Below are 57671 nucleotides of genomic sequence, written 5' to 3' on the forward strand. Positions count from 1 at the left end.
CCAGGAGATAAGATTACAGGTAAGGTTCTTGTACGTTATCCAGATGGCTCAACGGAAGAAATCCCAGTCACTGTAACAGTAGGTGAACAAGATAAAGATGATTACACACCGAAGTATGAAGATGGCACTGGCAAACCAGGCTCTAAGGTTGAAATTCCATTAACAGAAGAGAATGGTAAGAAGATTCCAGATGGTACAACCTTCGAAAGTGATCAACCAGGCGTTATCGACGTAGATAAAGATGGCAAAGTCACTGTTACAATTCCAGAAGAATCAAACCCAGGAGATAAGATCACAGGTAAGATTACAGTAACTTATCCAGATGGCTCAACGGAAGAAATCCCAGTCACTGTAACAGTAGGTGAACAAGATAAAGATATCTACACACCGAAGTATGAAGATGGCAATGGCAAACCAGGTTCTAAGGTTGAAATTCCATTAACAGAAGAGAATGGTAAGAAGATTCCAGATGGAACCACCTTCGAAAGTGATCAACCAGGCGTTATCGACGTAGATAAAGATGGCAAAGTCACTGTTACAATTCCAGAAGGAGCAAAACCAGGAGATAAGATCACAGGTAAGATTACAGTAACTTATCCAGATGGCTCAACGGAAGAAATCCCAGTCACTGTAACAGTTACTTCGAATGCAAATTATGAAGATACTAAGACTACTATGGATAATGGAGATAAATCAAATGATTCTCAAAATGTATTGCCAAATACAGGAACAGAATCAAATGCGACTCTTGCATCTCTAGGACTTCTTGGTATGCTAGGTGGTCTCGGACTTGTAGCTCGCAAGAAAAAAGAAGACTAAAAATTTAGTCAAATGAACATTCATTCTTTTGTATTGTAAAGATAAACTAGATTGTTTCTGGGAATCGTATTCGTCATAAAATACAAAAAATGTTTAGATAAAGAAAGCGAACAATGCTAGGATTTTGTTAAACGGAATTCTAAGTATTGTTCGCTTTTGTGGTATAATAAGACTATGCAGAAGAAACCAACGTCAGCCTATGTGCACATCCCGTTTTGTACCCAGATTTGTTATTATTGTGACTTTTCAAAGGTCTTTATAAAAAATCAGCCAGTCGACAGCTATTTGGAGCATCTGTTGGAAGAGTTTCGTTCTTATGATATTCAAAAGTTGCGAACTCTCTATATCGGTGGCGGGACACCAACAGCCCTGTCAGCTCCGCAACTGGAGGTGTTATTGAATGGCTTGACTAAAAACTTGGACTTGTCTGCCTTGGAGGAGTTGACTATTGAGGCAAATCCAGGCGACTTGGATGCGGATAAGATAGCCGTTTTGAAAAACTCGGCTGTCAATCGTGTTTCGCTAGGTGTGCAAACCTTTGATGACAAGATGCTGAAAAAGATTGGGCGCAGTCATTTGGAGAAGGATATTTATGAAAATATTGACCGCCTGAAACTGGCTGGTTTTGACAATATCTCTATTGATTTGATTTATGCACTGCCTGGTCAGAGCATGGAGCAGGTCAAGGAAAATGTGGCTAAGGCCATTGGACTGGATATTCCCCATATGAGTTTGTATAGTTTGATTTTGGAAAACCACACGGTCTTTATGAACCGTATGCGACGAGGGAAATTGCCTCTGCCTAAGGAGGAACTGGAGGCTGAGATGTTTGAGTACATCATCGCAGAGCTGGAGCGAGCTGGTTTTGAGCATTATGAGATTTCCAATTTCTCCAAACCTGGTTTTGAAAGTCGTCACAATCTCATGTACTGGGACAATGCTGAATACTATGGCATCGGTGCTGGGGCATCTGGTTATGTTAATGGAGTGCGCTATAAAAACCACGGTCCGATTCGCCATTATCTTAATGCGGTTGAGGAAGGCAATGCGCGTTTCACAGAAGAACACCTGAGTCAAAAAGAGCAAATGGAAGAAGAAATGTTCCTGGGCCTTCGCAAGAAATCAGGAGTCTCCATGGCGCGATTTAAGGAAAAATTTGGACGATCTTTCGATGGACTTTATGGAGAAATTGTCAGAGATTTGGTTCAACAAGGTCTCATGCAAATAGAGGGTGACCGAGTGCGCATGACAAAAAGAGGTCTCTTTTTGGGAGACACTGTAGCAGAACGATTTATTTTGGAGTAGAATGATGGGCTTAACTTATCAAATGAAAATGAAAATTCCTTTTGATATGGCTGATATGAACGGTCATATCAAACTTCCAGATGTGATTTTGCTATCCCTACAAGTTTCAGGGATGCAGTCCATTGAACTAGGAGTTAGTGATAAGACTATTTTAGAAGAGCATAATCTGGTCTGGATTATCACAGACTATGATATTGAGGTGGTTCGTTTGCCTCATTTTGCGGAAGAAATCACCATCGAAACGGAAGCCTTGAGCTACAATCGACTCTTTTGCTACCGTCGCTTTACCATTTATGATGAAGCGGGGCAGGAGCTCATTCACATGATGGCGACCTTTGTTCTCATGGACCGAGATAGTCGAAAAGTCCATACTGTCGAACCTGAGATTGTGGCTCCGTATCAGTCTGATTTTGATAAAAAGCTTATCCGTGGGCCAAAGTATGAGTCCTTGAACGAACCAATCAGCAAGGAGTACCATGTCCGTTTTTATGATTTAGATATGAATGGTCATGTCAATAACAGTAAATACTTGGATTGGATTTTTGAAGTCATGGGAGCTGATTTTTTGACCCAGTATATTCCCAAGAAAATCAACCTCAAGTATGTCAAGGAAGTTCGACCAGGTGGGGTGATTACATCGGCTGTTGAACGGACTGAACTGGAAAGCAAGCATGAGATTACAAGCGACGGGGCTACCAATGCCCAAGCTATCATCACTTGGCAAGAAATGAAGAAGGATTAGGGAGAAATAGATGAAATATAAAGGCTATTTAATTGATTTAGACGGAACCATTTATAAGGGGAAAGATCGAATTCCAGCAGGAGAGGCTTTTGTCCATGAATTGCAAAATCGGGACATCCCCTATCTTTTTGTGACCAACAATACAACTCGTACTCCAGAGAGTGTTCAGGAGATGTTGGCTCAGAATTTTAATATCGATACGCCCCTGTCGACTGTCTACACAGCAACTTTGGCGACTATCGATTATATGAATGACTTAGGGCTTGAAAAGACCGTCTATGTCATCGGAGAAGCAGGGCTCAAGGAAGCCATCAAGAAGGCTGGATATGTTGAAGACAAGGAGAATCCTGCCTATGTGGTAGTAGGTCTGGACTGGCAAGTCGACTATGAAAAGTTTGCGACAGCAACTCTTGCTATCCAAAAGGGAGCTCATTTTATCGGAACCAATCCTGACCTCAACATCCCGACAGAACGCGGTCTTTTGCCTGGTGCTGGTTCACTAATCACGCTTCTTGAAGTAGCAACACGTGTGAAGCCTGTTTATATTGGGAAACCAAATGCCATCATTATGGACAAGGCGGTTGAGCACTTAGGTTTGGGACGTGAAGAATTAATCATGGTTGGGGACAATTACCTGACTGATATTCGAGCAGGGATTGACAATGGTATTCCAACGCTCTTGGTGACAACAGGTTTTACCAAGGCAGAAGAAGTAGCAGACCTGCCAATCACACCGACACATGTGGTTTCTAGCCTTGCGGAGTGGGATTTTGATGAAAACTAAACTGACCTTTTGGAGCTCTATGCTCTTTCTCCTCTCCCTCTCAATCCTTTTGATCATTTATCTGGCTTGGATTGTTTATCCGCTGGAAATCAAGTGGTTAAGTTTAACGGATCGGGTCTATTTAAAACCAGAAACCATTCAATACAATTTTCACATCTTGATGAATTATCTGACCAATCCTTTTAATCAGGTCTTGCAGATGCCTGATTTTCGTTCGTCAGTAGCCGGTCTTCATCATTTTGCGGTGGTTAAGAACCTCTTTCACTTGGTTCAGCTAGTTGCTCTAGTGACACTGCCAAGTTTCTATTTCTTTGTCAAAGGGATTGTGAAAAAGGGCTTCTTGTCTCTATTTAGTAAAGGGCTTTTGGTTCTAGTGGTTTTACCTTTACTGATTGGGCTTGGGGGAGTTTTGATTGGTTTTGACCAGTTCTTTACTCTTTTCCATCAAATTCTCTTTGTGGGAGATGATACCTGGCTTTTTGACCCAGCTAAGGATCCAGTGATTCTGATTTTGCCAGAGACCTTCTTCCTCCATGCCTTCCTCCTCTTTTTCGCCCTCTATGAAAGCTTCTTTGGTTTTCTATACCTGAAAAGTCGCAAGCAGTAATACTAAGGGTGTTCTTATTTTGAATAAATAAGTTAGGTATGTGATTCGAAACTATCGTTAATACTCAATGAAAATCAAAGAGCAAACTAGGAAACTAGCCGCAGGCTGTACTTGAGTACGGCAAGGCGACGTTGACGCGGTTTGAATTTGATTTTCGAAGAGTATAAGAGTGAATTAACTAAATTACAATTGCGTCAATCGTTCGCGAACAGTCTATTTTTCTTGAAAAATAGGCTTTTTTTTCTAAAAATCCCTAGTCAAGCGCTTTATTTTTGTGTATAATAGAAATAGCAAAGTATAGATAAGAAGAGAAAAGCATGATTACACTATTTCTATCACCGAGCTGTACATCATGTCGTAAGGCGAAGGCCTGGTTAGAAAAACATAAGGTTCCCTTTGTGGAACACAATATTATGACCAGCCCTTTAACAAGAAAAGAATTGCAACATATCCTTTCCTTGACCGAAAATGGTACTGATGACATCATTTCAACTCGTTCAAAAATTTTTCAAAAATTGAATATTGATGTAGAGAGTATTTCGGTATCGGAATTGCTTCATTTGATTGAGCAGTATCCTAGTCTTTTGCGTCGTCCAATTATTATTGATGCCAAACGCATGCAAATCGGTTTTAATGAAGATGAGATTCGAGCTTTTCTCCCTCGTAGTTACCGTAAGCAAGAACTAAAAGAAGCAAGAATGAGAGCTGGTATTAGTTAATGAACAAACAGTATAGTTACCCACTAGATTTGTCGTGGAGCACTGAAGAACTTGCTTCAGTGCTTTCTTTTTTTAATGATGTTGAAGCTGCCTATGAAAGCAAGGTAGAGGCTAAAAAGTTACTGGACTCCTATAAGGGATTCAAGTCTGTCGTGCCAAGTAAGAGCGAAGAAAAACGTTTGGGACGAGAATTTGAAACAGTGAGTGGTTATTCGCTTTATCGAGCAGTTCAGACTGCCAAGGAAAAAGGGGAAGGGAAGATTTCTCTTGGAAAGTAAATTTGAATTTGCTAAAGAGCTTGTTAAGAAGGCGGGTCAGTATATCCTTGACCATATGCAGGAAGATTTGTGTGTTGAGACTAAGACCTCTCCAACAGATTTGGTGACCAAACTGGACAAGGAAGTTCAGGAACTTTTGGTTGGTGAAATTCTATCCCGTTATCCTGAGGATAAGATTTGTGCTGAAGAAGGTTGTCTGCGAGCTTCGGTTCAAGAAGGAAAGGTTTGGGTCATTGATCCCATTGATGGTACCAGTAACTTTGTAGCCCAGCAAGAAGATTTTGCTGTTATGATGGCTTATTTTGAAAATGGTCGGGGACAGTTTGGTCTGATTTATGATGTGGTCAAAGGGGATTGTTATCACGGGGGTGGTAAGTTTCCAGTTTGTCTAAATGATAAGCCCCTAGCTCCTTTTAAAGCAAAACCACTTGGAGATTTTCTCATTGCAGGGAATAGTGGCATGCTAGAAACCAATGAATGGGGGCTGGCTGATTTGAGTCGAGCGGTACTAGGTGTACGTGTCTATGGAAGTGCGGCCATCAGTTTTGCCAAGATTTTATCAGGGCGTTTGTTGACCTATGTTACTTATCTGCAACCATGGGATTATGCTGCCGCTAGTATTTTAGGAGAAGGTCTGGGATATCGGGTGGTGACCCTATCTGGTGAAGCTCCTGATTTTCAAACCAGACAGCCGGTCATGATGGTGCCTCTTGAGATGCAGGAGGAGATTCAGTCCTATATTTACGAAAGGAAAAGAACTTAAATGCAATTTCCAGAAGGATTTGTTGAAAAATATGAAGAGATACTAGGAGATGAGGCAAGAGATTTTCTTGCCTCTTTTGAGGAGGAAGCGGTTTCGGCCTTTCGGGTCAATCCTTTAAAAGAAGCGCCAGTTTCCTTTCTTGATGCCATTCCTCAAACTCCTTGGGGTCACTATGGTAAGGTTTCAGGTAAATCGCCTGAGCATGCTACTGGTTTGGTTTATTCGCAAGAACCTGCTGCTCAGATGGTTGCTCAGGTAGCTCAGCCCAGTCCTGGTATGAAAGTCTTGGATTTGGCTGCTGCACCGGGTGGAAAATCAACTCAGCTGGCAGCTTATCTAGCAGGAGAGGGTCTCCTTGTTTCCAATGAAATTTCAAGCAAACGGGCTAAGATTTTAGTAGAAAACATGGAGCGCTTTGGAGCGACAAATGTCGTGGTGACCAATGAATCTGCCGACCGTTTGGCCAAGGTTTTTAAAGGCTATTTTGACCTCATTGTCCTAGATGCCCCTTGCTCTGGTGAAGGGATGTTCCGTAAGCAACCAGATGCTATGGACTATTGGAGCTTAGATTATCCAAGTCAATGTGCTAGTTTGCAAAGAGAAATTCTAGCAGATGCAGTGACCATGCTTGCAGAAGGTGGTCGTTTGGTTTATTCAACCTGTACTTGGGCACCCGAGGAAAACGAAGAGATCGTCAATTGGCTACTGGAAGAGTATGATTTTGATTTGTTGCCAATAGAGCATATCAATGGAATGGTAGCTGGAATTGACCTGCCAGAAACGGCTCGGATGTATCCTCATCATTTTAAGGGAGAGGGGCAGTTTGTCGCTCATTTACAATTTAAAGGTGACAATCCAGCACCTAAATTTAAGGCAAGTAAGAGCAATCTCAGCCGAGAACAAGTTGCCTTGTGGCAGGAATTTGCCCAAAAACATTTGAAAATCAATCTAAGGGGAATCTTGCAGACTTTTGGTGACCAACTCTATCTCTTGCCAGAACTCTTGCCAGATTTAGGGAAGCTCAAGATTGCTAGGAATGGCCTGCATCTGGGCACCTTTAAGAAGAAACGCTTTGAACCTAGTTTTGCTCTTGGTCTAACCTTGAAACCGAGTCAGGTCAAGCAGTCCGTTGAAATTGACCAAGAAGCGTTTGTAAAGTATGTGGCTGGAGAAACCGTTCAGCTGGCGGAAAGTCTGCCAAATGGTTGGTACCAAGTTTTGGTTCAAGGAAATGGTTTGGGCTTTGCTAAGGTGACTGGAAATGTTTTGAAAAATTATTTTCCCAAAGGCCTTAGATTCAAGTGAAAATGCTAGTCAAAGTAGCTTGTCTATGTTATAGTGGAAGTATGGATTTTTTTCAAATTGTCTTTCATTTTAAGTCAAAATTGGTGGAGAAGGTAACTAAGCAAATTTCTAGTTAAACCAAGCTAATACTCTTCGAAAATCTCTTCAAACCGCGTCAACGTCGCCTTGCCGTATATATGTGACTGACTTCGTCAGTCTTATCTACAACCTCAAAGCGGTGCTTTGAGCAGCCTGCGGCTAGTTTCCTAGTTTGTTCTTTGATTTTCATTGAGTATAAGAACTTTAGTTGGCTCCCAATTTTCAAAAGAAAAACATAAATAAATAGTTGAAAAAAATTCACAGCATTCACCATTATTTTCAAGGAGAAAAACAGTGAAAAAAAGGAAAAAACTCGCTCTATCCCTCGCAGCTCTTTTGCTAGCAGGTTCTTTGGCGGGATGTGCTAGCTGGATTGATCGTGGAGAATCCATGACTGCTGTTGGCTCAACGGCTCTTCAGCCTTTGGTCGAAGCAGCAGCAGATGAATTTGGCTCTATGCACGTTGGAAAAACAGTCAACGTCCAAGGTGGAGGATCTGGTACAGGTCTGTCTCAGGTTCAATCTGGAGCCGTTGATGTAGGAAATTCAGACGTATTTGCCGAGGAAAAAGACGGTATCAACGCTTCAGCCCTAGTGGATCACAAGGTTGCAGTAGCAGGCTTGGCAGTCATTGTAAATAAGGAAGTTGATGTTGAAAATCTGACAACTGAACAACTCCGTAGCATCTTTACAGGTCAAGTGACCAACTGGAAAGAAGTCGGTGGGAAAGACCTAGCCATTTCTATTATCAACCGCGCGGCAAGTTCTGGTTCACGTGCAACCTTTGATAGTGTTATCATGGATGGCCAATCTGCCATGCAGAGTCAAGAACAGGATTCAAATGGGATGGTCAAAAACATTGTTTCCCAGACACCAGGAGCCATTTCTTACTTAGCCTTTGCCTATGTGGATGACTCGGTTAAACGCATGAAGTTGAATGGCTATGAGCCGATTGCAGAAAATGTTACAACGAATAACTGGCCTTTGTGGTCTTATGAACACATGTACACCCTAGGTCAACCAAATGAATTGGTGGCAGAATTCCTCAACTTTGTCCTCTCTGATGAAGCGCAAAGCGGAATCGTTAAGGGAATGGGTTATATTTCTGTTAAGGAAATGAAGGTTGAAAAAGATGCTGTAGGAACGGTGACAGCACTAGAAGGGAGTCAATAATGAATCAAGAAGAATTAGCTAAAAAATTACTTTCTCCCTCAAAGAACTCTCGTCTAGAGAAATTAGGAAAAGGCTTGACCTTTGCCTGTCTGTCTTTGATTGTCATCATTGTGGCCATGATTTTGATTTTCGTAGCCCAGAAAGGCTTGTCGACCTTCTTTGTCAATGGGGTTAACATATTTGATTTCCTCTTTGGACAAACTTGGAATCCTTCAGGTAAACAATTTGGTGCCCTTCCTATGATTTTGGGTTCCTTTATTGTCACAATCCTATCAGCCCTTATCGCAACTCCTTTTGCCATTGGTGCGGCAGTCTTTATGACTGAAGTCTCACCAAAAGGTGCTAGAATCTTGCAACCAGCCATTGAATTGCTAGTCGGAATTCCTTCAGTCGTGTATGGATTTATCGGTTTGCAGGTCGTAGTTCCTTTTGTCCGTAGTGTCTTTGGTGGTACTGGTTTTGGGATTTTGTCAGGGATTTTCGTTCTCTTTGTCATGATCTTACCGACGGTAACCTTTATGACAACGGATAGCTTGCGTGCGGTGCCTCGTCACTATCGCGAAGCTAGTTTGGCTATGGGAGCCACTCGTTGGCAAACCATCTGGCGCGTGACCTTGAAGGCAGCGCGTTCAGGGATTTTCACAGCAGTGGTCTTTGGGATGGCGCGTGCCTTTGGTGAGGCCTTGGCCATTCAGATGGTAGTTGGAAACTCAGCCGTTGTCCCAACTTCATTGACAACACCTGCTGCGACCTTGACCTCTGTGTTGACCATGGGTATTGGAAATACGGTTATGGGAACAGTTGACAATAACGTTCTCTGGTCACTGGCCTTAGTCTTGCTTTTGATGAGTTTGGCCTTCAACAGTGTGATTAAATTGATTACGAAAGAAAGAGGAAAGAAAAACTATGCACGCTAAGAAATTAGATAAAATTGCAACAGCTGTCCTCTACTCGATTGCAGGAATTATCGTTGCCATCTTGGCATCCTTGATTCTTTATATCTTGGTTCGTGGTTTGCCCCACATCTCTTGGTCTTTCTTGACTGGCAAATCATCTTCTTACCAAGCAGGTGGAGGGATTGGAATTCAGCTCTATAATTCCTTCTTCCTTCTGGTTATTACCTTGATTATCTCTGTTCCCTTGTCTATGGGAGCTGGGATTTTCCTAGCTGAATATGCCAAGAAAGGTCCTGTGACCAACTTTGTCAGAACCTGTATTGAAATCTTGTCTTCACTGCCATCAGTGGTTGTAGGTCTCTTTGGTTACTTGATCTTTGTAGTTCAGTTTGAGTATGGATTTTCAATCATTTCAGGTGCCTTGGCCTTGACAGTCTTTAATCTGCCTCAGATGACTCGTAATGTTGAGGACAGTTTGAAACACGTTCACCATACGCAACGTGAGGCTGGTCTGGCTCTTGGGATTTCTCGTTGGGAGACTGTGGTCCATGTGGTCATTCCAGAAGCCCTTCCAGGTATTGTGACTGGGGTCGTCTTAGCTTCTGGTCGTATTTTTGGTGAGGCTGCGGCTCTTATCTATACAGCAGGACAATCCGCTCCAGCCCTTGACTGGTCTAACTGGAATATTCTCAGTGTAACCAGCCCAATCTCTATCTTCCGTCAAGCAGAAACGTTAGCAGTCCATATTTGGAAAGTCAACAGTGAAGGTACTATTCCTGATGGAACTATCGTATCAGCAGGTTCTGCAGCCGTGCTCCTTATCTTTATCCTCATCTTTAACTTTGGAGCCCGCAAACTCGGAAGCTACCTACATAAGAAATTAACCGCTGCCTAAAGGAGAAGCCATGTCAAAATATAATTGGGATGAAAAGCATATCATCACCTTTCCTGAAGAGAAAGTGGCCCTCTCTACTAAGGATTTACATGTTTACTACGGTAAAAAAGAATCCATCAAGGGCATCGATATGCAATTTGAAAAAAATAAAATTACAGCCTTAATTGGCCCATCTGGATCTGGGAAATCAACCTACCTCCGCAGTCTCAACCGTATGAATGATACCATTGATATTGCCAAGGTCACAGGTCAAATTCTCTATCAAGGGATTGATGTCAACCGTCCAGAAATCAACGTTTACGAGATGCGTAAGCACATTGGAATGGTCTTCCAACGACCAAATCCCTTTGCCAAGTCTATCTACCGCAATATCACTTTTGCCCATGAACGAGCAGGGGTTAAGGACAAGCAAGTCTTGGATGAAATTGTGGAAACCTCTCTTCGTCAGGCTGCCCTTTGGGACCAGGTCAAGGACGATTTGCACAAGTCAGCCTTGACCCTGTCAGGTGGTCAGCAGCAACGTCTCTGTATCGCTCGTGCTATTTCTGTTAAACCAGATATTCTCTTGATGGATGAGCCAGCGTCTGCCTTGGATCCGATTGCGACAGCCCAGCTGGAAGAAACCATGCTGGAATTGAAGAAGGACTTTACCATCATCATTGTGACCCACAGTATGCAGCAGGCTGCGCGTGCTAGTGACTACACTGGATTCTTCTACTTGGGTGACTTGATCGAGTATGATAAGACGTCTAATATTTTCCAAAATGCGAAACTACAGTCAACTAATGACTACGTAACAGGACACTTTGGATAGAAAGGAAACAGTATGACAGAAGCTATTTTACAGGTGTCAGACCTGTCCGTTTACTACAATCAAAAAAAGGCCTTGAATAGTGTTTCCCTATCTTTCAAACCTAAGGAAATTACAGCCTTGATTGGTCCATCTGGATCAGGGAAGTCAACCCTTCTTAAGGCAATCAACCGCATGGGAGACCTCAATCCAGAGGTGACCACAACTGGTTCGGTGGTTTATAATGGCCACAATATCTACAGCCCACGTACAGATACAGTTGAATTGCGTAAGGAAATCGGTATGGTTTTCCAACAACCAAACCCTTTCCCTATGTCCATCTACGAAAATGTTGTCTATGGGCTTCGTATTAATGGAGTGAAGGACAAGCAAGTTCTAGATGAAGCAGTGGAAAAAGCCTTGCAACGAGCTTCTATCTGGGATGAGGTCAAGGACCGCCTGCATGATTCGGCTATCGGGCTTTCAGGTGGACAACAGCAACGTGTCTGTGTTGCCCGTGTCTTGGCAACCAGTCCTAAAATCATTCTCTTGGATGAACCGACTTCAGCCTTGGACCCTATCTCGGCCGGTAAGATTGAGGAAACCTTGTATGGGCTAAAAAATAAATACACCATGCTCTTGGTTACGCGTTCCATGCAACAAGCCTCTCGTATCTCTGACAAGACAGGATTTTTCCTAGATGGAGATTTGATTGAGTTTAACGATACCAAGAAGATGTTCCTCAACCCACAACACAAGGAAACAGAAGATTATATTTCAGGAAAATTTGGATAAGGAGATAAATGATGTTACGTTCTCAATTTGAGGAAGATTTAGAGAAATTGCACAACCAGTTCTATGCAATGGGACAAGAAGTGCTATCCCAAATCAATCGTACAGTGCGTGCCTTTGTTACGCACGACCGTGATTTGGCCAAGGAAGTCATCGAAGACGATGCAGAAGTAAACGAATACGAAGTGAAATTGGAGAAGAAATCATTTGAAATGATTGCCCTCCAACAACCCGTTTCTCAGGACTTGCGTACAGTTCTAACCGTTTTGAAGGCTGTATCTGACTTGGAACGTATGGGTGACCATGCCGTTTCCATTGCCAAGGCGGCAATTCGTATGAAGGGCGAACAACGTATCCCAGCTGTTGAAGAAGAAATCAAGAGAATGGGTCGCGATGTTAAGAACTTCGTCGAAGCAGCCCTTGAACTCTATCTGAATGGTTCAGTAGACCAGGCCTATGAAGTAGCAGCTATGGACGAAAAAATCAACCATTACTTTGATAGCATTCGTGACTTGGCTACAGAAGAAATCAAGAAAAATCCAGATGCCATCGTTACAGGTCGTGATTACTTCCAAGTGATTGCCTTCTTGGAACGTATTGGAGACTATGCCAAGAATATCTGTGAATGGGTTGTTTACTTTGAAACAGGTAAGATTGTCGAACTATAAAATAGATTCATTCTGTATAAAAAGGAGCTTAAAATCAACTGACAGCTCCTTTTTTGAATGAAAAAAATATTTTTAAGATAAAAATTCAAAAAATACTTGACAAGCATCTTGAATAGCGTTATAATTATACAAAATTAACAGAGAGGTTGTTTATTTATGAAATCAAAAAAATGGATATTTGTTTTATGTAGTTTTCTTGCAAGCTTCTTCTTAGTGGCTTGTCAGTCGGGTTCTAATGGTTCTCAGTCAGCTGTTGAGGCCATTAAGCAAAAGGGGAAATTAGTTGTAGCGACTAGTCCTGACTATGCACCCTTTGAATTCCAAGCTTTGGTTGACGGGAAAAATCAGGTAGTCGGTGCAGATATTGATATGGCTCAGGCTATTGCTGATGAACTTGGGGTTAAGTTGGAAATTTCAAGCATGAGTTTTGACAATGTCTTGACCAGTCTTCAAACTGGTAAGGCTGACCTAGCAGTTGCGGGAATTAGTGCTACTGACGAGAGAAAAGAAGTCTTTGATTTTTCAATCCCTTACTATGAAAATAAGATTAGTTTCTTGGTTCGTAAGGCTGATGTAGAAAAATATAAGGATTTAACTAGCCTTGAAAGTGCTAATATTGCAGCCCAAAAAGGGACTGTTCCAGAGTCTATGGTCAAGGAACAATTGCCAAAAGCTCAATTAACTTCCCTAACTAATATGGGTGAAGCTGTCAATGAATTGCAGGCTGGAAAAGTAGATGCTGTTCACATGGATGAGCCTGTTGCCCTTAGTTATGCTGCTAAAAACGCAGACCTAGCTGTCGCAACTGTCAGCTTGAAGATGAAGGACGGCGAAGCTAATGCAGTTGCCCTTAGAAAAAATAGTGCTGATTTGAAAGAAGTGGTGGACAAGGTCATCCAAAAACTCAAAGATGACGGTACCTACCAAAAATATCTTGAAAAAGCGGCAACCCTAACAGAAGTTGAAGAATAATACTCAATGAAAATCAAAGAGCAAACTAGGAAGCTAGCAGTAGGTTGCTCAAAGCACTGCTTTGAGGTTGTAGATAAGACTGACGAAGTCAGCTCAAAACATGGTTTTGAGGTTGTGGATAGAACTGACGAAGTCAGTAACCATATCTACGGTAAGGCGACGCTGACGTGGTTTGAAGAGATTTTCGAAGAGTATAAGAAAAAAGCAGAGTTGGAAGTCATTCCAATTCTGCTTTTAAATAGTCTAAAACATTTTCCAGATTGTCTAAGGATACCTTGGCAAATTGATAAGGGCAGGCATCCAAGTAAGCCTCCTCAAAGAAGTCCAATTTCAGCTGACTGTGTTTTAGGCTGGCGATTTTAGGATACTGTCTGAGGTCTAGCAATAAACCATCGTGAAGGGGATAGTGAGGCAGGGGACAAGGTGTTTTGGTTAAACTTTCCTCGATTTGTTTTTGGTAAGTTTCCTGATTGGACAAGCGAGCCAGACGATTTTTCTCAAACAGTTGACTGTCAATATAGAGTGACAGGGCCTTTTGCATGATGAGGTTGCTGTCGTAATCTAGGATATTTTTGTAGGAAACAAAGGCTCCCTTGATAGCATTTGGAAGAATGAGCGACGTAATCCGCAGGGCTGGAAAGAGGCTGGTTGAGAAGGACTTGATATAAATAACGCGCTCTTCTGTATCCAGATAGTGGAAGGTCTGGCCCTTCTTGGAGTCCAAATCCCCCAGATAATCATCTTCGACGATATAAACACCATACTTAGCTGCTAAGTCAAGAATAGCTCGTTTGTCCTGCTCTGAATAGGAATGTCCCAGAGGATAGTGAAAACGAGGAATGGTGTAGAAAAACTTAATTTTTCCCGTCTGGAAATGCTGTTCAAGTTCCACCAAGTCAATTCCATCAATGCCTCGTTCAATCGTTTGATAGTCTAACCCCTGAGCAATCAAGAGACGATTCATCCGATGGTAGGTCGGCTGTTCCACCAAGATTTCCTTGGCTTGGCTAGGAAAGGAAATTTGAGAGAGGATAAAAAGGGCTTGTTGGGTCCCAGAAGTCAGTACTAGTTGGTCAGCCTTGCAGTAGAGAGCTTGGTCAAAGAGTAGTTTGTGAATGGACTGTCTTAGGTCTTCTAATCCTTCTTGGTTGTCATAGTAGTTAAAAAGGTAGTTTTCCCGTCCAATCAGGGTTTCATTGACACAGAGTCGGAAATCGTCATAGGCACTGGCATGTTCGTCGGTAACCTCGATTTCTAGGTCCTGATGTTGCCCTTGTTCTAGGACATAGTAGCCACTCTGGGGCTTGGCGTAGAGGTATTGTTCGTGTCGTAATTCTAGCAGGGCTCGCTGAATGGTGTCCTTGCTACAGTGGAAGTCAAGGCTCAGTTGACGGATAGAAGGCAGGCGACTTCCCGTCGGAAAGCGTTCAGACTCGATACCATTTTTTAGATAGGAAACGACCTCTTGGTACTTGCTTTGTTTCTTCATTCCAGACCTCCCTTGATTTTGTTACATTGTACCTTTTTTTTTCCTTCTTGGCAATGTCTAGAGTGTTTCTCTCGTTCACATCTAGGGACAAATGTGGTATACTTAGGAGTAAGATTTACATAATAACAGATAAGAAAGAGAATGGATAAGAACGTGCAGGAACCAGTGAAATTATTTCAATACAATACCCTTGGAGCCTTGATGGCTGGCCTTTATGGTGGTACCATGACAGTAGGAGAATTGCTGGAGCATGGTGACCTTGGTTTGGGAACCTTGGATTCCATTGATGGGGAATTGATTGTCTTAGATGGCAAGGCTTATCAGGCCAAAGGCTCAGGAGAGCAACCGGAAATTGTAGAAGTGTCACCAGATGCCCTTATTCCTTATGCAGCAGTGGTACCGCATCAGGCAGAGGTCATTTTCCGCCAGCGCTTTGAGATGACAGACAAGGAATTGGAAGAGCGAATCGAGTCTTATTATGATGGGGAAAATCTTTTCCGCTCTATCAAGATTCGTGGGAAATTTTCGCATATGCATGTGCGCATGATTCCCAAGTCGACACCAGATACCAAGTTTGCTGATGTCGCAACCCATCAACCAGAATATAGTCGTGACAATGTGGCGGGAACCATCGTTGGTTTCTGGACGCCTGAGATTTTCCATGGGGTCAGTGTGGCAGGCTACCATCTGCACTTCATATCAGATGATTTGACTTTCGGTGGACATGTCATGGACTTTGTCATCAAGGAAGGTATTATCGAGGTGGGAGCTGTTGACCAATTGGACCAACGTTTTCCTGTCTAAGACCGTCAATACTTGTTTGCTAAGTTCAATGTTGAAGAGATGAGAAAAGATATTGAAAAGGCAGAATAGGAGACGAAAATGACTATTCATATTATCATTACCATGGTGCTTTTGCTGGCTTTCTTGATAGGAAGCATTTGGTATGCCAAAAAGAAATATCAGATTAATTTATCTGTCTTGGGCTTGGGGGCTGTCGCCTTCTTTGTCTCTTCACAGATTTTAGAAAAACTGGTGCATATCTTGGTTTTGCATCCTCAAAAAGACGGTAGTATTGCCCTCTTGCAGGATCATCCACTTGTCTATATCATCTATGGACTAGCCATGGCAGCATTTTTTGAGGAAACAGCTCGTCTTATTTTCTTCAAATGGTTGGAGAAAAAGAGAAGTTTGGAAAAGGCAGATGCCTTGGCCTATGGACTGGGGCATGGTGGCTTGGAATTGATTTTCCTAGGCCTTACTAGTTTGATTAATCTCTACATCGTTCTTTCGGCAGTTCAAACTCAGAATCCACAGGTTATGCAATTGCTGTCTGAAAATATGTTGAAAACTATCCAGTCACTTTCTGTCTGGCAGATTTATTTGCTTGGTTTTGAGAGAATCTTGGCGTTAGGTTTCCAATTACTCTTGACAGTTTGGGTTTACCATGCTGTTCGCCAGAAGAAATGGATTTATCTCCTAGCGGCCTATGGACTACATGCCTTCTTTGACCTGGCACCATCTCTTGCCCAAGTTGGCTGGTTGACCAATCCAGTCTTGGTTGAAGTTGTCCTAGCACTTGAACTTGTTCTGGTTGCCTATGGAACAAAGGCTATCTTTTGCAAAAAATCATAAGAAAAAGGGGGGAACCTCTTTTTTGTTTAAAATAAGCTCAAGATTTTTTTAGGGTCGTCAAATGGTCTTAAAAATGGTATAATGGAATGAATTTTGTAAAAGGGAGAGTGTCATGTCAGTAAAAGAAAACATGCTTGAAATCTTAGAAGGGATTGATATCCGTTTCAAGGAACCCTTGCATAGCTATAGTTATACAAAAGTAGGTGGAGAGGCCGATTATTTGGTCTTTCCACGAAATCGTTTTGAGCTGGCTCGCGTTGTTAAATTTGCCAATCAAGAAAATATTCCTTGGATGGTTCTTGGAAATGCTAGCAACATCATTGTTCGTGATGGTGGGATTCGTGGATTTGTCATCTTGTGTGACAAGCTCAATAATGTTTCCGTTGATGGCTATACCATCGAAGCTGAAGCTGGTGCTAACTTAATTGAGACAACTCGCATTGCCCTTCGTCATAGTTTGACTGGCTTTGAGTTTGCTTGTGGCATTCCAGGGAGTGTTGGCGGTGCTGTCTTTATGAATGCGGGTGCCTATGGTGGCGAGATTGCCCACATCTTGCAGTCTTGTAAGGTCTTGACCAAGGATGGAGAAATCGAGACCCTGTCTGTAAAAGATTTGGCTTTTGGTTACCGCCATTCAGCTATTCAAGAGTCTGGTGCAGTTGTCTTGTCAGCTAAATTTGCCCTAGCTCCAGGAAATCATCAGGTTATCAAGCAAGAAATGGATCGCTTGACGCATCTACGTGAACTTAAGCAACCTCTAGAGTACCCATCTTGTGGTTCGGTATTTAAGCGTCCTGTTGGTCATTTTGCAGGTCAATTAATTTCAGAAGCTGGCTTGAAAGGCTATCGTATCGGTGGCGTAGAAGTGTCAGAAAAGCACGCAGGATTTATGATCAATGTCGCAGATGGAACGGCCAAAGACTACGAAGACTTGATTGAGTCTGTGATTGAAAAAGTCAAGGAACACTCTGGAGTCACTCTTGAGAGAGAAGTTCGAATTCTGGGTGAAAGCAAGTAGGAAGCGGTGTTTGGAAAGCTGCTGCTATGTCATGGAAAGGGGGTGAAAGCCTATCGTTGGTGCAGAAGTATGTAGGCAGTTCAATCTCCTACACGAGGTAGTGGCGGCCTGACAGAGCCCTAATCTGTTAATCTATGAAAAAGAAGGAATAAATGACAATTGAAAAAACCAATTATTGAATTCAAAAACGTCTCTAAAGTTTTTGAAGACAGCAACACCAAGGTTCTCAAAGATATCAACTTTGAGTTGGAAGAAGGGAAGTTTTATACCCTGCTAGGCGCATCTGGTTCAGGAAAATCAACCATCCTAAACATTATTGCAGGTTTGCTGGATGCGACGACAGGAGATATTTTGCTGGACGGTGTCCGCATCAATGACATCCCAACCAACAAGCGAGACGTCCATACGGTCTTCCAATCCTATGCCTTGTTTCCACATATGAATGTGTTTGAAAATGTTGCTTTTCCACTTCGCTTGCGTAAAATTGACAAGAAAGAAATTGAGCAACGCGTAGCGGAAGTTCTCAAGATGGTTCAGTTGGAAGGGTATGAGAAGCGTTCCATCCGTAAACTTTCTGGAGGACAACGTCAGCGTGTGGCTATTGCCCGTGCCATCATCAACCAACCCCGTGTGGTTTTGTTGGACGAGCCTTTATCAGCGCTGGACTTAAAATTAAGAACAGACATGCAGTATGAACTGCGTGAACTGCAACAACGATTGGGCATTACCTTTGTCTTTGTCACTCACGATCAGGAAGAAGCCCTTGCCATGAGTGACTGGATTTTTGTCATGAATGATGGCGAGATTGTCCAGTCTGGAACGCCTGTGGACATCTACGATGAGCCAATCAACCACTTTGTTGCCACTTTTATCGGGGAGTCAAATATCTTGCCAGGAACCATGATTGAGGACTACTTGGTTGAGTTTAACGGCAAACGCTTTGAAGCGGTCGACGGTGGGATGAAGCCAAATGAGCCAGTCGAAGTCGTCATTCGTCCAGAGGACTTGCGCATTACCCTTCCTGAAGAAGGCAAGCTCCAAGTTAAGGTGGATACCCAGCTCTTCCGTGGGGTGCACTATGAGATTATCGCCTATGATGAACTTGGAAATGAATGGATGATTCACTCAACTCGTAAGGCCATTGTGGGTGAGGAAATCGGTTTGGACTTTGAACCAGAAGACATCCACATCATGCGTCTCAACGAAACTGAGGAAGAGTTTGACGCCCGTATCGAGGAGTACGTGGAAATCGAAGAGCAAGAAGCAGGTCTGATCAATGCAATCGAGGAGGAAAGAGATGAAGAAAACAAGCTCTAAACTCTTTGTAGTGCCTTATACGCTCTGGATTGCCCTCTTTGTCCTGGCACCCTTGATCTTGATTTTCGGACAATCCTTTTTCAACATTGAAGGCCAGTTTAGTTTAGAAAATTATAAATCTTACTTTGCGTCACAAAACTTGACCTATCTAAAAATGAGTTTCAACTCAGTGCTTTATGCAGGGATTGTGACCTTTGTAACCCTGCTCATCAGCTATCCAACAGCCCTCTTTTTGACCCGTCTTAAGCACCGTCAACTCTGGCTCATGCTGATTATTTTGCCAACTTGGATCAATTTGCTCCTTAAAGCCTATGCCTTTATTGGGATTTTTGGTCAGAATGGCTCAATTAACCAATTTTTGGAATTTATCGGAATCGGTTCGCAACAGTTGCTCTTTACCGATTTCTCCTTTATCTTTGTCGCAAGCTACATCGAGCTACCCTTTATGATTTTGCCTATTTTCAATGTCTTGGATGATATGGACAACAATCTCATCAATGCCAGCTATGACCTAGGTGCGACCAAGTGGGAAACCTTCCGCCATGTTATCTTCCCTCTGTCTATGAACGGTGTGAGAAGTGGAGTTCAGTCGGTCTTTATTCCAAGTTTGAGTCTCTTCATGCTGACCCGTTTGATTGGTGGGAACCGTGTTATTACGCTGGGAACGGCTATTGAACAGAATTTCCTAACCAATGACAACTACGGTATGGGGTCAACCATCGGCGTGATTCTCATCTTGACCATGTTCATCACCATGTGGGTGACCAAGGAAAGGAGAGAACGATGAAAAAATTTGCCAATCTATATCTGGGACTGGTCTTTCTTGTCCTCTACCTGCCAATCTTTTACTTGATTGGCTATGCCTTTAATGCAGGCAATGACATGAATAGCTTTACAGGCTTTAGCCTGAGCCATTTTAAAACTATGTTTGGCGATGGTCGCCTTATGTTAATTGTGACTCAGACCTTTTTCTTGGCCTTTCTGTCAGCCTTGATAGCGACCATTATCGGGACTTTTGGAGCTATCTATATCTATCAGTCTCGTAAGAAATATCAAGAAGCCTTTCTATCTCTCAATAATATCCTCATGGTTGCGCCTGATGTTATGATTGGTGCCAGCTTCTTGATTCTCTTTACCCAACTTAAGTTTTCACTTGGCTTTTTGACCGTTCTATCTAGTCACGTGGCCTTCTCCATTCCTATCGTGGTCTTGATGGTCTTGCCTCGTCTTAAGGAAATGAACGGTGACATGATTCATGCGGCCTATGACCTTGGTGCCAGTCAATTTCAGATGTTTAAGGAAATCATGCTTCCTTACCTGACTCCGTCTATCATTGCAGGTTATTTCATGGCCTTCACTTATTCGCTAGATGACTTTGCCGTGACCTTCTTTGTAACGGGAAATGGCTTTTCAACCCTGTCAGTCGAGATTTACTCTCGTGCTCGTAAGGGGATTTCGCTAGAAATCAACGCTCTGTCTGCCCTCGTCTTTCTCTTTAGTATTATCCTAGTTGTTGGATATTACTTTATCTCACGTGAGAAGGAGGAGAAAGCATGAAAAAACTCTATTCATTTTTAGCAGGAATTGCAGTCATTATCCTCGTCTTATGGGGAATTGCGACGCATTTAGATAGTAAAATCAATAGCCGAGATAGTCAAAAACTGGTTATCTACAACTGGGGAGACTATATCGATCCTGAACTCTTGACTCAGTTCACAGAAGAAACAGGCATCCAAGTCCAGTACGAGACCTTTGACTCCAACGAAGCCATGTATACCAAAATCAAGCAGGGTGGAACGACCTATGACATTGCTATCCCAAGTGAGTACATGATTAACAAGATGAAGGACGAAGACCTCTTGGTACCGCTTGATTATTCAAAACTTGAAGGGCTTGAAAATATCGGACCAGAGTTTCTCAACCAGTCTTTTGACAAAGGAAATAAATTCTCCATTCCTTATTTTTGGGGGACTTTGGGAATTGTTTACAATGAAACCATGGTAGATGAAACACCTGAGCATTGGGATGATCTTTGGAAACCAGAGTATAAGAACTCAATCATGCTCTTTGATGGGGCGCGTGAGGTGCTGGGTCTGGGGCTCAATTCCCTTGGCTACAGCCTTAACTCCAAGGATACCCAGCAGTTAGAAGAGACAGTATACAAACTCTACAAACTGACTCCAAATATCAAGGCTATCGTTGCAGACGAGATGAAGGGTTACATGATTCAGAATAATGCTGCGATCGGTGTGACCTTCTCTGGTGAAGCCAGCCAAATGCTAGAAAAAAATGAAAATCTACGCTATGTGGTTCCGACCGAGGCCAGCAACCTTTGGTTTGACAATATGGTCATTCCCAAAACAGTCAAAAACCAAGATGCCGCCTATGCCTTTATCAACTTTATGTTGAAACCCGAAAATGCCCTTAAAAATGCAGAGTATGTCGGCTATTCAACACCAAACCTACCAGCTAAGGAACTGCTCCCAGAGGAGAAAAAAGAAGACAAAGCCTTCTATCCTGATGCTGAAACCATGAAACACCTAGAAGTTTATGAGAAATTTGACCATAAATGGACAGGAAAATATAGCGATCTCTTCCTACAGTTTAAAATGTATCGGAAGTAGCAGTTAGCAGTCACGAAACGAATCAGTCAAGCTGGTTCGTTTTTTAGAAAAAATAGAAATCATGGTATAATAGTTTTAGGTTGAGAGTTATTAGAATTGTTTATAGCATCTCTGAAAATTTAATTCTAAAGGAGTTCAAAATGAGCCAGACTACGCAAATGCATATATATATATATAACCTAATAAAAAAATGCAAAAAATATAGACTGAAACCTACTGAAAATCCAGTAGGCTTTTTGCGTTTCTTGGAGGTATCTAATGGCTAAAACTAGAATCTCACCAACAACTATTTCAAAAATGGTAAAAGGGGAAGCTGTTTCTCTAGTAGTTATTGGAAAAATTTGTAGGGAACTAGACAGTGATATTGGAAATATCATTACGATTGAAAAATTTAATTTGGAGGATAATTAAATGGATAGTTCATATAATGCATTGGAGTACAATAAACTTGTTAGTTTCATCTGGTCTGTTGCAGATGATTGTTTGCGAGATGTATACGTTCGAGGAAAATACCGAGATGTTATTCTTCCCATGACTGTTATTCGCCGCTTTGATACTATTATCGAAAAAGAAAAAGCGAATATTATGAAAGTTAAAGAGACAGCAGAGCAAGAAGGGTGGAATGTTGAAAAAGCATTGGCAACAGCCGTGAACTTGTCATTCTACAACACATCACAATTTCAGCTGAAAGATTTAAAACACGAAATAAACCGTCAAAATCTTAAGAAGAATTTTGAAGAATATTTGAATGGGTTCTCAGAAAACGTAAAGGAAATCTTACAAAAGTTTGATTTCAATAATCAAGTAACTAAGATGACGGAAGCGGGTATCTTAGGTTCTGTAATTGAAAAATTTACATCATCAGAGTTAAATCTTAGCCCTTATGATGAGGTGAATTCACAAGGTAAAGTGATAAAAAAAGGGTTAGATAACCATGCTATGGGAACACTTTTCGAAGAGTTAATTCGTAAGTTTAACGAGGAAAATAATGAGGAAGCAGGAGAACACTTCACTCCTCGTGATGTTATTGAATTGATGGCTGATATCGCTGTTGTGCCGATTCTTGATAAGTTGAAGGATGGGACATATTCTATCTATGATGGGGCCTGTGGAACACTTGGAATGGCTACAGTAGCAGAGGAAAAACTTCAGACTTTTGCTCAAGAAACTGGTAAGTCTCTATCGATTCACATATATGGACAAGAGGTCAATCCAGAAACTTATGCTATCTCTAAAGCCGACTTACTGATTAAGGGTGGGGACACCAATGCAAATAAAGTTTTCTATGGCTCAACCCTATCTTACGACCAAACTTCGGGTGAGCATTTTGACTTTATGCTATCAAATCCACCATATGGGAAGAACTGGAAAACAGATCTCACTATCTTGGGTGGAGGGACAGATGATAAAGCTAAAAAAAGTGTGATGGATTCACGTTTTGTCAAATCTTACAAAGAACAAGAAGACTTCCGTATGCTTCCAGACGTCAGTGATGGACAGTTGCTATTCTTATTGAATAATATCGCTAAGATGAAAGAGACAGCATTAGGATCTCGCATTCTCGAAGTACATAATGGTTCAGCCCTTTTTACAGGTGATGCAGGTAGTGGGGCGAGTAATGCCCGTCGCTATATGATTGAAGAAGATCTTATCGAAGCTATTATTCAGTTACCAGAGAACATATTCTATAACACACCAATTACAACGCATATCTGGATTCTCAGCAATCGTAAAGAAGAAAAGCGTAAAGGAAAAATCCAACTAATCGATGCTAGCAGTATTAAGACTTCCTTACGGAAGAACCTTGGTAAGAAAAACTGTGAACTTTCAGAAGAGAATCGTCAGTTCATTCTTGATGAATACCTCAATTTTCAAGAAAGCGAGCATTCAAAAATATTCAATAACGAAGACTTTGGTTACTATAAGGTGACAGTGGAACGCCCACTTAGACAAGCTATTCTTTGCAATCAAACTAATCTTCAACAATTAGAAACGACATTAACAGCAGTTGGTGCCTTAGAAGGCAATCTCGATAAAGCTAAATTATCCAATAGTGGACTTAAAGACACGAAAGGTGCTCTTTCAGAACTTAAAAAAACTGAGAACATCAAAGCCTACTTGGCTGTATTACAATCTTTTGGGCAAGAGGAACTCTACCTTGACTTTTCAACATTTGTGAAGAAATTTAATAAGGCTCTTAAAGCCTATAATATCAAAGGTGCTAGCTTAACAAAGGCAATTTCAACGGGTATGCTGGATAATATCATTGTTATAGATGAAAATGCAGAGTTGCAAACAGATAGTAAAGGTCATGTCATCATTGATACAAATTTAACTGATACAGAAAACATACCGATGACTTATAAAGGGGGTATCGATGCCTTTATCGCACAAGAAGTGCTACCATATCATCCAGATGCTTTTGTCAATACGGAAAAGACACAAATTGGTTATGAGATAAACTTCACCAAGTACTTCTACAAGCCAAAACAATTAGAAAGCGTCGAAACCATTGTTGCTCGAATCAAAGAGTTAGAAAAACAATCAGATGGCATGATGGCAAGCGTTTTGGAGGGGTTGTATGAATAGGTACGAACGGTATAAGAAAGTTGACCTGCCCTGGCTGGAAGAAGTTCCTGAACATTGGGAAGTCAGTCCTATTTCCCATGTTTTTGAAGAGAGAAAAGAAAAAAATCAAAAAGGAGACATTCAGTTTATTTTGTCTGTTATAAAGAACAGAGGAGTTATACCTTATACAGAAAAAGGCAGTGTTGGTAATAAGGCTTCAGAAAATATTGAAAATTATAAGATTGTCTATCCTAATGATATGGTTCTTAATTCGATGAACATGATGATTGGATCATTAGGTAAGTCAAAATATAAAGGTGTATTAAGTCAGGTTTATTATGTTTTGTGCTTGATAAATGAAAGTGAGCATAATATAGACTATCTGAACTATTTATTTCAAGTTAAACCTTTCTATGAATCTTTTAGAGTGCTGGGAAAGGGAATTTTAGACCATAGGCTTCGAGTGCCAATGCAGATGTTAAAATATGAAAAAGTGATTCTTCCTCCCTTAATAGAACAGAAACAAATTGCTACCTATCTGGACTGGAAAATAAATGAGATTGATCGATTGATTGCTGTGGAGAAGGAGAAGATAGAAAAACTTAATCGACTTTTTGAAAAGATAATCTCTTTTAACTCTTCAAATATGAAAGAAGAAAGTATTAGGAAGTATGTAGATATAGTTAGAGGTAATTCAACCTTTACAAAAGATGATTTGTTATCTAAGGGCACATATGTAGCATTACAGTATGGGAAGGTGTATAAAGTTGACACTATAGATAATAATTATAATTTTTACGTAAATGATGAATTTTGTAAATCGTCTCAAATAGTTGATAGAAACGATATTATTGCAGTTTATACGTCCGAAACTATTGAAGATTTAGGGCATTTTGCATTCTATGATAGAGATGAAAAAGGTCTAATTGGTGGAGAGCAATTACTTATAAAACCTAAAGAAGGGATTGACCCCAAGTATTTGTTCTATTGCTTAAAAAAAGATGCCCTATTACTTAAAAAGGCATCAACTGGTATAAAAGTATATAGATTTAAAAGTAATGATTTAAAATCTATTAAAATTCCGGTAGTATCATTAAATGAGCAAAAGAAAATTGTCGAGAGAATTGAAAAGAAGTTAAGCATAGTTAAAAGAAACATCAATATCTGTAATTCAATTATTGGAGAATTGAATAGCTTCAAATACTCTCTCATTTCAGAAGTCGTGACCGGTAAGATAGATGTCCGTAACGTTGTTATTCCATCTTATGAAAAAGTAGACATTGATGTCTTAACAGATGAGGAAGAAATAAAAGAATAGGAGGTACTTTTTATGGGAATACGGGATACAAAAATGGAAGAAGAGTTAGAAACCAATATCATTGATTATGTAGTGGAAGAGAACGGCTATACCTATATTCATCCTAGTGAGATGAAGGCGTCTTATAATAGGCAGTATGCATTTGATGAAGTGAGACTCCTAGAGTTTATTCGCCAGTCACAGCCGAGTGAATATGAGATTTTATCCCTTGATACAGCAGCAGGTAAGGATAAGTTTTTCAAGCAACTCGATTATAAAATTCGTAAGGAAGGAATTGTATCTGTCCTTAAAAATGGAATTAAGTGTTACCCTTCATCAGGGACGATTATCTTTTACCATGCGTTAGACCCTAAGAGACCAAGCTCATACGAAGAGTTTAAAACTAATATTTTTGCCGTTACTAACCAACTGACTTATTCTGACAAGAATCGAGGGTTGGAGTTGGATCTAGCGATTATGATCAATGGTTTGCCAATTATGACAATGGAGCTTAAGAGTCGTGCCTCTAGCTCAGGGTGGACATATAAAGACGCTGAAGAACAATACAAGAATGACCGTGATGCTAAGGAAACATTATTTACCTTTAAACGATGTATGGCTCATTTTGCAGTTGATGAGAATTTCATCAGCTTTACGACTAGGATAGATGGCAAAAATACTCGTTTCATGCCTTTTAATAAGGGAACAGAAACTGGAGGATCTGGGAATCCTATCAATCCATCAGGGACTATGACAGACTATCTTTGGAAAGAGTTCTTGAAGAAAGAGACATTGACCAGTCTCATTCGTGATTTCGCTTATATTTCAGTGGATAAAGTTAAACATACTGAGACGCTAATTTTTCCACGTTATCATCAGTATCGGGCAGTAACTCGTTTGGTAGAAGATGTGAGAGAGCATGGTGTTGGGAACCGTTATTTGATTCAACATAGTGCTGGTAGCGGAAAGAGTAATTCCATCACATGGCTTGCTTATCGTCTTGTAGAAGTGAGCTACAATGATAAGAAGACTTTTGATTCTGTGATTGTTGTGACAGACCGATTGAATTTAGATAAGCAAATTGAAGCGAATATTCGTAAGTTTATTGATGAGAAGAGTATTGTTGGTCATGCTAATTCATCGACAGATTTGAAAAACTTATTGACGGATGGTAAAAAAATCATTATCACTACTGTACAAAAGTTTCCTTATCTCCTAGAAAAGATTGGAACAGACTTACAAGGAAGAAACTTTGCGATTATCATTGATGAAGCTCATTCTTCTCAAAGTGGTAAAGCTGCTGCTTCTCTCAATATGGCAGTCTCAGGAGGCCGTTCGACAGATGATAAAGATATGGAGGATCATTTGAATGAACTCATTGAAGCAAGAAAAATGCCTGAGAATGCGAGCTTCTTTGCCTTTACAGCAACTCCAAAAGCTAAAACAATTGAAATGTTTGGCAGTGTCTTTGACCTCTACTCTATGAAACAAGCAATTGAAGAAGGTTTTATCTTAGATGTTTTAAAGAACTATACGCATTATGAAAACTATTATAAGATCTATAAAACTATAGAAAGTAATCCTGATTTTGATAAAAAGAAATCTCAATATAAAATCAGAAACTATGTTGAGGGGCAAGAGTTTCCAATTCGAGAAAAAGCAGAAGTAATGGTCAAACATTTTCTGACTACGGTGGCTCCAAAAATAAATGGGAAAGCGAAAGCGATGATTATAACGCAGAGTATTCTTCGTGCTATTGAGTACTATAATATTATTAGCGATATATTGAAACGTTCAAATACTGGTTTTGAGGCAGTAATTGCTTTTTCAGGAGAAAAAGAGTACAAAGGTAAGGTCGTTACAGAAACAAGCCTGAATGGATTTTCAGATAAAGAAACACCAGAACGATTCAAAGAAGATAAATATAAATTTTTGATTGCTGCAGATAAATATCAAACAGGATATGATGAGCCACTTCTTCATACTATGTATGTTGACAAGGTGTTAAATGACGTCAAGGCTGTTCAAACATTATCTCGTCTGAATAGAAGTGCTAAATATAAAATTGATACATGTGTGATTGACTTTGCAAACAAACCAGAACATATTCAAGAAGCCTTTCAACCTTATTTTCGTGAAACAAAATTGGAAGAAGAAACAGATCCAAATAAACTTAATAATCTGTTAGGTATACTTGATGGAATGTATGTTTATGAAGAGAATGAAGTAGATACAGTAGTAGAACTTTTTATAGAAAATAGTTCAAGAAGTAAGCTTGATCATATCATTGATAGGGTTGTTGAACGTTATGTCGCATTAACTGAGGAAGAGCAAGTAGTGTTTAAGAGTGGAGTTAAATCTTTCATTAGAACCTATAATTTTATAGCTTCTATTCTTCCGATTGGTCAAGTGGAATGGGAAAAGAGAGTCATTTTCTTTGAGCAGTTAATCCATCGGCTACCGACACCTAAAGATAAGGATTTTTCACAGGGGATCTTGGATTCTATTGACTTGGAAAGCTACCGTTTGGAAAAGAAAAAAACAATGGCTATCATTTTAGAGGATGAAGATGGAATTGTTGAAGGATTAGGTATTGGTACAGGAAGAAAAGGAGAATTAGAACTAGATTCACTTGAAAATATCATTACGACTTTTAATGATGTCTATGGTAATATCAAATGGAAAGATAAGGACAATGTCGCTCGTCAAATTAAAGAGTTACCAGATATGGTTATGAAAAATGATAAGTTTAGAAATGCTTTAAAAAATTCAGATTTAGAAAATATTAAACGGGAGTATGAAACAGCATTAAGTGATGTCTTTGGAATAATCATGTGGGATAATATGCAATTATTTGGGGAATGGACAAATAATTCTGATTTCAGTAAATGGCTGAGTGGTATAATTTTTGATGAGATAATGAAGAAACAGAAAAGATAAGAGGTATTGACAATATAGAAAACAATACAGGATAAGGAATGAGAAAAATTGAACCAAAAAGAATTTCAAACAATAATCAATAAGAATTTTAAGCATATTTCAGATTCTCTAATTAATTTCAGTGATGTTAATGAATGTGAATTTTTAGCGGATAAATTATCATTTATGGGATATGGCCAAAATGCTGAAGGATATTTTAAACATGGAAATGTATCTAATCCGTCACAAAGATTTCATCTCACAGAAGCGTATTTTGAATATAAATTTATCAAAGCAAAAGACAAGATAGAAAAAGAGTTCATTAAAGACTGCGATTTAAGTGGAATTCGATGTCCTCAATTGATGTTATGGATTGCGGAGATTGTTCAAATACCAGAAGAAGTATTAAAAGATGTTTATAATTATATAGTTAAAGCTGAAGATGAATTATTTCTTAAAAAAGGAATAAATAAAGATTTACTTGGAGCTGATAAGTATTGGGAAACAATGAGACAAAATTCAAATATTACCCTTAGTGAATTTAAAACAAAACTTAAATACACAGAAATATGTAAAATCATTAAATCATCAAATAATTGGGAAGAAATTATTTCAAATTGTCAAAAATTAGACTTCAAAAATTAGACTATATTTACCTTATTAAATAATATAGTGAGAAACGGTAATTATTATTTAAAAGAGGATAATGAATTATAGAATATATATTTTCCCTCTCCAATCAAATATAGTACAACTTTAAAAAATTTTTAAGTATAGAATTTCTCAAATTCCTTTTATAGAGGGATCTTGAAATGTAGTAAAATCCTTATCTATCAAACTAGGTCTTAAGAAAGCTCGTAAAGTTAACCAGTTTTCAAAACGTTAAGAACCAGTTACAATACAGCACTTAGAACACTTCATGGTTCACACCATGGAGTGTTTTTAAAATAAAAGGCAATTTTTGTAACTGTATGTTTTTCTATGATAGTTGCTTATTTGCTTGCCTAGTAGTATACTAAGCTTAACCTTACAGAAAGCGGTAACAAATAATGAAAATATCTACTTTTTTCAAAAAATTTTTTTGGCCAGCCTTGTTGACTGTTCAGCAAACATATATACTATTTTATCTAAAGGATGGTTTGGATCGACAATACCTAACGACTGAGTCTATATATTTGGTGATAGGAAACTTTATATTTTGGAATATTTTCGTAGCTATTTTTAGCAATTCGAAAATGTGGGATAAAAGTTGGGATAAAAAGAAAAATGGCAGTAAGAAAAAATATATCCTGAAAAAGTAATCGGAGATGTAGGGAATTGGTCTGATTCAATGGAGATCATTTCCAGTTGACGCAGACTTAAAAAAACGTTATAATAAGAAAGTTGAGAATTGATTTTCAGTAGTCTTAGTCCAGAGAAATGGCGGTGCTGCGAGCCATCTAAGCTAGGAAGTTATGCTACTCAATCATACAATTGCATAAGAATAAGAGAATGACAAGTTCATTGAATGAAGGTGGTACCGCGGTTTTTCGCCCTTCGTGATATGAGCTTGTCTTTTGATTTTTGGAGGTGTTGATGAAAACATTTCTTGTCAAACAAAAGTTTCGTCTTGGAGGCGAACGCTTCGCTATCAAGGATGACATAGGAGAAATCGCCTATCAGGTGGAGGGATCATTTTTCCAAATTCCCAAAACTTTTACCATCTATGATGCCTATGGTGAACAGGTCAGTCAGATCAGTAAAGAAATCTTGACCTTGCTACCTCGTTTTGAAATTCAGCTTCGGAATGGCTCGAGTTTTGTCATTCGTAAGAAGTTGACCTTCTGGCGAGATAAGTATGAGTTTGATAATCTGGGTCTTCGTATCGAGGGCAATATCTGGGATTTGGATTTCAAATTGCTGGATGATCGTGATCAGCTGATTGCGGAAATTAAGAAGGAACTCTTCCATCTGACCTCTACCTATAACGTAACGGTTCTTGAGGACGCTTATGCAGACCTAGTCATTTCTCTCTGTGTCGCCATTGACTATGTGGAAATGCTGGAAAGCCAATCACATTAACAAGTAAATAAGGAGACAATATGAAACAACTATCTAGTGCACAAGTACGCCAAATGTGGCTTGATTTCTGGGCGACCAAAGGTCACTCTGTAGAACCATCAGTGAGCTTGGTTCCTGTAAATGATCCAACTCTTTTGTGGATCAACTCTGGAGTAGCAACCCTTAAGAAATACTTTGACGGAACTATTATCCCTGAAAATCCACGTATTACCAATGCTCAAAAGGCTATCCGTACCAACGATATTGAGAACGTAGGGAAGACTGCACGTCACCATACCATGTTTGAAATGTTGGGGAACTTCTCTATCGGGGATTACTTCCGTGACGAAGCGATCACTTGGGCTTATGAGCTTTTGACAAGCCCTGAGTGGTTTGACTTCCCAGCTGAAAAACTTTACATGACTTACTATCCAGATGATAAAGATTCTTACAACCGCTGGATTGAAGTGGGAGTGGATCCAAGTCATTTGATTCCGATCGAGGATAACTTCTGGGAAATCGGTGCGGGACCTTCTGGACCTGATACAGAAATCTTCTTTGACCGTGGAGAAGCCTTTGACCCAGAAAATATCGGTATTCGTCTTCTTGCAGAAGATATCGAAAACGACCGTTACATCGAAATCTGGAACATCGTTTTGTCACAATTTAACGCAGACCCTGCTGTTCCTCGTAGCGAATACAAGGAATTGCCACACAAGAACATTGATACGGGCGCTGGTTTGGAGCGTTTGGTGGCAGTTATCCAAGGGGCTAAGACCAACTTTGAAACAGACCTCTTCATGCCAATCATTCGTGAAGTGGAGAAATTGTCTGGTAAGGTTTATGACCAAGATGGCGATAACATGAGCTTTAAGGTTATCGCAGACCACATCCGTTCACTTTCATTTGCCATCGGTGATGGTGCCCTTCCAGGAAATGAAGGTCGTGGTTATGTCCTTCGTCGTCTTCTCCGTCGTGCTTCGATGCATGGTCAAAAATTGGGAATCAACGAACCTTTCCTTTATAAACTTGTTCCAACTGTTGGAAAAATCATGGAAAGTTACTACCCAGAAGTGCTTGAAAAACGTGACTTTATTGAAAAAATCGTTAAGAGCGAGGAGGAGTCATTTGCCCGTACTCTTCACTCAGGTCAGCACTTTGCCCAAGGCATTGTAGCTGACTTGAAAGAAAAAGGTCAATCTGTCATTGCTGGTTCAGATGTATTCAAACTTTATGACACTTATGGATTCCCAGTTGAATTAACTGAAGAAATCGCTGAAGAGGCTGGTATGACTGTAGACCGTGAAGGTTTTGAAGCAGCCATGAAAGAACAGCAAGAACGCGCGCGTGCGTCAGCTGTCAAGGGTGGCTCAATGGGTATGCAAAATGAAACCCTTCAAAACATCACTGTAGAAAGTGTCTTCAACTACAATGCTAGCCAATTGTCTTCTAAATTGGTGGCTATCGTGGCTGACAATGCAGAAGTAGAAGCTGTATCAGAAGGAACTGCCTCTCTTATCTTTGCGGAAACGCCATTCTACGCTGAAATGGGTGGACAGGTAGCTGACCATGGACAAATCTTGGATGAGTCTGGTTCGGTCGTGGCTACTGTGACCAATGTTCAAAAAGCTCCAAACGGACAAGCTCTTCACACAGTTGAAGTCCTTGCACCGCTTGCCTTGAACCAAGAATATACCTTGGCAATTGATACAAATCGTCGTCACCGTGTTATGAAAAACCACACTGCGACTCACTTGCTTCACGCTGCTCTTCACAACATCCTTGGAAACCATGCGACACAAGCAGGATCTCTTAACGAAGTTGAATTCCTTCGCTTTGACTTTACGCATTTCCAAGCAGTAACTGCTGAAGAATTGCGTGCCATTGAACAGCAAGTTAACGAGAAAATCTGGGAAGCACTTGAAGTGAAGACAGTTGAAACGGATATTGACACTGCTAAAGAAATGGGAGCTATGGCTCTCTTTGGTGAGAAATACGGCAAAGAAGTCCGTGTTGTTACTATCGGTGACTACTCTATCGAGCTTTGTGGTGGTACCCACGTTGGCAACACTTCTGAAATTGGTCTTTTCAAGATTGTCAAAGAAGAAGGTATCGGATCAGGAACTCGTCGTATCTTGGCAGTGACTGGTAAGGAAGCCTTTGAAGCTTACCGTGAACAAGAGGACGCTCTTAAAGCTGTCGCAGCAACCTTGAAAGCACCTCAAGTCAAGGAAGTACCTCACAAGGTAGAAGGACTTCAAGAACAACTTCGTCAACTTCAAAAAGAAAATGCTGAGTTGAAGGAAAAGGCCGCAGCTGCAGCCGCAGGTGATATCTTCAAGGATGTGAAGGAAGTCAATGGTCACCGTTACATTGCTAGCCAAGTTTCTGTATCAGATGCAGGTGCTCTTCGTACCTTTGCGGATAACTGGAAACAAAAAGACTACTCTGATCTTCTTGTCCTAGTTGCTGCTATCGGTGACAAAGTCAATGTTCTTGTAGCAAGCAAGACAAAAGACCTTCATGCAGGAAACCTTGTCAAAGAATTGGCACCAATCGTCGATGGACGTGGTGGTGGTAAACCAGACATGGCCATGGCAGGAGGAAGCAACCAAGCTAAGATCCAAGAATTGTTGGATGAAGTAGCAGGTAAATTGTAATCAAGTAAAGATCTATCCATTTGGGTAGGTCTTTTTGTGAATGAAAAAAAGCCAAATCCGTTTGGACCTGGCTTGGTTATTATGAGCTATTAGATAGTATTGGCTGCCCAGACACTTACCGAAGCAGCTGAGACAGGGAATTGTCCATAACCTTCCTCATCAATTGTAACTTGACCTTGGTGGTTTTCAAGTAAATCTACAAAGGTTTGGTTAGCCCATTCTTGGCCGACAAACATTGACTTGCTGTTTTCTTGGTCATTTGAGATAAGGACTGCGATTGGGGATTGATTTTCAGCACCTGAACGTACCCAACCGATACAGTTAGCATCATCAAAGTAGTCATTTTGTTCTCCATAGGCCAAATCTTTTCGGATGGTTAGGAAGCGGTCAAGGACTTCTTTGAAATCTTGTTGAGCATACTGCCCTGAAATCCCATAGTAGTCGCCGTAAAAGACACATGGAAGACCATTTTGGCGTAACAGAATGAGGGCATAGGCTGCTGGTTTGAACCATTCTTCAACAGTAGACTCAAGGGCCTGTCCTCGTTGGGTATCGTGATTGTCGACAAAAGTCACAGCCTTGTCGGGCTTGAGTTCAACCAAGCTATCTGTGAAAATGCCACGAAGGTCGTAGTTGGAACCTGCTCGGCTAGCATCAAAGAGATTCTGGTGGAGACGAACATCGACAAGGTCAAAGCGTTCTTCTGTTTTTTCAAGATAGTCTAGATTGGCTTCCTTGTCTGGATTCCAAAATTCACCAAAAACATAGAAATCCTCACCGTATTTTTCCTTCATATCACGGATAAAATTGCTCATGAAGAAAGAGTCAATGTGTTTAACGGCATCCAAGCGGAAACCAGCTACACCAGTCGTTTCCATGAACCAGTCAGCCCAGTCATAGATATTTTGGATGACTTCAGGATGTTTAAAGTCTAGATCAGCATACATGAGGTAGTCGTAGTTTCCGTTTTCGTTATCGACTAATTCCTCATTTGCCCAGCCCTTGTTGTCCCCTTGGATCAGATAAATCCCAGACTTGCGGCGTTTGGCATCATAGTCTGTGCCAGTAAAGTGGTACCAGTGCCAGTGGAAGTCATTGTAGGTATCTTGGCGACCATCGAAGGTAAAGCTAGTCCAGCCGTTGATGATGAAGGGTTCTCCGAGTTCGACTGTACGGTCAACAGGATCCACCTCAATAACCTGAAAGGCTTCCCTGTGATCAGCAGCAGCCTTGTGGTTGAGCACCACATCTGCCATAGGTTGAATTCCCTGTGCTTTTAGAGCTTGAATGGCTTGAAGATAGTCTTCTTTAAAACCATACTTGGTGCGGACAGTTCCTTTTTGGTTGAACTCACCAAGGTCGAATAAGTCATAGACCCCATAGCCTACATCTTTTTCATTGGTCGCCTTGAAAGCTGGTGGCATCCAGACATGGCTGATACCGAGATCAGCTAGGTGTTGAGCATCTTCAGCCAGACGTGTCCAGTGCTGGCCGTCGTGGGGCAGATACCATTCAAAGTATTGCATGAGTGTTTGATTTTGCATGATGTTTCCTCTTACTTGTCAATCTTGTTCTTTATTCTATCATAAAGTATTGGTTAGCTCAAACGTTTGCGTAAAACTGAATAATAAGTTTTGACTATTTTATATAAAATGTTGATTTTTAAAATGAAAGCGCTATAATTATAGTAAATTACATAGATAAAGAGAGGAGATTTCTCATGATTGAATTTCAAAATGTTAGTAAGTTGTATGGTGATAAAGAGGCTTTGAGCAATCTCAATTTGCAGATTGAAAATGGAGAGATTATGGGCTTGATTGGTCATAATGGTGCTGGAAAATCAACCACTATAAAATCTCTAGTTAGTATCATTTCACCTAGTAGTGGTCGTATTTTGGTAGATGGTCAGGAGTTATCGGAAAATCGCTTGGCTATTAAACGAAAGATTGGCTATGTAGCAGACTCGCCTGACTTATTTTTACGCTTAACGGCCAATGAATTTTGGGAATTGCTTGCTTCATCCTATGATCTGACTAGCTCTGATTTAGAGGCTAGTCTAGCTAGGCTATTGAGTGTTTTTGATTTTGCTGAAAACCGCTATCAGGTCATTGAAACCCTTTCTCACGGAATGCGTCAGAAAGTCTTTGTCATCGGAGCACTCTTGTCCGATCCCGATATTTGGGTCTTGGACGAACCCTTGACTGGTTTGGATCCTCAGGCTGCCTTTGATTTGAAGCAAATGATGAAGGAACATGCACAAAAAGGTAAGACGGTCTTGTTTTCAACCCATGTCCTAGAGGTAGCCGAACAAGTCTGTGATCGGATTGCCATTTTGAAAAAGGGACATTTGATTTATTGTCGTAGCGTGGAGGACTTGAGAAAAGACCACCCAGACCAGTCTTTGGAAAGTATCTACCTTAGCCTTGCTGGTAGAAAAGAGGAGGTTTTAGATGCGTCTCAAGGTCATTAAAAAATTAGTTGATGTCAATATCCTCTATTCATCTCAAGAAGCTAATCTGGCTAACCTACGAAAGAAGCAAGCTAAAAATCCTGGGAAAAAAGTAAATGTTTCCGCTAGAGTCCTAAGTTCTTACATTTTTTCCAGTCTCTTGATGCTCATCATGTTTATAAATATAGCCTTTCGTTTTCCTTTTGAGGAAAGGCCAAGTTTTTTTAGTACCATGGTTGCTATTTTACTGGTGCTTGCCTTTTCAACTTCTTTCACTGCATTTTACAATGTCTTTTATGAGAGTAAGGATTTGGTATCGTATAGGCCCTATGCCTTTAAAGAATCAGAGATTATAATTGCTAAAGGACTGTCTGTCCTCTTGCCAGCTCTAGCTGGAATTGTACCAATCCTAGCTTATTTTCTAGTCCTCTATATTAGGCTAGCTCCTTCTCTTTGGCTGGGCTTGCCTTTGATGCTGCTGTCCTTGGCCTTATTATTTGTCTCTGTTACTTTAGTGATGGTAGTGGCAGTACATTTCTTGGCTCAGACTACGGTCTTCAGAAAGTATCAGTCTATTTTTTCGAATGTGATGATTGGGATAGGGGTTCTCATACCTTTAATATTTGTCCTCTTTCTACAGTCGACTTTTGGAAGTATTGTTGACAAAGTTAGAGACATTCCATTTCTCCTTTATCCTATTCATATCTTTTACAAAATAGCAGTGCAGCCTTTTTCGACAGAAGCCATACTGGGTCTGCTCGCTTGGATAGCTTTAACTGTTTTCTTGCTTTACCTGACCAAAAAGAAGGTTTTTCCTCATTTTTATGACGTGATTCTGCTTAACAGTGAGGAGAAGGTCAAGAAAGAACGTCGCAATAAGGAGAGAATTTCAACTACTAAAAAGGGCTTTTTCCGTATGGTTTTACGCTACCACCTCACCCTCTTGGGACAGGGAACTGGCGTGATTACAGTGCTTTTTACAAGTGCTTTCCTTCCTTATCTCATGATGATCGGTCTGATTTCCAACATCCGAGATTCTCAGATAGTTCCAGACATTCATCCTCCATACTGGTTACCCTTGTTTTTTATAGCTCTCTTTATAGCAGTTGTCAATAACAATATCACCAGCCTGCATTCAATTGCCTTGTCCTTGGAGAGGGAAAATGTTGATTTTCTTAAGAGTTTACCCTTTGACTTTGCTCGTTATGTGAAAGTGAAATTTTGGATTATATTTGCTGTCCAGTCTTTTTTTCCAGTTCTGATTTTACTTGGCCTTTCTCTATATTTAGGCTTGCCCATCCTTTCGATGATTTACCTTCTTGTAGTCTGGACCCTTGCCAGTGTCATCCTTTCTTGCCACAATTACTTTAAGGACGTGAAAAATCTGTCAACCAATTGGAGTAGCATTACTGACCTAGTGAATCGTTCAAATCGTATAGTAGCAATAGTTTTACTGTTTATTTATATTGCAATCCTGATGGCCCTTGTAATTGGGAGCTTATTCTTGGTTCGGTCTCTCTCTCCTGTTCTTGCCATCAGCTTGGGAGTAGGAGCTCTTATCCTCCTGCTTGCTCTTGCTATTTTTAGCTATCGTTACTACCTGTCACGCATATTGGCAGAAATAGAAAAAAGATGAGCTAGTTGGTCGCTTGCTTGATAAATTCAATTCGACAAACGCTTTCATAGTTTGTTAGAATGTAGTTGTAAATGATTAAGATTGGTAATCAAAAATATATAGGGAGGAATGTTTTGAATAAGAAATATAACATAGTTCTATTTTTGTTGTTTATAGTTTATTTATTTGGATATTTTTCAATTTCAAAAACGTTAATTCCTATAATGTGTGTGTTCCAAGTATTTTTGATAGAACATATATTTAGAGTTCGAAATAGAATGATGCAGATAGGTGAAATTATAATTATTGTTGCTTCTATAATATTATTTATTGATAGTATATTGAATTTGTAACAAAAGGCTTCTCTATAAAATCAAATTTTCCCGATACCTGCTGAAGTGATTTATCTTCTCTCTATGTCTTCTCATCTTTATTCTACTATCTACGTCACTAAACTTGACAGACATATATTGCAGGTACAACCTCTCTACCTACAATCTCACAGTTAACCTGAGGCTAGTTTCCTAGTTTGTTCTTTGATTTTCGTTGAATTTTATTTTATAAAACGAAATGCTCCTCCACGATGGAAGAGCATCTTTTATTGTGATTTTGATTCGGTTTCTGCCGATTCTGGATGGAGTTCTTGGTAACTTGGTGCCTTGAAAAGGTCAGTACTGGTCTTACCTTTTCTTTGGCTAAAGAGACTGGTTGATTGACTACCTTTTTCCTGCTCAATCTTTTGAAGAATTGGTAAAGAATTGAGGTAAGAAATACTTTCTGTATCAACTTTTCCAAGATGATCTGCTTGGTAGAAACGGATCAAATCGCCAGTTTGAATCTGGTCGCTGATTTTTAGCTGTTGACTAGCTGCTTGACGAACAATTTCTAGTTCATTCTGAGCTTGTTCATCAAGATTACTGATTTCAAGGCCGCTCTCAGTATAGTAGGTTCGTCCGTCGTAACTAGTGTATTTAGGTGTGACGAAGGAATTGGCAGTTCGAAAGGCAACGATTTCTTGATGATCTGGAGACAGAAGATCTTGTCCAACTTGAAGGAAAGAATTTGACTCAATACCAAGGAGGTGTTCGAGAGTCGGTAAGATATCGATTTGTCCACCGTAGGTATTGATGATTTGCCCTTTTTCATAACCAGGCATGACTACCATAAAAGGCACTCGTTGTAACATGGCATTATCGTAATTAGACCAGTTCTCAGAAGTCTTTCCAATCAAGGGTGCCAGGTCAGGATTGCGGGAGTTGGAAATGCCATAATGGTCTCCGTAAATGACGATGATGGATTTTTCATAGAGGCCACTTTCTTTGAGATAGTCAAAGAAGGCCTTGATGGCACTATCCAGATAGTTGGCTGTTTGGAAGTAGCCGTTGATCGTTTCATCTTTGGTTTTGGCCAAGGGGAAACCAAGCTCATCGCCTGTCAGATTGCTAGCATAAGGATAGTGATTGGACACCGTGATATACTTGGCATAAAAAGGCTGCTGTAAATGCTCCAGATATTGGATAGAATCTTTCATCATGATTTTATCATTTAAACCATATTGGAAAGAATTGCTACTGTCTTGCTTGGTGAAGTAGGATGCGTCAAAGAAGTATTGGTAGCCCCATTGTTTGTAGGTCGTATTTCGATTCCAGAAGGTCCCGATATTACCGTGAAAGACAGCACTTGATTGGTAGCCGTTTTTTGATAGGATAAAAGGTGCTGCCTGCTGGGTATTGGTACCACCGTAGTTGACCATGAAAGAACCTTGGTCAAGTCCAAACAGACCAGTTTCCAACATAGTTTCCGCATCTGAGGTCTTACCAGCCTTGACTTGGTTAAAGATATTCGAAAAGGCTAGGGTTGATTGCGAATGGTAGAGGGAATTAAGGAAGGGAGTGACTTCATGCTCAGTTCCATCTATGTTGAGTTTATAGTCAAGTAGGAACTGCTGGAAACTCTCCAAGTGGAGATAGATTACATTTTTCCCTTTGACTAAGCCAAAATAGTCTGGATTAGGCTTAGCCGAATGCTCTTGAATATAATCTGTGATAGGTTGAAGGTCAGTCTCAGAAGCCTTGGCACGTTCTTTGTTGGCGCTGTAGGATTGGTTGGCACTATAACCTAAAAAGGCTGGCAAACTAAGGGCACGAACAACATAATAATTAGAAAATCCTCGCGACAGGAGATCGGGACGTTCAATTTCTGCTAAGAAAAGATTAGCTGAAAAGAGCAGGGCTGAGAGAGCAGTGATAGCAACACTCGAGCGGAATTTGAAAGGTCTCCTATCCAAATGGATGAATTTTTTAAAGAAAAGGAAAGACAGCACTGGGAAATCCATAAAATAGATAAAATCCCAAGGACGCAGCAACTCTAGTTCCGCAGTACCAACAGACACTTTGCTGACCACCTTCATGGTGTTAGCCGTGATAAAGTCACTAAATTCTCGATAGTAAAAGACATTGGAATAGAGCCAAATGAATAAAAGGCTATAAATAGCTATACTAATACTATAAAAAATCTTGGTTGACCGAGCATAGAGGGCTAGAGCTAGTAGAAGGAGCCCCAAAGGAAGGGGGTTGAAAAAGGCGATAAAGGCAAGGTAATTTCCCTGCAATTTGCCCAATTGAATGTCTAAATTAAAGTCAACGGTATAGGCTAATAAGGTTTTGAACCAATAGATGATTAAAAGGGTTAGGACAAAACCCAGTCTGGTACCGATGGCTTTTTGGATTTTGTTAAAATTAATTCTCACACATTTACTTCCTAATTTTTAATTAGTATTAGTATACCATTTTTTAAAACGAGAGTAAAAAAGCAAGGGTAGTTTCTTTTTTGAGAATTGTCTAAAAATTTGATATAATGGTAGTTATGAATAGAATAAGAGTCAGTAAGCGGGTTGAAAAAAAGCTTATCAAAGGTCTAGTTTTACTAGAAGCCAGCGATCTTGAGAATGTCAATCTTAAGGATCAGGAAGTGGAAGTCCATAGTCAAGATGGAAATTTTCTTGGGACTGCCTACCTTTCCCAACAAAACAAGGGCTTGGGCTGGTTTATCAGCAAAGATAAGGTGACCTTTAATCAAGCTTTCTTTGAAACGCTGTTTAGACAAGCTAAAGAACAGAGAAAAGCCTACTATCAAGATGATTTGACAACTGCCTTTCGTCTCTTTAACCAAGAGGGAGATGGTTTTGGTGGTCTGACAGTGGATCTTTATGGCGACTATGCTGTCTTTTCTTGGTATAACTCTTATGTTTATCAGATTCGCAAGGTTATTTCTGAAGCCTTTAGACAGGTTTTCCCTGAGGTTTTAGGGGCTTATGAGAAGATCCGTTTTAAGGGTTTGGACTATGAATCTGCCCATGTTTATGGTCAAGAAGCACCTGACTTTTTCACTGTTCTGGAAAATGGTGTCTTGTATCAAGTCTTCATGAATGATGGCTTGATGACAGGGATTTTTCTAGACCAGCACGAGGTTCGTGGGAGCTTGGTTGATGGATTGGCTATGGGTAAATCCTTGCTCAATATGTTTTCCTACACAGCAGCCTTTTCAGTAGCTGCAGCTATGGGAGGAGCAAGCCAGACTACTTCGGTTGACCTAGCTAAACGTTCACGAGAATTGTCTCAAGCGCATTTTCAGGCAAATGGAATCAGCATAGACGACCATCGTTTTATAGTCATGGATGTCTTTGAGTATTTCAAGTATGCCAAACGAAAAGGCTTAACCTATGATGTCATTGTCCTAGATCCGCCTAGCTTTGCTCGGAACAAAAAACAAACATTTTCTGTGGCAAAGGATTATCACAAGTTGATTTCCCAGAGTCTTGAGATTTTAAATTCGCGAGGAATTATCATTGCCAGTACCAATGCTGCCAATGTTTCCCGCCAGAAATTTACAGAACAAATTGATAAAGGCTTTGCAGGAAGAAGTTACCAGATTTTAAACAAATATGGTCTTCCAGCAGATTTTGCCTATAATAAAAAAGATGAAAGTAGTAATTACCTCAAGGTGATTAGTATGAAGGTTAGTAAATGAAATTAATCGTTTCAGTAATGCCAAGAAGTTTAGAGGAGGCTCAGGCTCTGGATGCTACGAGGTATCTGGATGCCGACATCATTGAATGGCGTGCCGACTATCTGCCTAAGGAAGCGATTTTGCAGGTAGCTCCAGCTATTTTTGAAAAATTCGCAGGTCGTGAGTTGGTTTTCACGCTGAGAACTCGCTCTGAAGGGGGAGAAATCGACCTTTCTCCAGAAGAATATATCCATCTAATCAAGGAAGTAGCGCAACTCTATCAACCAGACTATATTGATTTTGAGTACTATAGCTACAAGGATGTTTTTGAGGAAATGCTGGACTTCCCAAATCTCGTTTTAAGTTACCATAATTTTCAAGAAACGCCTGAAAATATGATGGAAATCTTGTCAGAGTTGACGAGCTTAAATCCAAAACTTGTTAAGGTTGCGGTGATGGCTCACACGGAGCAGGATGTCTTAGACTTGATGAACTATACCCGAGGCTTTAAAACCCTCAATCCTGAGCAGGAATATGTGACCATTTCTATGGGCAAGGTGGGTAAGGTCTCTCGTATCACTGCGGATGTGACTGGTTCTAGCTGGTCCTTTGCTAGTCTAGATGAGGCTAGTGCCCCAGGTCAGATTTCTCTAGCTAACATGAAAAAAATCAGGGAGATTTTGGATGAAGCTTGATGGCTATACACGTTTAGCTGCCGTTGTTGCCAATCCTATTAAGCATTCTATTTCCCCTTTTATCCACAATAGTGCCTTTGAGGCGACAGCTACCAATGGTGCTTACGTGGCTTGGGAGATTGAAGCGGGTGACTTGGCAGAAACAGTGGCCAATATTCGTCGCTACCAGATGTTTGGCATCAACCTGTCCATGCCTTATAAGGAGCAGGTGATTCCTTATTTGGATGAATTGAGCGATGAAGCGCGCTTAATCGGTGCGGTTAATACGGTTGTCAATGAGAATGGCAATTTAATTGGATATAATACAGATGGCAAGGGATTTTTTAAGAGCTTGCCTTCTTTTACAATTACAGGTAAGAAGATGACCCTGCTGGGTGCAGGTGGTGCGGCCAAGTCTATCTTGGCACAAGCTATTTTGGATGGTGTCAGTCAGATTTCTGTCTTTGTTCGTTCAGTTTCTATGGAAAAAACAAGACCTTATCTAGACAAGTTACAGGAGCAGACAGGCTTTAAAGTGGATTTGTATGCTTTAGAAGATGTTCCTGAACTGCAAGCAAGGATTGCTGAGTCGGACTTACTAGTCAATGCGACAAGTGTAGGGATGGATGGTCAATCATCTCCAGTTCCTGAAAACATAGTCATACCAGAAACTCTCCTAGTAGCAGATATCATTTACCAACCCTTTGAAACACCATTTTTGAAATGGGCTATAAGTCAGGGGAATCCAGTTGTCAATGGTCTGGGAATGTTGCTCTATCAAGCTGCAGAAGCTTTTCAACTGTGGACAGGCAAGGAGATGCCAACAGAAGAGATTTGGCAGTCTTTAACAGAAAAATACTAATAAAGAAAGGGAGATTCTCCTATGAAAATCAGAATCGATATTCCTCATCATCCTTATGATATTCAGATTGAAAAAGGCTGTCTGGCTCAGACTGGTCAGTGGTTGAGAGAACTCTGGCAACCACAAAAAGTGGTTATAGTAACTGACAACCATGTAGCTTATCTTTATGCAGAGAAGGTCAAGCTCAGCCTAGAAGATGCTGGTTTTCAGGTAGCTGTTTTTGACTTTTTAGAAGGTGAAGAACGAAAAAATCTTACTACTGTTCAGAAAGTCTATGAATTCCTAGTTAAGCAGGGGGTGACTCGTAGTGATGGAATCGTAGCTCTTGGTGGCGGTGTCGTTGGGGATCTAGCTGGTTTTGTAGCCTCTACCTATATGCGGGGCATTCACTTTGTTCAGATTCCGACTAGCTTGACAGCTCAGGTTGATTCTTCTATCGGTGGAAAGACGGGTGTCAACACTCCATTTGCTAAAAATATGGTGGGGACCTTTGCCCAACCAGATGGGGTTCTGATTGACCCACTTGTCCTTGAAACGCTTGGAAAAAGAGAGTTGATTGAAGGAATGGGTGAGGTTATCAAGTATGGTTTGATTGAGGATCCAGAACTGTGGGCTCTTTTGACGGAGTTGGACGGTTCTGTAGAGAGCATTTTGGAATATGCAGAGACCTTGATTGAACATTCTTGTCAGGTCAAGCGCAAGATGGTGGTTGAGGATGAGTTGGACAACGGTGTTCGTCTTTACCTCAATTTTGGCCACACTATTGGTCATGCTATTGAAGCAACGGCTGGTTATGGCAAGGTCATGCATGGTGAAGCTGTGGCTATGGGAATGGTGCAGATTTCCAAGGTTGCTGAGGGAAAAGGCCTTATGCCAGCTGGCATTACCCAGTCCATCACAGAAATGTGTCAGAAATTTGGCTTGCCTGTTGACTATGAAAACTGGGATGTTGACAAGCTTTATCAGGCTCTTACTCATGACAAGAAAGCGCGTGGTAATACCTTGAAATTGGTCTTGGTGCCAGAGCTTGGTTCAGCGACCATCCACCCAGTTTCTCTGGAAGAGATGAAAGACTACTTGGTAAAATAAGGAGAGTGTATGAGATATTTAACTGCAGGAGAATCACACGGTCCCCGTCTGACAGCTATCATTGAAGGAATCCCAGCTGGGCTTCCTTTGACAGCTGAGGATATTAACGGAGATCTTAAACGCCGTCAGGGTGGCTACGGTCGTGGCGGCCGTATGAAGATTGAGAGTGATCAGGTTTTCTTTACTTCTGGCGTTCGCCACGGGAAGACGACTGGGGCTCCTATTACCATGGATGTCGTCAATAAGGACCATCAAAAATGGCTGGACATCATGTCTGCGGAGGACATTGAAGACCGCCTTAAAAGCAAACGAAAAATCACTCATCCACGTCCTGGTCACGCCGACTTGGTCGGGGGCATCAAGTACCGTTTTGATGATTTGAGAAATTCCTTGGAGCGCTCATCTGCTCGTGAAACAACTATGCGAGTGGCAGTTGGTGCAGTAGCTAAACGCCTCTTGGCTGAGCTGGATATGGAGATTGCCAACCATGTCGTTGTCTTTGGTGGCAAGGAAATCGATGTTCCTGAAGATCTGACAGTCGCTGAGATTAAGGCACGAGCTGCCCAGTCTGAAGTTTCTATTGTCAACCAAGAACGGGAACAGGAAATCAAGGATTATATTGACCAAATCAAACGTGACGGAGATACCATCGGTGGGGTTGTCGAGACAGTTGTCGGAGGTGTTCCAGTTGGTCTTGGTTCCTATGTCCAATGGGACAGAAAATTGGATGCCAGATTGGCCCAAGCCGTTGTTTCTATCAATGCTTTTAAAGGAGTGGAATTTGGTCTCGGCTTTGAAGCTGGTTACCGTAAAGGTAGCCAAGTTATGGATGAAATTCTCTGGTCTAAAGAAGACGGCTATACTCGCCGTACCAATAATCTGGGTGGCTTTGAAGGTGGCATGACCAATGGGCAACCTATTGTTGTTCGAGGTGTTATGAAGCCTATTCCTACTCTCTACAAACCACTTATGAGTGTGGATATCGAAACCCATGAACCCTATAAGGCAACAGTCGAAAGAAGTGATCCGACCGCTCTTCCAGCAGCCAGTGTGGTCATGGAAGCCGTTGTGGCAACGGTTCTGGCACAAGAAATCCTTGAAAAATTCTCATCAGATAATCTAGAGGAATTAAAAGAAGCAGTGGCCAAACACCGAGACTATACAAAGAACTATTAAGGAGTTCCTATGGCAAAAACAATCTATATCGTAGGTCTTGGGTTGATCGGTGCCTCAATGGCACTCGGTATCAAACGCGATCATCCAGATTATGAAATTTTAGGTTATAATCGTAGTCAAGCTTCGAGAGATATCGCCTTGAAAGAAGGCATGATTGACCGTGCAACGGATGATTTTGCTAGTTTTGCTCCTTTGGCAGATATCATTATCCTCAGCTTGCCAATCAAACAAACTATTGCTTTCATTAAGGAGTTGGCCAACTTGGACTTGAAAGAAGGCGTCATTATTTCAGATGCTGGTTCAACCAAGTCAGCCATTGTAGATGTGGCGGAGCAGTATTTAGCTGATAAGCCTGTTCGCTTTGTCGGAGCCCATCCCATGGCTGGTAGTCACAAGACAGGAGCTGCTTCTGCGGATGTCAATCTTTTTGAAAATGCCTATTATATCTTTACACCTTCGAGCCTGACAAGTCAGGACACGCTTGACGAAATGAGGGACTTGCTTTCAGGTCTGCATGCTCGCTTTATTGAGATTGATGCCAAGGAGCATGACCGAGTCACTTCTCAGATTAGCCATTTTCCTCATATTCTGGCTTCCAGTCTCATGGAGCAGACCGCGGTCTATGCTCAAGAACATGAGATGGCAAGGCGTTTTGCGGCTGGTGGTTTTCGAGATATGACTCGAATTGCGGAAAGTGAGCCAGGGATGTGGACCTCCATTCTCTTGTCCAATCGTGAGACTATCCTAGAGAGAATTGAGGATTTTAAGGAACGTTTGGATGAGGTTGGTCAGGCTATCAACAAGGGAGATGAAGAGCAAATCTGGAACTTTTTCAACCAAGCGCGTGAGCAACGTCAGGCTATGGAAATCCATAAGCGTGGTGGTGTGGATAGCTCTTATGACCTCTATGTCGACGTTCCCGATGAAGAAGATGTTATCCTGCGGATTTTGGAACTGCTACGTGGAACTTCCTTGGTTAACATCCACATCAACGAGGAAAACCGTGAGGATATTCACGGGATTCTACAAATTTCATTTAAAAATGCTCAAGACTTGGAAAGAGCCGAACATCTCATAACAGAAAATACCGACTACACAGTCGTCATCAAATAAGGAGAACATCATGTCAAATATTTACGATAGTGCAAACGAACTTAGTCGCGGTCTACGCGAATTACCAGAATACAAGGCTGTTAAAGCAGCTAAAGATGCTATTTCAGCAGATACTGAGGCAAGTAAAATCTTTACAGAATATGTTGCCTTCCAAGAGGAAATTCAAAGACTAGCCCAGACAGGTCAAATGCCAGATGCATCCTTCCAAGCTAAGATGGAAAACTTTGGCAAGCAGATTCAAGGGAATAGCCTCTTGTCAGAATTCTTTATCAAGCAACAACAATTGGCCATTTACCTTTCTGATATTGAAAAAATTGTTTTCGAACCAGTTTCAGAATTGCTAAAATAAGAAAATAACTATCATAAAGTCAGAAATTTTAAGGAATTTCTGGCTTTTTATGATAAAATAGGTAAAAGTATTGCAAGTATGAGGTCCAGTATGAAACTAAAAACAAACATTAGCCACTTACATGGCAGTATCCGAGTCCCAGGTGACAAGTCTATCAGCCACCGTTCCATTATCTTTGGAAGTTTGGCTGAGGGTGAGACCAAGGTTTATGATATTCTGAGGGGCGAAGATGTCCTTTCGACCATGCAGGTTTTTCGTGACCTTGGTGTTGAGATTGAGGATAAAGATGGGGTTATTACCATTCAAGGTGTAGGTATGGATGGTTTAAAAGCTCCGCAAAATTCTTTGGATATGGGAAATTCTGGAACCTCGATTCGCCTGATTTCAGGTGTTCTTGCTGGTGCAGACTTTGAAGTAGAGATGTTCGGTGATGATAGTCTTTCCAAACGTCCTATGGACCGTGTGACGATTCCACTGAAAAAAATGGGCGTTAGTATTTCAGGGCAAACTGAACGAGACCTGCCTCCCCTTCATTTAAAAGGGACGAAAAACCTAAGACCTATTCAGTATGAGTTGCCGATTGCCTCTGCCCAAGTCAAGTCAGCCTTGATGTTTGCGGCCTTGCAAGCTAAGGGGCAGTCCGTTATTATCGAAAAAGAGTGCACCCGTAATCATACTGAAGATATGTTGCAACAATTCGGTGGTCATTTAAGTGTGGAGGGCAAGAAAATCACAGTCCAAGGACCACAAAAATTGACAGGACAAAAGGTGGTTGTTCCAGGAGATATTTCCAGTGCAGCCTTTTGGTTGGTCGCAGGTTTGCTTGTTCCAAATTCTCGTCTAGTGCTTAAGAATGTAGGTATTAATGAAACGCGTACAGGTATTATCGATGTCATTCGTGCCATGGGTGGAAAATTAGAAGTAACTGAAATTGACCCAGTCGCTAAATCTGCTATCTTGACTGTTGAGTCTTCTGACTTGAAAGGAACAGAGATTGGAGGGGCCTTGATTCCACGTTTGATTGATGAATTGCCAGTTATCGCCCTACTTGCGACCCAAGCCCAAGGTGTTACAGTTATCAAGGATGCTGAGGAACTTAAGGTCAAGGAAACAGACCGCATTCAGGTAGTGGCAGATGCCTTAAATAGCATGGGTGCAGATATCACCCCTACAGCAGATGGAATGATTATCAAAGGAAAATCAGCCCTTCACGGTGCTAGAGTCAATACGTTTGGAGACCACCGTATCGGCATGATGACGGCCATATCAGCCCTCTTGGTTGCAGATGGAGAAGTGGAGCTTGACCGTGCAGAAGCCATCAATACCAGCTATCCTAGCTTCTTTGATGATTTGGAGAGCTTGATTCATGGCTAAGGTATTACTCGGATTTATGGGAGCTGGCAAGTCCACTATTGCTAGAGGTTTGGACCCTAATTACCTTGATATGGATGCTCTGATAGAGCAGCGCTTAGGTATGTCTATTGTGGATTTTTTCGCTGAAAAGGGAGAAGAGACCTTTCGTCAGATAGAATCAGAAGTCCTAACTGAGTTACTAGAAACGGACCAAGTTGTGTCAACTGGTGGAGGAGTGGTCATTTCTCAGCGAAATCGTGACTTGCTCAAGACAAATTCTGATAATATCTACCTGAAAGCCGATTTTGAAACCCTCTACCAACGCATATCAGCTGATGAGGACAATCAGCGTCCGCTGTTTCTAAATAATAGCAAGGGAGAACTAGCAGTTATTTTTCAAGAAAGACAGGCTTGGTATGAGGAAGTAGCTAGTCGGATTTTGGATGTGACCAAGCTAAACCCAGAGGAAATTGTAGAGGAACTGAGATGAAAATTGCTTATCTAGGTCCCAAGGGATCATTTTCACACCATGTTGTACAGACAGCTTTTCCTCATGAGGAATTGCAGGCCTTTGCCAATATTACAGATGTCATCAAGGCCTATGAGCAAGGCTTGGTGGACTATTCTGTGGTGCCAGTTGAAAATTCTATCGAGGGTAGTGTTCATGAAACCTTGGACTATCTTTTTCATCAGGCTCGCATTCAAGCAGTTGCAGAAATCGTTCAGCCCATTCACCAGCAGTTGATGGTGGTTCCAGGTCATACTAAGATTGAAAAGATTTTTTCTCACCCACAAGCCTTGGCACAAGGAAAGAAATTCATCGATGAACAATATCCAGAGGCTCAAATCGAGGTGACTGCTAGTACAGCCTATGCGGCCCGCTTTATTTCCGAACATCCAGATAAACTTTTTGCAGCTATTGCACCTAGAAGTTCTGCTGAAGAATATGGCTTAGAACTGATTGCCGAGGATATTCAGGAAATGGAAGGCAATTTTACACGTTTCTGGGTTCTAGGAGCTGAAATGCCTTCTATTCCTTTGAAATCACAAAGTGAAAAAATGAGTTTGGCCTTGACCTTACCTGATAACCTTCCAGGTGCACTTTATAAGGCCCTGTCTACCTTTGCTTGGCGGGGAATTGATCTGACAAAAATTGAAAGTCGTCCCCTCAAGACAGCGTTGGGAGAATACTTTTTCATTATCGATGTGGACTATGCTGATAAGGACTTGGTCCACTTTGCCCAAAAAGAATTAGAAGCGATTGGGATCCAATATAAGGTTCTGGGTGCTTATCCTATTTATCCAATATCAGACCATGGAAAGGAGAGAAGATGAGTAAAGAAAATCCTTTAAGCCATCATGAGCAGTTGCGTTATGACTATCTCTTTAAGAATATTCATTACCTCAATGAGCGAGAGAAAAAAGAGTTTGCTTACTTGCAAGACAAATTAAATAGGGCAAGTAGTGATGCTCCCTCAGAAAGTCAGGAATTGGCAGAGGATTATAGAAAGACAAGTGCTAACACTTCGATTCCTTCTTATAATAGCCGTAGTCGTTCTGAGAGATACCAGAAAATCAATTCTCTTCTAAAGAAAAAACCTAAAAAGCGGAAGCTACGGTGGGGGCGTATTTTTGCTGGATTGCTTGCTCTTCTAGCCTGTGTCGGTTTTGGCATGATTTTTATGTTCCTAAAAGGCTATTCAAATGCTGATCCAACCAAAGCTGCCAATGCAAAGGCGGCTCAAGTAGAGGTTTTTCATGGTCAAGATACCAAGGATGGGGTCAATATTTTGATTATGGGAACGGATGGGCGAATCGGTCAAAATAGTGCTGAAACGCGGACGGACTCTATTATGGTTCTAAATGTTGGTGGCTCAGATAAGAAAATCAAGCTAGTCAGCTTCATGCGTGACAATTTGGTTTATATAGACGGTTATAGCGAAGTGATTAACGGTAGAAAGCAGTCCGATAACAAGTTAAATGTAGCCTATGAGTTAGGAGAACAAGAAGGCCAAAAAGGGGCAGAAATGGTTCGCCAAGTCTTGAAAGATAATTTTGACTTGGACATTAAGTACTACGCCTTGGTAGATTTCCAGGCCTTCGCAACCGCTATTGACACTCTGTTCCCTAATGGGGTGACGATTGATACTCAATTTTCAACATTGAATGGGCGCCCACTAACAGAAGCTACAGTCGGAGATGATTTACATGCTACGGAAACAGAGTCTCCAACCCAGACGATTAAAGTCGGGAAACAGCAGATGAACGGATCAACCTTGCTCAATTATGCTCGCTTCCGTGATGATGATGAAGGTGATTACGGTCGTACCAAGAGACAACAGCAAGTGTTGACAGCTGTTCTGCAGCAACTTAAGGATCCAACCAAACTCTTTACTGGATCGGAAGCACTTGGTAAGGTCTTTGGGATGACCTCTACGAATGTTCCTTATAGTTTCCTACTGACCAATGGCTTATCCTTCCTAAATGGAGCGCAAAATGGTATAGAGAGGTTAACAGTTCCAGAACTAGGCGATTGGGTCGATGCCTATGATGTCTATGGAGGACAGGCACTTTTAGTAGACCAAAATAAATATCAAACTAAACTTTCTCAGATGAGGATGAGATAAAATAATACAGGAAAAATCAAGGTTCGAATCACCAGTAAAACAGTGGTTTGAACTTTGATTTTTCTTAGTGTCTGATGGATTTTTAAGGGTTTTTATGATATAATAAAACGATATAACTCGTTATTGAACAGAAGAGGAGAGACATGAGGAGTGATTTGAAAGCAATTCAGGATCGAAGTCTGGAAATGGCTGAATATTTTGTGGCCTTTTGTAAAGAACATGATTTGCTTTGTTACCTCTGTGGGGGAGGTGCTATTGGTGCCCTTCGAAACAAGGGGTTTATTCCTTGGGATGACGACCTAGACTTTTTTATGCCTCGTAAGGATTATGAAAAACTAGCAGAATTATGGCCTCGTTATGCAGATGAGCGTTATTTCTTGTCAAAGAGTAACAAGGATTTTGTCGACCGCAATCTTTTTATTACCATTCGTGACAAAGAAACCACCTGTATCAAACCTTATCAGCAGGATTATAAATCACACCTGTTACTTTGTCCATGAAAGCAATACCCTGCAAATAATATTACAACTATCAACAGTTTATTAAATGAAAAAAGCAAACAAGGTGGAAAGTTTGATCAAACTTCACAAAGATTCTAAGGAGGTATACAGATGAATAGAAATTTTATAGAAAAACTAAGATTAATTTCTATAAGAGATATTATTTCGCTTATATTTATTTTTCCTATAGCCTATGTTATTTCTCTATTCTTCAGACGCAAGAATAAGAATCTAATACTAATATGCGAAAGTGAAAAAGAAGCTAGAGATAATGGATATTGGTTGTTTAAATATATTAGAAAAAATCACCCAGAGGAAAATGTAATATATGTTATTGATTTGAAATCTCCTGATGCTCATAAAGTCAAAGAGTTAGGAGAATGTATCCAGTATTGGTCTTTTAAACACTGGGTTTATTATCTTAGCGCGGGAGTAAATGTAAGTACACAGAAAGCAGGAAATCCTAATGCAGCTGTTTTTAATCTTATGGAAGTATATTTAGGGTTAAAAACAAATAAGATATTTTTGCAACATGGAATAACCAAAGATGATGCTAAATGGCTGTATTATAAAAATACAAAGATGCGTGGTTTTATATGTGGAGCTGAACAAGAATACATTGAAGTAAAGGAAAAATTTGGCTATCCTAGTGGGTATGTACAATATTTGGGATTTCCAAGATTTGACAATCTTCATCGTAATATTGTCAATAATAATCAAATTCTTGTTATGCCTACTTGGAGAGAATGGTTAAATTTAAATACTAAAGCTAGAAATAATTTTAATGAAGGAAGTATTTTTACTGAAAGTGAATACTTTAAAAAATGGAATGAGTTTTTAGTAAATGATGACTTAAAAAACTTTTTAGAAAAAAATAACCTAACTTTAATTTTTTATCCACATAGAAACATGCAAAAAAATTTACAAGATTTTCAAACTTCTTCAAATAATATTAAATTGGCTGATTGGAAAAAATATGATATACAAGAACTATTAAAAAAGTCCGCTTTTTTAATTACAGATTATTCAAGTGTATTTATGGATTTTTGTTATATGAGAAAACCAGTATTATTTTATCAATTTGATTATAAAAAATTTAGAGAAGGTCAGTACGAAGAAGGATATTATGACTATAAAGATGGATTTGGAAAATCTATAGACACCCTAGATGAATTGATAAAAGAGATAAAAAATCAATTTAAAAATAATTGGATTTTGGAAGATAAATATAAAGGAAAAATTGATAAGTTTTTTAGAATACACGATGATCAGAATTCTAAGAGAGTATATACATTTATTAAAGAAGTATTAGGGGAAAATGAATGAAATTAACTATAGGTGTAGCAGTATATAACGGAGAAAAATATATATCACGTTGTATAGATTCTATAATCAAGGAATATGATAGCTTAAAAGAAAAAATAGAATTTGAATTGTTGATAGTTAACGATGGTTCAAAAGACAATAGTGAGTCAATATTAAAGGGATATAGCGATAAATTTGCATTTATAAAAGTTATAACTCAAGAAAATGCAGGACTTGCTCATGTAAGAAGAGTAATTTTAGACAAAGCTAGTGGAGATTATCTATGGTTTGTTGATGTAGATGATGAAATAGAAGAAGGATCAATAGAATTTATAGTAAATCAAGATTTAGAAGAAGTAAATATATTTAATTATAGAGTAGGATATGAGAATAGGAAATTAGACAATGTATGCATGGGAATAAAAGAAAACATTATACTTATTCCCAAAAAAGAAAAGAAGCTATTTACTCTCCAGAATGCTGTTTGGCACTTTGTATATGATTTAGAGTTTTTAAGAAAAAATAAACTGACTTTTAAAAGTGGCTATTTATATGAAGATTTTGAATTTATGGCTAGACTTTGGCCTAATGTAAGTAAGGCAAAATATTTTAATTTTAGTATATACAAATACTATTTAACGGAAGGTTCTATTATGCGTGGAGGAAGTGAAATTAATAAAATTAGAGATATAGAAGTTATGTTAGACAGTGTTGAAGAGTACTATTCCGAAAAATATCCAGGAGAATATAAAGAAGAGTTAGAATATTTTAATTGGTATCATATTTTGTATGGAGGATATTGTAATATTTTAAGAATTGATGAAAAATCTCCCCTATTAAAAGAGTACCTAGAAAAAGTAAAGAAGAAATATCCTAATTGGATAAACAATAAGTATTTAAAGAGTCAACCTTTAAAGAGAAAATTACTTATGTATTTAATAAAGTATAATCAAAAAAGTATAGTTAAAAAACTATTGAAATAGGTAAGACATGGATAAAAAGAAAATTCTATTTATAACATGGTCTTTTAGTATGGGTGGCGGAGCTGAAAAGATTTTGGCAAATATTACTAAAGGTCTAAGTGATGAATATGTTATTGATGTTTTAGAGATAAATAATCATGGCACAGGGGAAAATCGCGACAGCGATATTAATATATTGAAACCGCTTTTTAAAAATTTAGAAAATGCTACTTTTTTGAAAAAAATTAAGTGGAAACTATTTTTGCTATTTCCTAAACTATTTAGATATCTAGTAACAAGTAAAAAATATGATTATGAAATAGCTTTTAATTATTTATATCCAGTTTACTTACTTAGAAATAATGCGAAAACAGTATCTTGGAATCATGGAACAATCTATAATCTAAAAAAGCATAAATTTTCTAGAATTAGACAAGGGAAAAAATTAAAATATGTAAATAGAATAATAACTATTTCAGAAGAAACCTCAAAATCTGTAAAAGAAATTTATCCTGAATATAAAGAAAAAATAGAATTGATATACAATGGGTACGATTTTAAAAATATCCACACTAAATCTCTCGAAGATGTAAATATTAATTTTGAAGATGACAGTCTCATTTATTTAGGACGTATAGAGGAAGCTAAAGGGATCAAGAGATTGTTAGAAGTTTTTAAGAATGTGGTTGATAAAATACCTGATAAAAAATTATATTTATTAGGGAAAGGCGATTTAGAGAAATACGTTAGTAAATTTGTAGTCGACAATCATTTAGAAAAAAATGTAATTATGTTAGGGTATGTTGATAATCCATATCCATATATAAAAAAAGCATCTTATGTTGTTTTATTATCAGAAGCAGAAGGGTTCCCCACAGTTTTGGTGGAAGCGTTAGCGTTAGGAAAGGGATTTATTAGTACTCCTGTAGGAGGGACGAAAGAATTATATAATAATCAAAAATGTGGATTTGTTTCTGATGATAATGAAGAAATTTCTAACTATCTTATAGAAGAACTTAGTAAAAAGAAGGAAGATAGATTCATTAATTCGGAAGTATGTAAGAAGTATGTTGACAAATATTCCTTAGATAAACAGATTGCTAGTATCAAAAAAATAATTAATGAATTATAGGTGAATAAATTATGAATAAAATAATAATTCCTATGAGTTATATGGGAAGTGGATCCTCAGCTGTGACAGATTTATTAAGAGAATATGATGGAATTAACACTAAGAACTCAGACTTTGAGTATGTTTTTTTACATGCTCCCGATGGATTGTTTGATTTAGAATACAAATTGCTATATAATAACAATTCTATAAGAAGTGATGAAGCGGTAAAGAGTTTCAGAAAACTTATGAAAAAATTATATATTTATGGTGGTTGGGGTATTGCTAATTATAAACATAAAATATCCAAAAATTTCCTTAATATAGTAGATAGTTACTTAGATTCGATAATAACTAGTAAATATCGTGGGATATGGTACTATTATCAAAAACCATCAAAAATAGCTTGGTTTATAAGAGTTATGCGGAGAATAATATTTAAAAAATCAACAAAACTAAAACAAGTACAATTGGAAATGAGTTTGGTATCACCAGATGATTTTTATGACAAAAGCAAAAAATTTATTCTAGCTGTGATAAACGAATTATCTGATAAAGAAAAGTATGTAGTTCTTGATCAACTTTTATTACCTCATAATCTTAATATTATTGATAGTTATAAATTTGAAGAGTTGTTTCCAGTAGTAATTTCAAGAGATCCAAGAGATGTATTTATAATGAATAAATATTTTTGGAAGCCTAGAAATCAAGAGATACCTTACCCAACAGATGTTAAGGAATTTTGTCATTATTATAAAATGATGAGAAGAAATGAGAAAAAAACAAATACTTTAACACTAAGATTAAATTTTGAAGATTTAGTTTTAAATTACGAGGAAACAAAACAAGATATAGAAAATTTCATTGGAATAGATTCTACCCATCATAAAACAAAGTTTAAGTATTTCAATCCAGCCATTTCTGTGAATAATTTGCAAGTTTACAATAAGGATGTTAAATACAAAGCCGAAGTAGAAATCATAGAGTTAGAATTATCAGAGTATTTATATAATTTTAAGAATGATATTGTTTCTACTGGGGATGTTTTTTAATTACCGTGTAGAGGAATGAGGTGAGTATTTGATATTAGATTGGAAAAGAGTGTATTATATAATTACGCTATTTAGCTATGTTATAACTATTTTTTTAGGTATTGCATATATATATAACAATTCGATTATTACGTTATTGATAACTTTAGTTATGCTTATTATAAGTAGTATCCTATACTGTTTTAACAATATAAAGTACTATATAATCCATCTTATTTTTTACATTACAATATTTCTTTTTTTGGTTTCTAGACCAACGATTGATTATTTTAAATATGGACTAATAAATACTTATCAGGAAGATGTCTATAGATTTTCATTTTTGGCTGTTATTGTTTCTATTATTGGTATAACTATAGGAGGTCTTTTAGTTTCTAAAAGAGAAAACAAATTAAAAGAAGAGATTAAAGCCCTCAAAAATAAGCGATTTATAGATAGTGTACGGAAAGTATCGTTATCAGTATTTTTGTTTTCGTATCCATTTTACCTAGTAAGAATAATTGAAAGATTAGTGTACAGATTAAATGTTTCATATTATGAATACTATGCTGATTTCAAAAGTGAGCTACCTTATTTTACCTATACATTATCAACGTTTGTAGTTTATGCCATGTGTATCTATTTAGCTACTAAGCCCAACAAACGTCATTCAACTATAGTGTTAGGTATGTTTGTAACAGGTAATGTGATAAATCTTTTAATAGGAACAAGAAATCCATTTGTATTAAGTTTGATATTTTCATTTATCTATTATTTTATGAGAAACCAGACAGAAAAAGGAGTATGGATAGGTGTAAAAGAAAAAGCTATGCTATATTTAGGTACACCGATCATGATGCTTGTAATGGGATTTTTGAATTATGCCCGTGATGGAGAAGGCATTGGTAACATGAGTCTTTCTGAACTTTTGATAGATTTTGTCTATAAACAAGGGACCAGTTTTGGTGTTTTAGCCAGAGGATACCTATACGGAAGTAATTTACCAGTACGAGAATTTAGAAATTACACCTTTAGTCCGATAATTGAGTATATAACTAGAGGAAATTTAGGAATTTTATTTGGAGGGACTCCATTTGTTAGTGCTAATAATAGTTTGGAGTTAGCTCTTACAAGTGATAGATATGCTCATAATATTTCCTATATTGTTTTGAGACAGGATTATTTAGCAGGTCATGGTATTGGTGGAAGTTATGTAATGGAAATGTATACTGATTATAGCATGATTGGATTATTTTTGTTAAGTATAATAATGGGAATTAGTTTTATATTTATGATGAAATCATCGTATCAATCAGGGATACTTTTTTTTAGTATTACATTATTGATTTTAAATAATCTATTCTTTATGCCAAGAGGTAGCTTTACAGAGAGTTTCTTCAATTTGTTTACTTTACAATTTTGGGGAATAGTTATTGTTATCTTTTTTGTAGCAGGTCTAATAAATAGAAAAGTAAAACACGTAGTTGATAATAAAGGAGATGTATAATGTTTGATAACTATTCGATTGCAGATTTATTTGCAAATATTTATAAAAAAAAGGTGTTAAATCTAGTTTCATTAATCGTTCTATTTCTTTGTTTAGCAATTCCATATTCTTATAGAGTTCTTACGACAAAGTCTATTGTAAGGGATGTTAGTAACTATTCTAGTTATCTTTCATATAAAATAATAGCACCATCAGAAGGAACTACAACACCTAATAGTAATACAGTAGGAGGCTATAGTGATTTCTACGGTCGTTTAATTCAATCCAATTTAAATGGAGCTTATTTATTCAATGACCAGTCAGAATCAGATATGAAAAAAATTGCATCAGAATTAATGACATCTGAGGTTACACTTAAAAACTCAAATTTTGATTTTTGGAACAAAAAGATAGAAGTAAATTATTTATTAAATAATGCAGGGATTACAGTGAAAATATTAACACCAAGTAAATTGGCGAATGATATTATTGAACAAAAATTGGATTATTTAGTTGATAAATTTAAACAAGCATACTCAGGAGTCGCAATTGAAAAATTGGAACCAGTTTATTCAAAGGAACTTAAAAAAAGTGAGAGTGAATCGGGTATAAGTAAAGTAACTTTATTAATTCGTTTAATTATTATTGGAATTGGAACTCTATTTTTAGTAGTATTTGTTAACATTGCAGCATATATTTTTAATCCAACCATTAATAGAGCAGGGGATTATGAAAAATATGGTGTAGATTTTATCGTAAAAATAGATAATATAGATAATTTTAGAAATGTGATACAATATAAGAATGG

At 39.3% G+C, this 57671-nt stretch carries 53 protein-coding genes and 2 pseudogenes (1 of these 55 running past the window's edge); 52 read left to right on the forward strand and 3 right to left on the reverse strand.

Annotated elements, in window-relative coordinates; all coding sequences use genetic code 11:
• The 16 genes from GEZ84_RS02135 to GEZ84_RS02210 form a co-directional block, all read left to right on the forward strand.
• On the forward strand, positions 1 to 819 hold an 819-nt coding region (locus tag GEZ84_RS02135; RefSeq protein WP_153223233.1), incomplete at its 5' end, for a YPDG domain-containing protein.
• Between the two features lie 174 nt (positions 820 to 993).
• On the forward strand, positions 994 to 2124 hold the full coding sequence (gene hemW / locus GEZ84_RS02140; RefSeq protein ID WP_153223235.1) for a radical SAM family heme chaperone HemW: 1131 nt from the start codon (positions 994 to 996) through the stop codon (positions 2122 to 2124).
• A 4-nt stretch (positions 2125 to 2128) separates the two neighbouring features.
• A complete protein-coding gene (locus tag GEZ84_RS02145) occupies positions 2129 to 2866 on the forward strand; it encodes an acyl-ACP thioesterase domain-containing protein (RefSeq protein WP_153223237.1) in 738 nt (245 codons plus the stop codon).
• Between the two features lie 10 nt (positions 2867 to 2876).
• Positions 2877 to 3650, forward strand: a complete 774-nt coding sequence (locus GEZ84_RS02150; RefSeq protein WP_153223239.1) for a TIGR01457 family HAD-type hydrolase — start codon at positions 2877 to 2879, stop codon at positions 3648 to 3650.
• Positions 3640 to 4257, forward strand: coding sequence for a TIGR01906 family membrane protein (locus GEZ84_RS02155; RefSeq protein WP_153223241.1), 618 nt, complete (start codon positions 3640 to 3642; stop codon positions 4255 to 4257). The genes GEZ84_RS02150 and GEZ84_RS02155 overlap by 11 nt, the downstream gene beginning before the upstream one ends.
• Before the next feature lie 317 nt (positions 4258 to 4574).
• Positions 4575 to 4976 (forward strand): Spx/MgsR family RNA polymerase-binding regulatory protein, encoded by a 402-nt coding sequence (locus tag GEZ84_RS02160; protein ID WP_000631259.1) that lies wholly within the window; start codon positions 4575 to 4577, stop codon positions 4974 to 4976.
• A complete protein-coding gene (locus GEZ84_RS02165; protein WP_153223244.1) occupies positions 4976 to 5254 on the forward strand; it encodes a UPF0223 family protein in 279 nt (92 codons plus the stop codon). The genes GEZ84_RS02160 and GEZ84_RS02165 overlap by 1 nt, the downstream gene beginning before the upstream one ends.
• Complete coding sequence (locus GEZ84_RS02170) at positions 5244 to 6017, forward strand: inositol monophosphatase family protein (protein WP_153223246.1); 774 nt, start codon at positions 5244 to 5246, stop codon at positions 6015 to 6017. Before GEZ84_RS02165 ends, GEZ84_RS02170 begins: the two co-directional genes overlap by 11 nt.
• On the forward strand, positions 6018 to 7322 hold the full coding sequence (locus tag GEZ84_RS02175) for an RsmF rRNA methyltransferase first C-terminal domain-containing protein (protein WP_153223248.1): 1305 nt from the start codon (positions 6018 to 6020) through the stop codon (positions 7320 to 7322). It begins immediately after the preceding gene.
• A 372-nt stretch (positions 7323 to 7694) separates the two neighbouring features.
• Positions 7695 to 8573, forward strand: a complete 879-nt coding sequence (locus GEZ84_RS02180) for a phosphate ABC transporter substrate-binding protein PstS family protein (RefSeq protein WP_319946405.1) — start codon at positions 7695 to 7697, stop codon at positions 8571 to 8573.
• Entirely contained in the window at positions 8573 to 9490 is a 918-nt protein-coding gene (gene pstC, locus GEZ84_RS02185; RefSeq protein WP_001070903.1) for a phosphate ABC transporter permease subunit PstC, read from the forward strand. The genes GEZ84_RS02180 and pstC overlap by 1 nt, the downstream gene beginning before the upstream one ends.
• The gene (pstA, locus tag GEZ84_RS02190; RefSeq protein ID WP_000543046.1) at positions 9480 to 10364 is read left to right on the forward strand and encodes a phosphate ABC transporter permease PstA; all 885 of its coding nucleotides are present in this window, start codon (positions 9480 to 9482) and stop codon (positions 10362 to 10364) included. Before pstC ends, pstA begins: the two co-directional genes overlap by 11 nt.
• A 10-nt stretch (positions 10365 to 10374) precedes the next feature.
• Positions 10375 to 11178, forward strand: a complete 804-nt coding sequence (gene pstB, locus GEZ84_RS02195) for a phosphate ABC transporter ATP-binding protein PstB (RefSeq protein WP_020900241.1) — start codon at positions 10375 to 10377, stop codon at positions 11176 to 11178.
• 12 nt (positions 11179 to 11190) lie between these two features.
• Positions 11191 to 11949 carry a phosphate ABC transporter ATP-binding protein PstB gene (gene pstB, locus GEZ84_RS02200; RefSeq protein WP_153223250.1) on the forward strand — a complete coding sequence of 253 codons (759 nt, stop codon included), beginning with the start codon at positions 11191 to 11193 and terminating at the stop codon, positions 11947 to 11949.
• Between the two features lie 11 nt (positions 11950 to 11960).
• Positions 11961 to 12614, forward strand: a complete 654-nt coding sequence (phoU, locus tag GEZ84_RS02205) for a phosphate signaling complex protein PhoU (RefSeq protein WP_000946458.1) — start codon at positions 11961 to 11963, stop codon at positions 12612 to 12614.
• Positions 12615 to 12770: 156 nt separating this feature from the next.
• Positions 12771 to 13586: an ABC transporter substrate-binding protein gene (locus GEZ84_RS02210; RefSeq protein ID WP_153223252.1), complete on the forward strand. Its 816-nt coding sequence runs from the start codon at positions 12771 to 12773 to the stop codon at positions 13584 to 13586.
• 217 nt (positions 13587 to 13803) lie between these two features.
• On the opposite strand, the gene GEZ84_RS02215 is transcribed toward GEZ84_RS02210, so the two are convergent.
• The gene (locus GEZ84_RS02215; protein WP_153223254.1) at positions 13804 to 15075 is read right to left on the reverse strand and encodes a PLP-dependent aminotransferase family protein; all 1272 of its coding nucleotides are present in this window, start codon (positions 15073 to 15075) and stop codon (positions 13804 to 13806) included.
• Positions 15076 to 15216: 141 nt separating this feature from the next.
• Here GEZ84_RS02215 and budA point away from each other — a divergent pair.
• The 15 genes and pseudogenes from budA (at position 15217) to alaS (ending at position 33153) form a co-directional block, all read left to right on the forward strand.
• A pseudogene (budA, locus tag GEZ84_RS02220) lies at positions 15217 to 15948 on the forward strand (acetolactate decarboxylase).
• Positions 15949 to 15957: 9 nt separating this feature from the next.
• Positions 15958 to 16710 carry a YhfC family intramembrane metalloprotease gene (locus GEZ84_RS02225; RefSeq protein WP_153223256.1) on the forward strand — a complete coding sequence of 251 codons (753 nt, stop codon included), beginning with the start codon at positions 15958 to 15960 and terminating at the stop codon, positions 16708 to 16710.
• 112 nt (positions 16711 to 16822) lie between these two features.
• On the forward strand, positions 16823 to 17728 hold the full coding sequence (murB, locus tag GEZ84_RS02230) for a UDP-N-acetylmuramate dehydrogenase (protein WP_153223258.1): 906 nt from the start codon (positions 16823 to 16825) through the stop codon (positions 17726 to 17728).
• A gap of 159 nt (positions 17729 to 17887) precedes the next feature.
• On the forward strand, positions 17888 to 19045 hold the full coding sequence (locus GEZ84_RS02235; RefSeq protein WP_000742900.1) for an ABC transporter ATP-binding protein: 1158 nt from the start codon (positions 17888 to 17890) through the stop codon (positions 19043 to 19045).
• Positions 19026 to 19832, forward strand: coding sequence for an ABC transporter permease (locus GEZ84_RS02240; protein WP_153223259.1), 807 nt, complete (start codon positions 19026 to 19028; stop codon positions 19830 to 19832). Before GEZ84_RS02235 ends, GEZ84_RS02240 begins: the two co-directional genes overlap by 20 nt.
• The gene (locus GEZ84_RS02245; protein WP_000712739.1) at positions 19829 to 20602 is read left to right on the forward strand and encodes an ABC transporter permease; all 774 of its coding nucleotides are present in this window, start codon (positions 19829 to 19831) and stop codon (positions 20600 to 20602) included. The genes GEZ84_RS02240 and GEZ84_RS02245 overlap by 4 nt, the downstream gene beginning before the upstream one ends.
• Complete coding sequence (locus GEZ84_RS02250) at positions 20599 to 21669, forward strand: ABC transporter substrate-binding protein (RefSeq protein ID WP_153223262.1); 1071 nt, start codon at positions 20599 to 20601, stop codon at positions 21667 to 21669. The genes GEZ84_RS02245 and GEZ84_RS02250 overlap by 4 nt, the downstream gene beginning before the upstream one ends.
• A gap of 258 nt (positions 21670 to 21927) precedes the next feature.
• Entirely contained in the window at positions 21928 to 22080 is a 153-nt protein-coding gene (locus GEZ84_RS02255; RefSeq protein ID WP_153223264.1) for a helix-turn-helix domain-containing protein, read from the forward strand.
• Positions 22081 to 24258 carry a type I restriction-modification system subunit M gene (locus GEZ84_RS02260; protein ID WP_153223266.1) on the forward strand — a complete coding sequence of 726 codons (2178 nt, stop codon included), beginning with the start codon at positions 22081 to 22083 and terminating at the stop codon, positions 24256 to 24258.
• Positions 24251 to 25555, forward strand: a complete 1305-nt coding sequence (locus GEZ84_RS02265; RefSeq protein ID WP_153223267.1) for a restriction endonuclease subunit S — start codon at positions 24251 to 24253, stop codon at positions 25553 to 25555. The genes GEZ84_RS02260 and GEZ84_RS02265 overlap by 8 nt, the downstream gene beginning before the upstream one ends.
• Before the next feature lie 12 nt (positions 25556 to 25567).
• The gene (locus tag GEZ84_RS02270; protein ID WP_153223269.1) at positions 25568 to 28474 is read left to right on the forward strand and encodes a type I restriction endonuclease subunit R; all 2907 of its coding nucleotides are present in this window, start codon (positions 25568 to 25570) and stop codon (positions 28472 to 28474) included.
• Positions 28475 to 28522: 48 nt separating this feature from the next.
• On the forward strand, positions 28523 to 29098 hold the full coding sequence (locus GEZ84_RS02275; RefSeq protein WP_153223271.1) for a hypothetical protein: 576 nt from the start codon (positions 28523 to 28525) through the stop codon (positions 29096 to 29098).
• Positions 29099 to 29502: 404 nt separating this feature from the next.
• Positions 29503 to 29754: a hypothetical protein gene (locus GEZ84_RS02280; protein ID WP_153223273.1), complete on the forward strand. Its 252-nt coding sequence runs from the start codon at positions 29503 to 29505 to the stop codon at positions 29752 to 29754.
• Between the two features lie 274 nt (positions 29755 to 30028).
• Complete coding sequence (locus GEZ84_RS02285; protein ID WP_153223275.1) at positions 30029 to 30514, forward strand: LURP-one-related/scramblase family protein; 486 nt, start codon at positions 30029 to 30031, stop codon at positions 30512 to 30514.
• Between the two features lie 20 nt (positions 30515 to 30534).
• On the forward strand, positions 30535 to 33153 hold the full coding sequence (gene alaS, locus GEZ84_RS02290) for an alanine--tRNA ligase (protein ID WP_153223276.1): 2619 nt from the start codon (positions 30535 to 30537) through the stop codon (positions 33151 to 33153).
• An 89-nt stretch (positions 33154 to 33242) separates the two neighbouring features.
• Here the strand turns inward: alaS and GEZ84_RS02295 are convergent, their stop codons facing one another.
• Positions 33243 to 34697 (reverse strand): alpha-amylase, encoded by a 1455-nt coding sequence (locus GEZ84_RS02295; RefSeq protein ID WP_153223278.1) that lies wholly within the window; start codon positions 34695 to 34697, stop codon positions 33243 to 33245.
• Positions 34698 to 34873: 176 nt separating this feature from the next.
• Between GEZ84_RS02295 and GEZ84_RS02300 the strand changes: the two genes are divergently transcribed.
• The 3 genes from GEZ84_RS02300 to GEZ84_RS11040 all read left to right on the forward strand — a co-directional run bounded on the left by GEZ84_RS02300 (position 34874) and on the right by GEZ84_RS11040 (position 37570).
• The gene (locus GEZ84_RS02300) at positions 34874 to 35623 is read left to right on the forward strand and encodes an ABC transporter ATP-binding protein (RefSeq protein ID WP_153223280.1); all 750 of its coding nucleotides are present in this window, start codon (positions 34874 to 34876) and stop codon (positions 35621 to 35623) included.
• The gene (locus GEZ84_RS02305; protein WP_153223282.1) at positions 35604 to 37238 is read left to right on the forward strand and encodes a hypothetical protein; all 1635 of its coding nucleotides are present in this window, start codon (positions 35604 to 35606) and stop codon (positions 37236 to 37238) included. Before GEZ84_RS02300 ends, GEZ84_RS02305 begins: the two co-directional genes overlap by 20 nt.
• A 71-nt stretch (positions 37239 to 37309) precedes the next feature.
• Positions 37310 to 37570, forward strand: coding sequence for a hypothetical protein (locus tag GEZ84_RS11040; protein WP_319946406.1), 261 nt, complete (start codon positions 37310 to 37312; stop codon positions 37568 to 37570).
• Positions 37571 to 37815: 245 nt separating this feature from the next.
• On the opposite strand, the gene GEZ84_RS02310 is transcribed toward GEZ84_RS11040, so the two are convergent.
• Positions 37816 to 39966 carry an LTA synthase family protein gene (locus GEZ84_RS02310; protein ID WP_319946407.1) on the reverse strand — a complete coding sequence of 717 codons (2151 nt, stop codon included), beginning with the start codon at positions 39964 to 39966 and terminating at the stop codon, positions 37816 to 37818.
• 116 nt (positions 39967 to 40082) lie between these two features.
• On the opposite strand from GEZ84_RS02310, the gene GEZ84_RS02315 reads away from it, so the two are divergent.
• From GEZ84_RS02315 to GEZ84_RS02400, 18 genes and pseudogenes are all read left to right on the forward strand, one after another.
• On the forward strand, positions 40083 to 41246 hold the full coding sequence (locus GEZ84_RS02315; protein WP_194252008.1) for a class I SAM-dependent rRNA methyltransferase: 1164 nt from the start codon (positions 40083 to 40085) through the stop codon (positions 41244 to 41246).
• Positions 41243 to 41920, forward strand: coding sequence for a type I 3-dehydroquinate dehydratase (aroD, locus tag GEZ84_RS02320; protein WP_000767765.1), 678 nt, complete (start codon positions 41243 to 41245; stop codon positions 41918 to 41920). Before GEZ84_RS02315 ends, aroD begins: the two co-directional genes overlap by 4 nt.
• A complete protein-coding gene (locus tag GEZ84_RS02325) occupies positions 41910 to 42761 on the forward strand; it encodes a shikimate dehydrogenase (protein WP_153223285.1) in 852 nt (283 codons plus the stop codon). Before aroD ends, GEZ84_RS02325 begins: the two co-directional genes overlap by 11 nt.
• A 21-nt stretch (positions 42762 to 42782) precedes the next feature.
• On the forward strand, positions 42783 to 43850 hold the full coding sequence (gene aroB, locus GEZ84_RS02330; protein WP_153223287.1) for a 3-dehydroquinate synthase: 1068 nt from the start codon (positions 42783 to 42785) through the stop codon (positions 43848 to 43850).
• A 9-nt stretch (positions 43851 to 43859) separates the two neighbouring features.
• Entirely contained in the window at positions 43860 to 45026 is a 1167-nt protein-coding gene (gene aroC, locus GEZ84_RS02335) for a chorismate synthase (RefSeq protein ID WP_153223289.1), read from the forward strand.
• Between the two features lie 9 nt (positions 45027 to 45035).
• Positions 45036 to 46139 carry a prephenate dehydrogenase gene (locus GEZ84_RS02340; protein WP_153223291.1) on the forward strand — a complete coding sequence of 368 codons (1104 nt, stop codon included), beginning with the start codon at positions 45036 to 45038 and terminating at the stop codon, positions 46137 to 46139.
• Between the two features lie 10 nt (positions 46140 to 46149).
• Positions 46150 to 46488 (forward strand): YlbF/YmcA family competence regulator, encoded by a 339-nt coding sequence (locus GEZ84_RS02345; protein ID WP_153223293.1) that lies wholly within the window; start codon positions 46150 to 46152, stop codon positions 46486 to 46488.
• Between the two features lie 90 nt (positions 46489 to 46578).
• Positions 46579 to 47862: a 3-phosphoshikimate 1-carboxyvinyltransferase gene (gene aroA / locus GEZ84_RS02350; RefSeq protein WP_153223294.1), complete on the forward strand. Its 1284-nt coding sequence runs from the start codon at positions 46579 to 46581 to the stop codon at positions 47860 to 47862.
• Positions 47855 to 48331, forward strand: a complete 477-nt coding sequence (locus tag GEZ84_RS02355) for a shikimate kinase (RefSeq protein ID WP_153223296.1) — start codon at positions 47855 to 47857, stop codon at positions 48329 to 48331. Before aroA ends, GEZ84_RS02355 begins: the two co-directional genes overlap by 8 nt.
• Positions 48328 to 49176, forward strand: coding sequence for a prephenate dehydratase (pheA, locus tag GEZ84_RS02360; RefSeq protein WP_153223298.1), 849 nt, complete (start codon positions 48328 to 48330; stop codon positions 49174 to 49176). Before GEZ84_RS02355 ends, pheA begins: the two co-directional genes overlap by 4 nt.
• Entirely contained in the window at positions 49173 to 50468 is a 1296-nt protein-coding gene (locus GEZ84_RS02365; RefSeq protein ID WP_153223300.1) for an LCP family protein, read from the forward strand. The genes pheA and GEZ84_RS02365 overlap by 4 nt, the downstream gene beginning before the upstream one ends.
• A gap of 143 nt (positions 50469 to 50611) precedes the next feature.
• Positions 50612 to 50938, forward strand: a pseudogene (locus GEZ84_RS02370) (LicD family protein); the annotation flags it as partial.
• Between the two features lie 141 nt (positions 50939 to 51079).
• The gene (locus GEZ84_RS02375) at positions 51080 to 52294 is read left to right on the forward strand and encodes a CDP-glycerol glycerophosphotransferase family protein (RefSeq protein ID WP_153223304.1); all 1215 of its coding nucleotides are present in this window, start codon (positions 51080 to 51082) and stop codon (positions 52292 to 52294) included.
• Positions 52291 to 53256 carry a glycosyltransferase gene (locus GEZ84_RS02380; protein WP_153223306.1) on the forward strand — a complete coding sequence of 322 codons (966 nt, stop codon included), beginning with the start codon at positions 52291 to 52293 and terminating at the stop codon, positions 53254 to 53256. Before GEZ84_RS02375 ends, GEZ84_RS02380 begins: the two co-directional genes overlap by 4 nt.
• Before the next feature lie 7 nt (positions 53257 to 53263).
• Complete coding sequence (locus tag GEZ84_RS02385) at positions 53264 to 54367, forward strand: glycosyltransferase (RefSeq protein ID WP_153223308.1); 1104 nt, start codon at positions 53264 to 53266, stop codon at positions 54365 to 54367.
• 11 nt (positions 54368 to 54378) lie between these two features.
• Entirely contained in the window at positions 54379 to 55398 is a 1020-nt protein-coding gene (locus GEZ84_RS02390; protein WP_153223310.1) for a hypothetical protein, read from the forward strand.
• Between the two features lie 31 nt (positions 55399 to 55429).
• The gene (locus GEZ84_RS02395) at positions 55430 to 56884 is read left to right on the forward strand and encodes an O-antigen polysaccharide polymerase Wzy family protein (protein WP_319946410.1); all 1455 of its coding nucleotides are present in this window, start codon (positions 55430 to 55432) and stop codon (positions 56882 to 56884) included.
• Positions 56884 to 57671, forward strand: the 5' portion of a protein-coding gene (locus tag GEZ84_RS02400; RefSeq protein ID WP_153223314.1) for a prephenate dehydratase. Its footprint extends 250 nt past the window's final position; only the first 788 of its 1038 coding nucleotides appear in the window; its start codon is at positions 56884 to 56886; the stop codon falls past the right edge of the window. Before GEZ84_RS02395 ends, GEZ84_RS02400 begins: the two co-directional genes overlap by 1 nt.

It is taken from the genome of Streptococcus mitis, from assembly GCF_009496155.1.
In the GTDB taxonomy this organism is placed as follows: Bacteria; Bacillota; Bacilli; order Lactobacillales; family Streptococcaceae; genus Streptococcus; species Streptococcus mitis_BQ.

Excerpts from the sequence above, each read along its gene's own strand:
- aroA (WP_153223294.1), top strand. The coding sequence starts at position 46,579 with ATGAAACTAAAAACAAACATTAGCCACTTACATGGCAGTATCCGAGTC.
- GEZ84_RS02165 (WP_153223244.1), top strand. The coding sequence starts at position 4,976 with ATGAACAAACAGTATAGTTACCCACTAGATTTGTCGTGGAGCACTGAA.
- GEZ84_RS02210 (WP_153223252.1), top strand. The coding sequence starts at position 12,771 with ATGAAATCAAAAAAATGGATATTTGTTTTATGTAGTTTTCTTGCAAGC.
- GEZ84_RS02390 (WP_153223310.1), top strand. The coding sequence starts at position 54,379 with ATGAATAAAATAATAATTCCTATGAGTTATATGGGAAGTGGATCCTCA.
- GEZ84_RS02245 (WP_000712739.1), top strand. The coding sequence starts at position 19,829 with ATGAAAAAATTTGCCAATCTATATCTGGGACTGGTCTTTCTTGTCCTC.
- GEZ84_RS02270 (WP_153223269.1), top strand. The coding sequence starts at position 25,568 with ATGGGAATACGGGATACAAAAATGGAAGAAGAGTTAGAAACCAATATC.
- GEZ84_RS02175 (WP_153223248.1), top strand. The coding sequence starts at position 6,018 with ATGCAATTTCCAGAAGGATTTGTTGAAAAATATGAAGAGATACTAGGA.
- GEZ84_RS02365 (WP_153223300.1), top strand. The coding sequence starts at position 49,173 with ATGAGTAAAGAAAATCCTTTAAGCCATCATGAGCAGTTGCGTTATGAC.
- phoU (WP_000946458.1), top strand. The coding sequence starts at position 11,961 with ATGTTACGTTCTCAATTTGAGGAAGATTTAGAGAAATTGCACAACCAG.
- GEZ84_RS02160 (WP_000631259.1), top strand. The coding sequence starts at position 4,575 with ATGATTACACTATTTCTATCACCGAGCTGTACATCATGTCGTAAGGCG.
- GEZ84_RS02155 (WP_153223241.1), top strand. The coding sequence starts at position 3,640 with ATGAAAACTAAACTGACCTTTTGGAGCTCTATGCTCTTTCTCCTCTCC.
- GEZ84_RS11040 (WP_319946406.1), top strand. The coding sequence starts at position 37,310 with ATGATTAAGATTGGTAATCAAAAATATATAGGGAGGAATGTTTTGAAT.
- GEZ84_RS02385 (WP_153223308.1), top strand. The coding sequence starts at position 53,264 with ATGGATAAAAAGAAAATTCTATTTATAACATGGTCTTTTAGTATGGGT.
- GEZ84_RS02315 (WP_194252008.1), top strand. The coding sequence starts at position 40,083 with ATGAATAGAATAAGAGTCAGTAAGCGGGTTGAAAAAAAGCTTATCAAA.
- GEZ84_RS02255 (WP_153223264.1), top strand. The coding sequence starts at position 21,928 with ATGGCTAAAACTAGAATCTCACCAACAACTATTTCAAAAATGGTAAAA.
- GEZ84_RS02325 (WP_153223285.1), top strand. The coding sequence starts at position 41,910 with ATGAAGCTTGATGGCTATACACGTTTAGCTGCCGTTGTTGCCAATCCT.
- aroC (WP_153223289.1), top strand. The coding sequence starts at position 43,860 with ATGAGATATTTAACTGCAGGAGAATCACACGGTCCCCGTCTGACAGCT.
- GEZ84_RS02375 (WP_153223304.1), top strand. The coding sequence starts at position 51,080 with ATGAATAGAAATTTTATAGAAAAACTAAGATTAATTTCTATAAGAGAT.
- GEZ84_RS02265 (WP_153223267.1), top strand. The coding sequence starts at position 24,251 with ATGAATAGGTACGAACGGTATAAGAAAGTTGACCTGCCCTGGCTGGAA.
- GEZ84_RS02250 (WP_153223262.1), top strand. The coding sequence starts at position 20,599 with ATGAAAAAACTCTATTCATTTTTAGCAGGAATTGCAGTCATTATCCTC.
- GEZ84_RS02345 (WP_153223293.1), top strand. The coding sequence starts at position 46,150 with ATGTCAAATATTTACGATAGTGCAAACGAACTTAGTCGCGGTCTACGC.
- GEZ84_RS02145 (WP_153223237.1), top strand. The coding sequence starts at position 2,129 with ATGGGCTTAACTTATCAAATGAAAATGAAAATTCCTTTTGATATGGCT.
- GEZ84_RS02380 (WP_153223306.1), top strand. The coding sequence starts at position 52,291 with ATGAAATTAACTATAGGTGTAGCAGTATATAACGGAGAAAAATATATA.
- GEZ84_RS02260 (WP_153223266.1), top strand. The coding sequence starts at position 22,081 with ATGGATAGTTCATATAATGCATTGGAGTACAATAAACTTGTTAGTTTC.
- GEZ84_RS02295 (WP_153223278.1), bottom strand. The coding sequence starts at position 34,697 with ATGCAAAATCAAACACTCATGCAATACTTTGAATGGTATCTGCCCCAC.
- GEZ84_RS02280 (WP_153223273.1), top strand. The coding sequence starts at position 29,503 with ATGAAAATATCTACTTTTTTCAAAAAATTTTTTTGGCCAGCCTTGTTG.
- GEZ84_RS02305 (WP_153223282.1), top strand. The coding sequence starts at position 35,604 with ATGCGTCTCAAGGTCATTAAAAAATTAGTTGATGTCAATATCCTCTAT.
- pstB (WP_020900241.1), top strand. The coding sequence starts at position 10,375 with ATGTCAAAATATAATTGGGATGAAAAGCATATCATCACCTTTCCTGAA.
- alaS (WP_153223276.1), top strand. The coding sequence starts at position 30,535 with ATGAAACAACTATCTAGTGCACAAGTACGCCAAATGTGGCTTGATTTC.
- pstB (WP_153223250.1), top strand. The coding sequence starts at position 11,191 with ATGACAGAAGCTATTTTACAGGTGTCAGACCTGTCCGTTTACTACAAT.
- GEZ84_RS02150 (WP_153223239.1), top strand. The coding sequence starts at position 2,877 with ATGAAATATAAAGGCTATTTAATTGATTTAGACGGAACCATTTATAAG.
- aroB (WP_153223287.1), top strand. The coding sequence starts at position 42,783 with ATGAAAATCAGAATCGATATTCCTCATCATCCTTATGATATTCAGATT.
- pheA (WP_153223298.1), top strand. The coding sequence starts at position 48,328 with ATGAAAATTGCTTATCTAGGTCCCAAGGGATCATTTTCACACCATGTT.
- GEZ84_RS02285 (WP_153223275.1), top strand. The coding sequence starts at position 30,029 with ATGAAAACATTTCTTGTCAAACAAAAGTTTCGTCTTGGAGGCGAACGC.
- aroD (WP_000767765.1), top strand. The coding sequence starts at position 41,243 with ATGAAATTAATCGTTTCAGTAATGCCAAGAAGTTTAGAGGAGGCTCAG.
- pstA (WP_000543046.1), top strand. The coding sequence starts at position 9,480 with ATGCACGCTAAGAAATTAGATAAAATTGCAACAGCTGTCCTCTACTCG.
- GEZ84_RS02240 (WP_153223259.1), top strand. The coding sequence starts at position 19,026 with ATGAAGAAAACAAGCTCTAAACTCTTTGTAGTGCCTTATACGCTCTGG.
- hemW (WP_153223235.1), top strand. The coding sequence starts at position 994 with ATGCAGAAGAAACCAACGTCAGCCTATGTGCACATCCCGTTTTGTACC.
- GEZ84_RS02355 (WP_153223296.1), top strand. The coding sequence starts at position 47,855 with ATGGCTAAGGTATTACTCGGATTTATGGGAGCTGGCAAGTCCACTATT.
- GEZ84_RS02300 (WP_153223280.1), top strand. The coding sequence starts at position 34,874 with ATGATTGAATTTCAAAATGTTAGTAAGTTGTATGGTGATAAAGAGGCT.
- GEZ84_RS02215 (WP_153223254.1), bottom strand. The coding sequence starts at position 15,075 with ATGAAGAAACAAAGCAAGTACCAAGAGGTCGTTTCCTATCTAAAAAAT.
- GEZ84_RS02340 (WP_153223291.1), top strand. The coding sequence starts at position 45,036 with ATGGCAAAAACAATCTATATCGTAGGTCTTGGGTTGATCGGTGCCTCA.
- murB (WP_153223258.1), top strand. The coding sequence starts at position 16,823 with ATGTCAGTAAAAGAAAACATGCTTGAAATCTTAGAAGGGATTGATATC.
- pstC (WP_001070903.1), top strand. The coding sequence starts at position 8,573 with ATGAATCAAGAAGAATTAGCTAAAAAATTACTTTCTCCCTCAAAGAAC.
- GEZ84_RS02225 (WP_153223256.1), top strand. The coding sequence starts at position 15,958 with ATGACTATTCATATTATCATTACCATGGTGCTTTTGCTGGCTTTCTTG.